We start from the raw sequence: 57,671 nt of genomic DNA on the forward strand, positions 1-57,671 counted from the left end.
CATATGAGGGTCATTAATTAGCCCTTTCCAACCAATAGTTGTACGCGGTTTTTCAAAATAAACCCGCATGACTATTTCCAAATCGTCTTTTAGTTCTTCACGCAACTTATTCAACCGTCCAGCATATTCCATTGCTGCTTTAGGATCGTGAATAGAACAGGGACCAATCACAACCAACAGGCGATCATCTTCACCAGTTAGAATCTGATGAATAGTTTTGCGAGCCTTACGTACTGTAAATGCAGCCTTTTCAGTTGCTGGAAATTTTTCAAGTAGTGCTACAGGAGGTAATAATTCTTTTATCTCTTTAATTCTTATATCGTCATTCTGATAATTCATAACCCTCTCTCATCCACATCTTTGTATATTTGTTTAAAACAATTTTGTGATTTTAATCTAACTGTTAGAAGACAAACTGTAAATATTCTTTGTAGATAATAAATAAATCAGTGTTTAACTAAAGACATAGAAAAATATAGTTAAACGTGATCTGAGCTGTTTTTTATAATTGAAATATCTTTAGAAATGAGAATTATCAGAGTAAATCCCTAAAAATATGCCAGAGATCGACAAATCAATTCTCTGGCATCATTAAAAAATTATTCGATGCGGGATAATGGCTGCGAATGATTTTTCTTAGCTACCTGAATCCACAAACGAGAACCATTAAGTGCAATGCCAAAGAGAATCACATACTGCAATGACATCGCCAAAACGCCTTGATGGAAATAGATAACAACGCTTATCACATTGATAACCATCCATACCAGCCAGTTTTCAACATATTTGCGAGTCATCAGAATCATTGCCACAATAGAAAGCACCGTCATTGTCGAATCCCAGAATGGGAATGCATCAGGTGCCAATACCAGCATTTGAACATTAAAATCAAACTGTTGCATAATCGTAACGGCAATCTGAGTCAAAGAGCCAAAGATCCAATCGATATTAAAAGTCATAATAACAATCAATAGCACAGAAATCAGGCTAATTATTAGCGCCTTATTCAAGCTTAACCAGCGTATTTTAAGTTCAATCTGCTGCTGATCATTAACCCTGCTCCAGGCATACCAGCCATAAATATTTGCAGCAAAAAAGAATAATTGCAGCAATAAACTAGCATAAAGTTGAATTTGGAAGAAAATCACAGCAAATAATGTGACATTAATCAGTCCAAACAAATAGTTAATTATTTTTTCCTGACTTGCAAACCAAATACATAGCAAACCAGCAATCGTACCTACTGCTTCAATCCACGATAAATCATAACCGCCTTTTCCCAGTGGGATATTTACTAATATATTGTTAATACTGAAAAAATCCATCTGTTATATCCTATTATTATCGACAACAAAGAATTATACCCATTATTTGTTTTCCCATTTTAACTGAGTTGCAAAATCAAGCATCCTGTTTAAAGGAATAAGCGCCTTTTCACGTAACTCTTCTTTAACCAATATTTCATGCTGAACCCCACCCCTCTCCAATCCGTGAACGATGGTTTGTAAGCCATTCATTGCCATCCACGGACAGTGGGCACAACTACGGCAACTCGCACCTTCTCCAGCCGTAGGCGCTTCAAATAACTGTTTCCCAGGGCAGGCTTGCTGCATTTTATAAAAGATGCCTTTATCTGTTGCCACAATCAGCTTCTGATGCGGCAAAGACTGCGCTGCTTTGATTAACTGACTGGTTGAACCAACCGTATCAGCCAGATCAATAACTGCTTGTGGTGATTCAGGATGAACCAATACCGCAGCATCGGGATGCAGGCCTTGCATTCTCATCAAAGCCTGAGTTTTAAATTCATCATGGACAATACAAGCACCTTGCCAACAAAGAATATCAGCTCCTGTCTGTTTACGAACATAATTTCCCAAATGGCGATCCGGCGCCCAAATTATCTTTTGCCTCTGGCTATCCAGATAATCGATCAGCTCAACAGCAATACTTGAAGTCACAACCCAATCAGCCCGTGCTTTAACCGCTGCTGATGTATTTGCATAAACCACTACGGTACGATCAGGATTGTCATCACAAAACTTGGTGAATTCTTTTTCAGGACAACCCAGATCCAGCGAACACTCAGCTTCCAACGTTGGCATTAAAACACGCTTTTCAGGGTTGAGAATTTTGGCGGTTTCTCCCATAAATCGCACACCGGCAACTAATAAAGTAGAGGCTGGATGATTATTGCCAAAACGTGCCATTTCTAATGAATCTGCAACACACCCTCCTGTCTCCTCAGCTAAAGCCTGGATCTCTGGATCGGTGTAATAATGTGCGACCATAACGGCATCCTGCTGTTTTAGAAGGCGTTTAATTTTTTCACGGTAATGATTTTTTTCATCCTTACCGAGAAGAGCAGGTTTGGATAGGAATGGATAAATGGTTGAATTAAAATCAATATACTGGTTCATTACGCTGACTCTCTGTTTAGTATATGGTTTTAAAAAGCGATAATTTTGGTTTTTAGTCCGAAAATTTGCTCATATTTGTTTAATATACTAAACAAAATAATCAATTTATAGCAATTTATCGTGAAATATTTTGTCTTTTATCGCTAACTTAAAGGTAAAACGAAAAAACCCAAGTATCAGTTTAATGACTAAAAACCGCTCAGGGTTACCCGTAAAACAGCACCCGTAAAGATAAAAACGCGGGTATGATTAATGTTTTTTAAACGTAAAATACGATATACTATGATGATTAAGCTTAATAAAACCCAGGAGCAAAAAGTAGTAAAAACAATGGCTAAAATACTGTATCGATTAAATCCAGGAGTTAAGACAATGATTTTTCATCATCATTTAAAACCTACCCACCATAAAGCCATCAGTGAAAAATAAGAAATAAAAAATGATTTCACTAATGCTTTTGTACCATGGAAAAAAGATAAATAAAGATATGAATAAGTTAATCAAAGAATTTATTTTCAAAAAGAACTGACTTTAATAACCTTTTCATAAAACACAGCATTCACAAAGTTAAAAACGGCATATAATGGCACAAATACAGCACATTCCCTTTTCTCTGTTTTCAGAAAAAAATAAAGCCGGACTAACCGGCTTTATTTTTACTTCAAGCTGTTCCGGCCATTAGAATTATGCCGCCCTTACAATGTAGTTAAATGCCACATTACGGGGTCTATTTTCGTTAGCGGTTGGGACTTGTCTTGATGCATCAATGTCAAAAAATGTAAGATCAGTACTATTGCCTCCATTTGCTGAACGTGTTTGTGGTGTAGCATATCGCGACGATGCAATGACGCCATTCAAAACAGGCGTCTGGGGGGCACCGCCCATCTGAGCATGTATAGCTTGAGTTGACCCTGTAATATTTCTGATTGCATCTCCCTGCCAAGATAAAATTCCACGACCACTATCAACACCTCGATTATCATCCCATCCCCGGATAAACTCGCCTCTTAAATCAGGTAATCTACCGCCAGGATAAGCTTCCGCCAACTTCGGATACTGTAATTTATTAAAAGGTGAACCATTACACATGAAATAACCGAAAGGTGGATGGGATAACGGCCAAGGAATAGGGGAACCAACAGGTATTTCACCGACTGTTTTAATCCGGTTATCTATCTCTTTGCGGGTGTAAGTATACTCACGTAATGAATTTATTTCTTCCTGAACAAGCTTTTGCGTCACTGCCAATGTATCACTATTGCCAATCACATTTGTCAGCTGAACAACACCTTTTTGTGTTAATGAGGCACTGGGAATATCTGTTGTAATTTTTTGTTCTAACGCTTTATTTAATTGAGTGGTGAGTTTGGCTATATTTCCATCATCAAGAACATCATTGCCAGATTGTGTCGCGATAAAATCAGCGACGACAGATGATATAGTTGATGACTGACGTAACACCTTATTTAATAAGTGTATGGGAACATTATCCGGAGGAAATCCTGTCTGCAAACCCTGATTTTCTTCATATTTTTCTTGACTAATTACATTTGCATTATTACTAATAGAAAAAGCCTTAAAATCATTCTTGTGACTCATATACTTTCCTTAAATTAAATAATGTTATTTTATAATCAACATCTTAAACTATTGTAAAAATAATCTCCTGTAATTCATGCTAATAAAAGTCTAGTTCAGGAAAAAATAATACCGTGTTCTTATTACTTATAAGTTTAACCGTTTTTGTATAATTGGCATAAATAAGCAGTTCAACATTTTGGAGTCAGCCACACTAATTTATATTTAATATCTGTAAATTATTTTTCTCTTATTTATTCTATCCCTTCCTGAAACTTATGCTGTTTTAAATTCCAAACTGAATCTTATGGCATTTGGACAAGATACACACCTCATCCCATATCTACTTTATAGCTTGCGATGTCAAAATTGACATATTTCACCCATAAAATAACCGCAATTAAGCGATATAATACTTGCTACAATCCTATAGCGGGATTAAGTTTTGTTTTATATACTAAACAAAATAACCACCAATTTATAACAATTTGTCGCAGAGTATTTTACCTGTTATAAGTTATTACATTACCTGCTAATTTATGAGATTAGGCTTATTCATCAATCATCACTAAAGTTAAATAGGAACTTCATATAATGGAAGACCCGGTAATCCTTCTGGAAAAAATCCTGACTTTTGCCCATAACGATCCCCGTATTGATACAGTTATCCAAACAGGTTCCCGAGCCAGAAACACACGTGTAGATAAATTCTCAGATCTGGATATAGAGCTGATTGGTTCGGGAACAGATGAATTAATAGGCAACGATTTATGGTTTAAGCAGTTAGATGACGTTATGGTTGCATTGCATCTGGCTAATGAAAAAGAGGGTGAACCAGATTGGCCAACTTGTCTGGTAGTTTTTAGCGGCGGTCGTAAGGTGGATTTCACACTGGCAAGTGTTGAACGCCTGAAAGATATGAAACAGAAAGGCTTGGATAAACTCTATCAACGCGGCTATAAGGTCCTCCTTGATAAGACGGGCCTTACACATGGGCTTCCTGAAATCACTCACCAATTGACTGAATCGCATATGCCATCATCAGCAGAATTTAATGAAAACCTGCGCGAGTTTTGGTTCGAGGCAACACAAGTGCCTGTTTATATCGCTCGGGGTGATTTATGGCCAGCAAAAATGAGGGATAATGAGATGAAAGAATTACTGCTGGCAATGATGGAATGGTACGCCTCGATAAAAAGTGATGGAAAAATGGATGTCTGGTACAACGGCCATCATTTACATGAATGGCTGCCTGAGAAGTTCAGCAAACGTATTCAAAGGATTTTTGGCAGTTATGGCAAAGAAGAAGCAATACGTGCATTGCTAGAAACCACAGAGCTTTATGCGGAAATTTCTGCTGAAGTCGCTGAAATGAAGAAATTTGAGTTCGATAGTGAGCTATCCAGTAAAGTCAGAAAACATATTATGCAAGTTTGTTATGGTTAAATAATCTCGAACACCACAAAAACCTGTGAGTGCCGCTGAAGAAAATAAGATGAAGAGAATACGGAACAAAGTGACCCCGTACCACCCGTCGAAATGTCAGTAAAGAAAACTAACCCATCCTTGGGTTAGTTTCTATACTCAAAGAAAGAAGCCATTAAGTTTTTTTAGAGAGATAATCATGTCGCCATACGAGTAATCAAAACTCACAGCAGAATCGTCTATCTGTATAACTCCATGAATAGAAACTAAGCCATGATTAAGAATAGCTGTCTTCATTCAATTATTTCCAGCATAACTAATATGGACTGAACTACTACTATTCTTTTCTTGGTTTTTTATGAAGTTAAACACTCTTTTCGGTATGGTATTTTCAGCTAATTTTACAGGTGATGTATCTTTTTGAGACGAGTAGAATATTAGAGAAACGCACCCTGGCCCGATGTTGAAGATTGTGTTTTCTTTGAGCTTCCCAAATAAATTTCTTATTCATGACATTGTATCTTTCTAAAAGTATTCTGAGATAATAACTAATTAGCTGTGACAACAGCTGGACACTATCACACTATTTCAACCCCACACGCCCTTAATTCTAACTTAATAAAATATTGGAAAATGTAGTTTTAATTATAGCAAAGTATAAATTCAGTTGAGCAAAAGAATATATAATTATTATTTTTTAATAAATTCATATAATTATCTTATATGAATTACTCTCATGATAAAACATTTTATTATCACTCGCTAATTTTATTTTTATTCCAATATTATAATGCCTATATTTAAGGAAAGTAAATCCACTGTAATGATTAATAAGATTAATTCAATATTTAACCTGCCAGATAAATATAAGATCACTAGCCAAACTGAATCAAACCAATAATAGCACCGGTCCCGTCACAAATTGATTAATAATGTAAAAATCTGCCCACAAAACTCAGAATAAAAATCACACCAATCGCTTGATAGCTATGCTTATGCTTTACCTCAGAATATCTGCAACCAACGTTGCCAAAACACTCTGTGTTGCACGTTCTCCCATAGAGTATTAAGCAAGGGTTTACTCTGCATAGAACCCGGATGCCAGCATTGAACCCATCTGACACCATTGATACAACGCTTACTATAAGATACTGATTAAAAGTCAACCGCTCTAACGACTGAGCTAACGACCCATCTGCGAGAATTGGTTTTTGAATGAAGTTTCAAGATGGTGGGTCGTGCAGGATTCGAACCTGCGACCAATTGATTAAAAGTCAACTGCTCTACCGACTGAGCTAACGACCCATCTGCGGGAATCGGTTTTCGAATGAAGCTTCAAGATGGTGGGTCGTGCAGGATTCGAACCTGCGACCAATTGATTAAAAGTCAACTGCTCTACCGACTGAGCTAACGACCCATCTGGTGACTTCTCTCGGCAACGGCGGCATATATTACTGATTTCTTCGCGCAGCGCAATGATTATTTTTTCAAATTACGTTTAAATGCTTATTAAACACTCAAATAACCCCGAAAACATATTAATCCTGCCTTCCGGGGCCAATAATTACAACGCAGAAAGCTTTTTCTCCGCCAGTTTAGCCGCATTCGAACCAGGATATTGTTTCATAACCTGCTGGTAAACAGACTTAGCTTTATCCTTCAGACCTTTGTCCTGCATGATCAAACCAACTTTATACAACGATTCACCACTCTTCTGAGACTTAGGATAATCTTTCACCACCGTAGCAAAGTAGTAAGCAGCTTCGTCTTTCTTACCCTTGTTGTAATGAAGTTGACCTAACCAGTAATTCGCATTAGGCATATAACTCGACTTTGGATAAGACTTCACAAAACTCTGAAAGGCAGTAATTGCTTTATCATATTCTTTGGTATTCACCGCCAAAGAAACGGCAGCATCATAATCACCCTTCTCGCTACCCGTACTTGTCGCTGAAGACGCCTGATTACCACGATTACTTGCTGCTGAAGATGCTGTATTTGCAGCAGATTTACTATCCACAGAACGGGTAGCACCTTCCAGTTGCTGATAAATATCCTTCTGCCGCTCTATAACCTGATTAAGCTGATATTGATTCTCTTGAATCTGTCCGCGGAGCATATCGATATCACGTTGAGAATCGGCGAGTTGTTGCTGGAGCTGAGTTAACAGCTGACTGTGAGCGTTGGAAATACGCTCTAATTGGGTAAGACGCTCGTCGGGAGAACCCGAGCCGACATTACTGATTGGCGCTTGGGCAATAGCGGCCCAAGGAGCCGCTACGCCAACCAATAACGACAGACCCAAAAAATGACGTCTGAAGTTACTGTTCATGAATTACTCTTAGTATGCCAATACTGCGCGACGGTTTTTAGCATATGCCGCTTCTTCGTGGCCCAGTACAGCGGGTTTTTCTTTACCGTAAGAGACGATAGAGATCTGCTCACCGGAAACACCTTTACCTTGCAGGTACATTTTCACTGCGTTAGCACGGCGTTCACCTAATGCGATGTTGTACTCAGGAGTACCACGTTCGTCAGCATGACCTTCTACAACAACTTTATAAGATGGGTTGCTACGCAGGAATGCTGCGTGAGCGTCTAACAGCTGAGAAAAATCTGAGCTGATATCGAATTTATCAAAACCAAAATATACGATGTTGTTGTTTTGCAGCTCTTGCATTTGCTGACGAGCTAATTCTTCCGCTGACAGACCCGCATTAGTTTCGTTAACAGTGCCTACACCAGACTGATCGTTATCAGCATTTTTATTAGAACTACACGCTGCTACAGCCATAACTGGTAAAGCTAACATCAGCCCTTTTAGCACTTTGTTCAGTTGCATCTCTTTGATCCTTTTAAAATTTGCCATACATATTATTATGCATCACAGGTACGGCGACCAGGCAGGGAATTTTACCTGTCCATCAGTCGCCGGAAGACGCGCTTTGAAACGCCCGTCAGTCGAAACTAGCTGCAATATAGTCCCCAACCCTTGAGTGGAGCTATAAATCACCATAGTGCCGTTAGGTGCGATACTTGGCGTTTCATCCAGGAACGTATCCGTCAAAGTTTGAACGGCTCCCGTTGCCAGATCTTGTTTAGCTATGTGCTGCTTACCACTCTCTGAGCTGACCATCACCACAAAATTACCATCTGCGCTAACATCAGCATCCTGGTTTTGTGTGCCTTCCCAAGTGAGGCGTTGCGGAGCACCGCCATTAATATTGATTTTGTATAACTGCGGACGACCACCCTGATCGGAGGTATAGACCAAAGTCTGGTTATCCGGCATCCAACTTGGCTCAGTATTGTTACTGCGGCCATCTGTAACTTGACGGATCTGAGCTGAACCCAAGTCCATCACATAAAGATTTAAACTACCCGATTTAGACAGGGCAAACGCCAGCTTACTGCCATCAGGGGAAAATGCAGGTGCTCCGTTATGACGCGGAAAAGAAGCAACCTGACGTACTTCACCGCTGGCCAAGGTCTGAATCACTAAGGCAGAACGGCCACTCTCAAAAGTCACATAAGCCAGTTTAGCGCCATCAGGAGACCACGCCGGTGACATCAATGGTTCTGGCGAACGGTGAACAGTGAACTGGTTGTAACCATCGTAATCGGATACACGCAGCTCATATGGATATTTGCCACCATTCGTTTTTACAACATAAGCCAGGCGAGTGCGGAATGCGCCTTTAATGCCAGTCAGCTTTTCAAACGCTTCATCACTGACGGTATGCGCCGCATAACGCAACCACTGCTTAGTCACTTTAAGCTGATTCTGGGCAAGAACGGTTCCCGGAGCGCCAGCGGTATCAACCAACTGATAAGAAATCAGGAAACCACCATCCGCACTGGGTTGAATCTGCCCGACAACAACGGCATCAATCCCCAGTGCCGACCACGCAGCAGGTGTCACCTCAGATGCAGTCGTTGGTTGCTGTGGCATACGGCTGGCATCAATAGGGTTAAATTTACCGCTGTTGCGAAGATCCGCGCCAACGATCGCACCTATCTCTTCAGACGCATTACCCGCCCCAGTCCATTTAAATGGCACAACACCAATAGGACGTGCAGAATCAACACCCTGAGTGATTTCAATACGAACTTCTGCGTGAGCAACAGCGGCCCACAACATCAAAATGCCTAGCACTACTTTAAAAGCCTGCTTCATCATTTCTCCCTTATCGCAGATGGAATGCCGCAATAATTCGCAGAATATTAACAAACGTCAACAAACAAAACCAGATAGCTTAATAACATTGAATGGTTTTGTTTGTTATTAATAATCTCTATAAATAACAATTTTATTGAGGTTTGAAATCAATCGGAGCATTCTTAAACACTTCGTAAACCTCTTTACTTGGTGGTTTAGGAATTTTCGCTTGTTTAGCTGCGGCTACCGCTGCCTGACACAGTGCCTGATCCCCCCCTTCCGGTTTTATATCTATTAGCAAACCATCAGGAGCAAGCTTAATCCGTAATGTGCACATACGCCCACGATACATACTTGGATCATAAAACTTATTCTGTATTGCTATCTGAATCTGTCCAAGATAGTTATTAATATCAGAATTTGAAGCACCGCTTTTCTTACCGCCACCTTTACCCGCAGCAGAAGCCCCCCCCTGCTTTGGTGCATTAGAAGTTAAACCACCGAGTAAATCATCAACTTCACTTGCCTGTTTGGCGGCTTGTGCCGCCGCTTTTTTCTTGGCGTCAGCGTCAGCTTTTGCCTTAACTTTTGCATCTGCCTCAGCTTTGGCTTTAGCATCCGCTTCAACCCTGGCTTTTGCTTTAGCCTCAGCTTCCGCTTTGGCTTTCGCTTCTTCCGCGGCTTTTTGTTTAGCAGCAGCGGCTTCAGCTTCTTTTTTAGCTTCGGCTTCTGCTTTTTCCTGTGCCTCAGCCTGATCTTTAATCAGTTTTTCTTTTTCAGCCTTAGCCTTTGCCGCAGCTTCTTCTGCCTGTTTTTGCTCTTCACGGGCTTTGGCAGCTGCTTCCACCGCTTGCTTTTTTTGTTCTTCCGCAACCTGTTGCGCTTTAATCCGTTCTTCTTCTACCGCTTTCAGGCGCTCCTGTTCCTCAGCCTGTTTTTCTCTCAATTCGGCTGCTTGCTGCTCCGCTTTCTTCTGACGTAGTTGTTCTGCACGTTTAGCGTCAGCTTGCTGCTGCTGGTGTTGATTGTACTGTTGTACTACCGCATTCGGATCGACCATAACAGCGTCAATAACAGAACCATCTTGTCCGCCACCACCCATTTCAGTTTTTTGCGTCAGGGAACCCCAAATAAGTAACCCTATCAAAATAATATGCAACACAACCGAAACGATAACGGCGCGATTTAGCTTATTGTTTTGCCCGTTTGTCTTTCCCACGCTCGATATCCAAAATCTTTAAATAACAGCAACTGCCGGCCAGACTCAGATAGGCTGAGTCATTAAACCAACGGATTTCACACCGGCCTGATGTAACATGTTCAGTGCTTTAATAATCTCATCATAAGGCACTTCTTTCGAACCACCGATCAAGAAAACGGTTTTCGGGTTCTCTTTTATTCGGGCCTGCGCCTCAGCAATAATCTGCGGCTCAGGTAATAATTCCAGTCGTTCATGGTTAACTACCATAGTGTATTGACCAACACCAGAAACTTCCACGATGACCGGCGGGTTATCGGAGCTGGAAACCGTTTTGGAATCTACTGCATCCGGCAAATCAACTTCTACGCTCTGAGTGATAATCGGTGCTGTCGCCATAAAAATAAGCAACAAAACCAGCAACACGTCCAGTAAGGGAACGATATTGATTTCGGATTTCAGCTCACGCTTGCGACTACGAGTGCGTGCCATAGCCTCTCCCCTTACTATTTGTTTTCAGCTTTATTTTCAGCAGCGAAAGCCTGACGGTGCAAAATAGCCAGAAACTCTTCCATAAAGTTATCGTAATTTTGCTCCAGCTTATTAACGCGCTGATTCAGACGGTTGTATGCCATAACAGCCGGAATAGCAGCAAACAGGCCAATCGCCGTTGCAATCAACGCTTCTGCAATACCTGGTGCTACCATCTGAAGAGTTGCCTGTTTTACCGCACCTAATGCGATAAATGCATGCATGATCCCCCAAACGGTACCAAACAAACCGATATACGGGCTAATTGAACCCACTGTACCCAAGAATGGAATATGGTTTTCCAGTGTTTCCAATTCACGGTTCATCGATATGCGCATTGCACGTGAAGCACCAGTTACCACTGCTTCCGGCGCATGGTTATTGGCATGGTGCAAACGAGCAAATTCTTTGAACCCGGAATAAAAGATTTGTTCCGTTCCACCCAGAGAATCCCGGCGAGACTGACTTTCCTTATACAAGCGTGATAATTCAATACCCGACCAAAATTTGTCTTCAAACGCTTCCGCTTCACGGGTCGCCGTATTGAGAATTTTGGTCCTTTGAATAATGATTGCCCATGAAGCAATGGAAAAGCAGATCAAAATAAGCATGATCAGCTGCACCAAAAGGCCTGCCTTCAGGAATAAATCAAGAATGTTCATGTCAGTCACTACTTAAACTCCGCGACAATAGACTTAGGAAGCGCAATCGGCTTCATTTGAGATGTATTCACGCAGGCAATTAAAACTTCTGCGCTGTTAAGAATTATTCCGTTAACATCAACAATGCGTTGAATAAATGTCAAAGATGCTCTACGAATATCCGTAATTTCGCTCTCCACCTCCAACATATCATCAAGCCGGGCTGGGGCTCGGTAATCAACCACTATACGCCGAACAACAAATCCAATTTGTTCATCAAGTAAACGCTGCTGATGAATGCCATGCTGACGCAACATCTCTGTGCGGGCCCTTTCATAAAAGGCGACATAACGGGCGTTATAAACTACCCCACCAGCATCTGTATCTTCGTAATAAACACGGACGGGCCAACGGAACAACGTATTACTCACTTTCAATCCTAAGTAAGGCGAATTAACGCTGCCACTATACTCAAGACCATGCAGCTTTGGAATAATGTGCAAATAAAAAATTTATTGGCTAAAAATCCCATAACATACAGAATTAACTAATAGAAGAAGTGGTACAAGCCCCAAATCAAAATTAAGAACGCAGGCAGAGGAAAGAAAAAGATACGCCAGACGATATTTCTTGGGTGAAAACCCATCCCGAAAGTTACACCTGTGCACACAGCCCATCTTTACCTCCAAAGGGTATTCCCGCCGACATCAGGCGGGAGGGGAATTTGGACGGGCTTGAAAAGCCCGTAGGATCATCAGCCACGCTGATGTTGAATGTATTGTTTCACCACTTCCAGCGGTGCTCCACCGCATGAACCCGCAAAGTAGGAGCGAGACCAGAGAACGGCCTTTCCGTATGCTTCGCGTAAGTCCAGAAACTCATTACGTAAGCGACGGGAGGTTACCGCTTTCAGCGAGTTAACCAATACCGATAGCTGAACGGTCGGGGGATACTCAATCAGCATATGAACATGATCTAAATCGCCGTGACTCCCTTTAAGTTCTGCGCCGAAGTCACGGCAGATTTCACCTGCATACTGATGAAAGGCTGAATAGTGTCGCTCGCCAAGAATCTTTCTACGGTATTTGGTCACAAACACAAGATGTACATGCAAAAGAAAGGCGGCATGTCGTGAACGATTAATTTTGTATTTTTGCATTGAAGTTAGCCGAAGGCACAGTAAAATAGAGAGTAAACCTACTACACACTGAATGATAATGCTAATACTGAAAGCCTACAAGTTCAGACTAGAGCCAACTGAAGAACAGTTGCCGCGTTTGCGGCAGTTATGCGGGTGTGCTCGTTTTGTCTGGAATCACGGACTTCAGGTAACAAAACACATTCTGGATTCCGGCGGAAAACTTCCCTCCGCGTTTGAACTCAACCGAATGCTCACGGGGTGGAAAAAAACACCGGAATACGCCTTCTTACAGGAAGCTTACACCGATAACCTTCAACAAAAACTTAAAGACTTACAGGGGGCATGGAGGCGTAGCTTCGATAAAACACTGGCAGCGAAAGCGCCTGTATGGAAACGAAAAAATGACGGCAGGGATTCAATCCGGTTCGTCAATTTTGAAAAATATTGTCTCCTTGAAAATCGCAGAGTCAGGCTGCCTTCTGGGCTCGGATGGATAAAGTTCCGGCAATCGCAGGAGGTGAACGGCAAAATCAAAAATGCCACGATCAGCCAGTCAGTGGGTAAATGGTATGTGTCGTTTCAAGTCGAGATAGAAGCCTCTGAGCCACACCACGAATCAACAACAATGGTGGGTCTGGATGCCGGGATATCGAAACTGGCGACGCTCTCAGACGGGACGATATACGAACCGGTCAACAGTTTTAAAACCCGCCAGCGCAAGCTGGCGAAGCGCCAGAGACAGTTAAGCCGCAAAGTTAAGTTCAGCGCCAACTGGCAGAAACAGAAGCGAAAAATTCAGCGTCTGCACTCGCATATTGCCAATATTCGCCGCGACTACCTTCATAAGACCACCACGAAAATAAGCAAAAACCACGCGATGATTGTGATTGAAGATTTGAAGGTCAGTAACATGTCGAAGTCAGCGAAAGGCACGGCAGAACAGCCCGGAAGGAGCGTTCGGGCTAAATCAGGCTTAAATCGCGCGATACTGGATCAGGGCTGGTATGAAATGCGCCGTCAGCTAGAATATAAGCAGCGCTGGCGCGGCGGTCAGGTACTGGCAGTCCCTCCGGCATACACCAGCCAGCGGTGCGCATGTTGCGGTCATACAGCGAAAGAAAACCGCATATCACAAAGTCAATTCGAGTGCCTTGAATGCGGATATACGGAAAATGCCGATATCAACGGAGCTCGTAACATTTTAGCGGCAGGACATGCCGTGCTTGCCTGTGGAGGGAGGGTGCAATCAGGCCGCCCGTCGAAGCAGGAACCAGACGCAGAGCGATCAGCCGTCGCCCACTAACGGGAATCCCCTCTTGAGTCACGAAGTGCGAAAGTGGGGGAGGATGTCAAATGAGTAAAACGCCTTGCCATAGGTGCAATGAACTGGTGTTGGCCGCAAAACGGGCCGGATCCCAGAAGACACAAGAAGCAAGCACCAACGCCATAATAAGGATAAGGCCCCTTACAGGACCTTTATCCATCAGCCGATAGCATTTATCTATCAACATTATTTCTCACTATTTTCAGCGGTTTTTTCCGCTTCATTATGCTCAAGTGCTAAGGCAGCGATTATAGCGAAACTACACGCCAAGAGCGTTCCGAGAATCCAAGCAAAATACCACATGCTCTGTGCTCCTTAGTACAGTGAATGTTTGTTATTTTCAATAAAGCTTTTGTCCAAACGCCCAAACATTTTGTAGTAACACCAAATGGTGTATCCCAGAATGATTGGGACAAAAATCAGTGCAACCACAAACATGACGCGCAGGGTCAACAAACTTGAAGTCGCATCCCACATTGTCAGGCTGACATTTGGATTAGTGATTGATGGCATAACAAATGGGAACATCGTCACACCACAGGTCAGAATGATGCAAGCAATGGTCAGTGAAGAGAACAGGAATGCCCATCCTGCCCGATTCATACCGGTCATCAATATCGTCAGCAAAGGAGAAACAACACCCAGTGCCGGTAACGCCCACAGCCACGGATAGTGATTAAAGTTAGTCATCCAGGCACCCACCTGATGAGCAACTTCTTTATGCAATGGGTTAGACTGAGCCATTGTATCCAAGCCGCCAGTCACAACATAACCATCAATACCATAAATCAGCCATACACCTGCCAGCAGGAAAGCAACCATTGTTACCAGCGCACAGATATAAGTGGCGGCACGGGAACGCAGACGCAGTTCACCGGTAGTACGCATTTGCAGATAAGTTGCCCCCTGAGTCACAATCATCATCAGGCTGATCACACCCGCCAACAAACCGTATGGATTTAGCAATCCGAAGAACGAACCGCTATAGAACAGGCGTAGTTGGGAATCAACGTTGAATGGCACCCCTTGTAACAGATTACCCAATGCCACACCGATAACTAATGGCGGAACGAAACTACCGACAAATATCCCCCAATCCCACATGTTGCGCCACTTACGGCTTTCCAGTTTGGAACGGTAGTCAAAACCAACCGGACGGAAAAACAGCGCGGATAACACCAAGATCATGGCGACATAGAAGCCAGAAAACGCGGCGGCATAAACCGTCGGCCATGCTGCGAACAATGCGCCACCGGCGGTGATCAGCCAAACCTGATTACCATCCCAATGGGGTGCTATTGAGTTAATCATGATGCGGCGTTCAGTATCGTTTTTACCGATGATACGTAACAGGACACCCACGCCCATGTCAAAACCATCCGTTACCGCGAAACCGATTAGCAACACACCAATCAGCAGCCACCATATAAACCGTAGTACTTCATAATCAAACATAAGTGGACTCCCGTTTATTACTGAGCATTGTGCGCCGAAGTTGTTTTCTGTTCAAAGTGGTAGCGGCCAGTATTCAGACTGCTTGGACCACGACGGGCGAATTTGAACATCAAAAACATCTCTGCGATCAGAAACAAGGTGTAAAGACCACAAATCAGCGCCATTGAGAACAGGATATCGCTGGCTGCCAAATTGGAACTCGCCACCGCTGTTGGCAAAACTTCACCAATCGCCCACGGCTGACGACCATATTCGGCCACAAACCAGCCTGATTCTATGGCAATCCACGGCAATGGGATGCTGTACAATGCTGCACGCAGTAACCATTTTTGTTCACCAATACGGCCACGGATAACGCTCCAAAACGCCAGACCAATCAACAGTAACATCAGGAAACCTGCTGCAACCATGATACGGAATGCAAAATAGAGCGGAGCAACGCGAGGAATGGAATCTTTCGCAGCGGCCTTGATTTGCTCTTCGCTGGCATCAGTCACTTTGCTGGTATAACGCTTCAACAACATGCCATAACCAAGATCCTGCTTACTTTCATTGAATGCGCTACGAACAGTTGGATCCGTGTTACCTGCCCGCAACTCTTCCAACAATTGATAAGCTTTCATACCATTACGGATCCGCAGCTCATGCTGGTCCATCAGATCACGCAGACCAATAACCGGGGTATCGACAGAACGGGTGGCAATCAGGCCCATGAGATAAGGGATCTGAATGGCATATTTGTTTTCCATTTTATCCTGATCCGGGATACTTATCAGTGTAAAGGCTGCCGGAGGTGGCTGAGTTTCCCATTCAGCTTCAATTGCGGCCAGTTTAGTCTTCTGTACATCACCCATTTCGTAACCGGATTCGTCACCCAGAACAATAACGGATAGCACGGCGGCGATACCAAAACTTGAAGCAATCGCAAATGAACGTTTAGCAAATGGAATATCACGGCCTTTAAGCAGATAGTAAGAGCTGATGCCAAGAACAAAAATCGCCCCTGTCACATAACCCGCCGCAACGGTATGAACAAATTTCACCTGCGCAACCGGGTTCAGTACCAATTCGGCAAAACTCACCATTTCCATACGCATGGTTTCAAAGTTGAAATCAGAAGCAATCGGGTTTTGCATCCAACCATTCGCAACCAGAATCCAAAGTGCAGAGAAGTTAGAACCTAACGCAACCAGCCAGGTTACCGCCAAGTGCTGTTTTTTACTGAGACGATCCCAACCGAAGAAGAACAAACCGACGAATGTGGACTCCAGGAAGAACGCCATCAGACCTTCGATCGCCAGAGGCGCGCCGAAAATGTCACCGACGTAATGAGAGAAATATGACCAGTTAGTCCCGAACTGAAACTCCATGGTCAACCCTGTTGCGACACCCAGAGCAAAGTTAATACCAAATAACTTGCCCCAGAATTTTGTCATATCTTTATAAATTTGTTTACCGGAGAGCACATATACCGTTTCCATAATCGCCAGCAAAAACGCCATACCAAGCGTTAGCGGAACGAACAGGAAATGATACATTGCAGTTAAGGCAAACTGTAATCGTGACAGTTCGACAATATCAAACATCTTGACTCCTTGCTCCTAGCAGGAAAGCACCGGCTTGCGGCAACCTGGCTTCGTACAAGAACCTATTCAGAGTTCTAAAACGGAAACCTTATAACTACCAGCAATAAATGCCTCTAAAATAACAACTCATTACCAAGTGAATTAAAAACCTAATTAGACTAATAGTATAGTACGCTTATATTCCCATACAATAAATACGTTTTACGTGATTCAGATTAGAATTCTGAATGTAGGTCAATAATTGCAGTTATTGTTTAATGGGAACTTATTGATCAGGATCAATTTAAGCAAACTAAAAAAATAATGCCACAATAATATCTTGATTTAAATGATTTTTTCTGGCCCGTGTTAATTATTTTATCTATTATTTCATTTTAGTTGGCATATTGTTAATTATTTGTTTATATAGATAATTATTGATTTCTATATTGCTGTGAAATGACTTTTAAAATTAACTTTTTATTTTCATTCTTAAGAAAATATTATTATTAACCTCGTCTTTATTTAATTTAAATTAAAGAGCAATAATGAAATTCAGTTTAAATTAATTGGAGAATACCAAACTGAAAATAAAGACTTAATCGCAGATGATACTGTCCATACAAATAGAAAGGCCACTTTTCAGTGGCCTTATATATAAAAATTTATTATCAAAAATCACTTGCCAGCAAGTAACTCTTTCACTGCATCACCGATGTCTGCCAGACTGCGAACGGTCTTCACACCAGCGGCTTCCAGAGCAGCAAATTTTTCGTCAGCGGTTCCCTTACCACCCGCGATAATAGCGCCAGCATGCCCCATTCGCTTACCTTTCGGCGCAGTAACACCTGCGATGTAACCAACAACAGGCTTAGTTACGTGCTGTTTAATATAAGCCGCCGCGTCTTCTTCCGCATTACCACCAATTTCACCAATCATTACGATGGCTTCTGTTTGCGGATCTTCCTGGAACAATTTCAGAATATCAATGAAGTTAGAACCTGGAATTGGGTCACCACCGATACCTACACAAGTAGATTGCCCTAAACCTGCATCAGTTGTCTGTTTTACCGCTTCATAAGTCAGTGTGCCTGAACGGGAAACGATACCGACTTTACCCGCCTGATGAATGTGGCCCGGCATAATGCCGATCTTACATTCACCCGGTGTAATAACGCCCGGGCAGTTAGGGCCGATCATACGAACACCGGCTTCATCCAGTTTCACTTTAACAGCCAGCATATCCAGAGTCGGGATACCTTCAGTAATCGTGATAATCAGTTTGATCCCAGCGTCGATAGCTTCCAGAATGGAATCTTTACAGAATGGAGCGGGAACATAGATAACGGAGGCCGTTGCCCCGGTTGCCTCCACCGCTTCACGAACAGTATTGAAAACAGGTAATCCCAAGTGCTCAGTACCGCCCTTACCCGGCGTGACACCACCCACCATTTGGGTGCCATAGGCAATCGCTTGTTCTGAATGGAAAGTCCCCTGACTGCCGGTAAAACCCTGACAGATAACTTTGGTGTTTTTATCGATTAAAATAGACATTATTTTGCCTCCACTGCGGCTACTGCTTGCTTAGCTGCGTCTGTCAGGCTGGTTGCAGCAATGATATTCAAACCACTGTCAGCCAGTTTTTTTGCTCCCAACTCAGCATTGTTCCCTTCCAAACGAACAACAACCGGTACGTGAACACCCACTTCTTCCACCGCACCAATAATACCGTCAGCAATCAGGTCACAACGGACAATACCACCAAAGATGTTAACCAATACGGCTTTCACATTTTCATCTGACAGGATGATTTTAAACGCTTCTGTAACACGTTCTTTGGTTGCACCACCACCCACATCAAGGAAGTTCGCGGGTGCGCCACCATGCAATTTAACGATATCCATCGTCCCCATTGCCAAACCTGCGCCATTTACCATGCAACCAATGTTGCCATCCAACGCGACATAGTTCAGTTCCCACTGTGCCGCCTGCGCTTCACGCGGATCTTCCTGAGATGGATCATGCATTTCACGCAGTTCAGCCTGACGGAACAGTGCGTTACCATCAGCGCCCAATTTACCATCCAGACAAATCAGATCACCCTGAGTCGTGATAACCAACGGATTAATTTCAACCAGAGCCAGATCGCGCTCCAGGAACAGATTTGCCAATCCTAAGAAAATTTTAGTGAACTGGCTGATTTGTTTACCGGTTAATCCCAGTTTAAATGCCAGTTCACGCCCCTGATAAGGCATAGGGCCAACCAGTGGGTCGATAACCGCTTTATGAATGAGTTCCGGAGTTTCTTCCGCAACTTTTTCAATTTCAACACCACCTTCAGTGGAGGCCATGAACACTACACGACGCGTACCACGATCAACCACCGCACCGAGATACAACTCCTTCGCAATATCAGTTGCCCCTTCGACCAAAATCTGGTGAACAGGCTGCCCTTGCGCATCTGTTTGGTAAGTGACCAGACGTTTACCCAGCCATTGTTCAGCGAAAGCGCGAATCTCTTCTTTACTGTTAACCAATTTCACGCCGCCCGCTTTACCGCGACCGCCAGCGTGAACCTGACACTTAACCACCCAAGGGCCAGCACCAATTTTAGATGCCGCTTCTTCTGCTTCACGCGGTGTAGTGCAGGCATAACCAGCCGGAGCGGGTAAACCATACCGTGCAAAAAGCTGTTTTGCCTGATACTCGTGTAAATTCATGATGTTCTATCCATAATCTAATCTGAGAAGAGCAATTGTCTTCTTATTTTTTTGTTACTTTGGATATAGCCAGTCCAAAGACTGGCTGTGCATGTACATTTGTTTACTTCAGACCGGGCAGATATTAGCGCGTATCTGCCCTTATTATGTTGCTATACGTCCAGCAGCAAACGTGCAGGATCTTCCAGCATCTCTTTGATGGTCACCAGGAAGCCTACAGACTCGCGTCCATCGATCAGACGGTGGTCATAAGACAGTGCCAGATACATCATCGGAAGGATCTCTACCTGACCATTTACCGCCATCGGACGATCTTTAATGGCATGCATGCCAAGAATCGCGCTCTGTGGCGGGTTAATGATCGGCGTAGACATTAAAGAGCCGAATACACCACCATTGGTAATCGTGAAATTACCGCCTGTCAGCTCTTCGACGGTCAATTTACCGTCACGGCCTTTGATAGCCAGCTCTTTAATACGTTTTTCGAGTTCAGCCATGCTCAGTGCATCCGCATCACGCAGTACCGGCGTTACCAAGCCACGCGGTGTAGATACCGCAATACTGATATCGAAATAGTTGTGGTAAACCACATCAGTGCCATCAATAGAAGCATTCACTTCCGGATAGCGTTTCAGTGCTTCGACCACCGCTTTCACATAGAAAGACATAAAGCCCAGACGCACACCGTGGCGTTTTTCAAACGCTTCGCCGTACAGCTTGCGCATTTCCTGAATCGGCTTCATGTTAACTTCGTTAAACGTCGTCAACATCGCAGTGTTGTTTTTCGCTTCCAGCAAACGTTCAGCCACACGCTTACGCAGGCGAGTCATTGGAACACGTTTTTCGCTGCGGTGTGGCAACAACGAATCCTGAGTAGAAAGAGAAAGTGGCATAGCTGATGATTGACTATCCACCTTTTTGTTATCAGCCATGTGTTTTTCCACGTCTTCGCGGACAATACGCCCACCAACACCGCTACCTTTAATCGCTTTGGCATCAAGATCATGCTCTGCAATCAAACGGCGAACCGCCGGGCTAAGTGCGTCGTTGCTCTCTTCTTCTAACCCCGCAGTCTGGCGTTTAGCCGAAGTTGCTTCCGTTTTTTCTTTTACTTCTGTCGGTTTACCCGTGCTATCGCCCAAACGGATACGACCAAGAAGTTGACTGGACAGAACAGTTGCATCTTTTACTTCCAAAATGGCTTCTAAAACACCGGCTTCACTGGCAGGCACTTCCAGTACCACTTTATCCGTCTCGATTTCAACCAGCACTTCATCACGTTCAACACGGTCACCCTCTTTTTTGTGCCAGACTGCAACAGTGGCATCAGCAACAGACTCGGGCAAAACAGGAACCAGAATATCTACGCTACTCATTTTCTATCCTTATTTATTCAACGTTCAGTGCGTCATTAACCAGCTCTTGCTGCTGCTGCTGGTGAACTGACGTATATCCAACTGCCGGGGAAGCAGACGCAGGACGACCTGCATAACGTAAAGAAGCCCCGAATGGGATCACTTCACGGAAGTTATGCTGACTGCAATACCAGGCCCCTTGGTTTAATGGCTCTTCCTGGCACCAGACAAAATCGTGTACATGGGCATACTGCTCCAACGCTGATTGAACATCCTGATGAGGGAACGGATACAGTTGTTCAACACGCACGATAGCGACATCAGTTTGTTCGTTCTTACGGCGTTGTTCCAACAGGTCGTAATAAACTTTACCTGAACAGAGCACAACCCGTTTAACACCTTTAGGATCCAGCGCATCAGCTTCACCGATAACTGTCTGGAATTTACCGTTAGCCAGTTCATCCAGGCTGGAAACCGCTAATGGATGACGCAACAATGACTTCGGCGACATAACAATCAACGGACGGCGCATACCACGCAGAGCCTGACGACGAAGCATGTGATAAACCTGAGCCGGCGTTGACGGTACGCAAACCTGCATATTCTGTTCTGCACACAGTTGCAGATAGCGTTCCAGGCGGGCTGAAGAGTGTTCAGGCCCCTGCCCTTCATAACCATGCGGCAACAACATAACCAGACCACACATACGGCCCCATTTCTGCTCGCCGGAGCTGATGAACTGGTCAATAACAACCTGTGCTCCGTTAGCGAAATCACCAAACTGCGCTTCCCAGATTGTTAAAGCGCGGGGTTCCGTTGTCGCATAGCCATACTCAAAGGCCAGAACAGCTTCTTCAGACAGAACAGAATCCCATACATTGAATACGCCCTGACCATTATGAACGTTCGCCAGAGGCACATAAACAGAACCATTAGCCTGATTATGAATCACAGCATGGCGATGGAAGAAAGTACCACGGCCCGCGTCCTCACCAGACAAACGCACCGGAACACCTTCATCAACTAAAGTTGCGTAGGCTAACGTTTCTGCCCCACCCCAATCGAACAATTTATCACCGTTCGCCATCTCTGCCCGGTCATTATAAATTTTCGCTACACGGGAGTGCATTTCCACTTCTTCCGGAACAGAGCTGATACGTCGGCCCAGATCCTGCAAACGCTTAATATCGACTTTATGTGGATATTCTTCATCCCAATCGTGATTAAGATAAGGCTCCCATGTAAATGAGTGCAGCCCCATTGAGCGCCATTCATCAACGACACAGTCACCACGGTCGAGGGCATCACGATACAGATTAACCATCTCAGTCACGTCATCGACGGATATCAGATGCTCAGCAACCAACTTGTCAGCGTAGATTTTACGTGGCGTTGGGTGCTTTTTAATTTTCTGATACATCATTGGCTGAGTCGCACTTGGCTCATCAGCTTCGTTATGACCATGACGGCGGTAACATACCAGATCAAGCATTACGTCACGTTTAAAGGCATTACGGAAATCCAGAGCCAGGCGGGTAACAAATGCCACCGCTTCCGGATCGTCTGCATTAACGTGGAAAATCGGTGCCTGTACCATTTTGATGATATCGGTACAGTATTGTGTTGAACGGGCATCTTTCGGGTTAGACGTTGTGAAACCAATCTGGTTGTTGATAACAATACGAATCGTACCACCCACTTCATAACCACGGGCCTGAGACATGTTCAGGGTTTCCTGCACAACGCCCTGACCGGTAACGGCGGCATCACCGTGGATGGTAATTGGCAACACCATATTGCTGCGACCTTCATCCAGACGATCACGGCGGGCGCGTACTGAACCAATAACCACAGGGCTGACAATCTCAAGGTGAGATGGGTTAAATGCCAACGCCAAATGAACCTTAGCGCCCTCGGTGGCAAAATCAGACGAGAAACCCTGATGGTATTTCACGTCGCCGGTACCAAGGTGCTCTTTATGTTTGCCGGCAAACTCATCGAACAGATCAGCCGGTTTCTTACCTAAGATATTAACCAGAACGTTGAGGCGACCACGATGAGCCATCCCCAGCACAACTTCCCGTGTATCGTGCTTACCCGCATGACGGATAAGCTCTTTCACCATGGGGATCAATGCATCGCCACCTTCAAGAGAGAAACGTTTCGCTCCTGGAAACTTCGCTCCCAGATAACGTTCCAAACCTTCCGCCGCCGTCAGTTCCGCCAGAAAACGCTGTTTTTCCTCTGCGCTGAACTGAGAGCTGACGGTAACAGACTCCAGACGCTGCTGGATCCAACGTTTTTCTTCCGTATTCGTGATGTGCATGTATTCAGCACCAATAGAACCGCAATAAGTGCGTTTCAGTGCTTCATACAAATCAGCCAACTTCATCGTTTCTTTGCCGATAGCAAAAGAACCGACATTAAATGTCTCTGCAAAATCAGCTTCCGTCAGATTATGGAAAGCAGGATCTAAATCAGGAACACTATCCTGCTTCCATAATCCCAACGGATCAAGATTCGCATTTTGATGGCCGCGGAAACGGAATGCGTTGATGAGCTGCAAAACCTTAACTTGTTTTGCATCCATTGCCGGATCGCTGACAGAGGAGTGATAACGCGTAGTATCTTTCGCAAGGCGGCGGAAGTAATCACGCGTCTGCGAGTGGAGTTGTTCACCGCTTAATCCCGCATCCGGCAATTGTTGGAAAATGTCTTTCCAACTTGCATCAACGGAGTTTGGATCGGTTATATAGTCTTCATAGACTTGCTCTATGTAAGACTGGTTTGAACCAGCCAGGAAGCTTGAATCCAGCCAGTCCTTCATTGCGCCGTTCTGCATTGTGATCCCTTAAGCTTTAAAAGCTTTAGTTTTCGCCGTGGTTAACTATCACCGCTTAAATGCGGTGTCGATAAAAGGTTCATTTGGACGTGCTTTATGCATGTTCTCTTTTGGGTTTTGGAACCCTTCAAGGAACCTTTAAAAACCGTTAAATGGTTTTTAAAGGTTCCTTGCCTCAAAGCTTTTGTCATCATTAGCAGTTGGCAATTCACAATTCTCAAATTCTTTGTGCCCTCCGCAGATAAAACTGCACGGAGGGCAGGCCGATTACGCGCTATGTTTTAACAACATAGATTTAATATGACCAATAGCTTTTGTTGGATTCAACCCCTTAGGGCACACACTGACACAATTCATGATGCTATGGCAGCGAAAAACACTGAAAGCATCATTTAGCTTATCTAACCGTGAATTGGTTTCAGTATCACGACTGTCGATCAGGAAACGATATGCTGCCAGCAACCCCGCAGGTCCGATAAATTTGTCTGGATTCCACCAGAATGACGGACAAGAAGTTGAACAACATGCACACAGAATACATTCGTACAGGCCATCCAGTTTTTCCCTTTGTGCAGGTGACTGTAAATGCTCACGCGCCGGCGGGTTTTTACCATCATTCAGCAAATATGGGCGAATCTTCTCATATTGCGCATAGAATTGCCCCATATCCACAACCAGGTCACGGATAACCGGCAAACCTGGCAGCGGACGGATCACAATCTTCTTGTTGCCACGCTGTAAAGCCGAAACCGGTGTAATACAAGCCAGACCATTTTTACCATTCATGTTGAGGCCATCAGAACCGCAAACCCCTTCACGGCAAGAACGACGGAAAGAGAGTGTCGAGTCTTGCTCTTTAAGCTGGATTAATGCATCCAGTAACATCATGTCACGCCCATCTTTTGCTTCCAGCGTGTAATCCTGCATATGAGGCGCGCTGTCAACATCCGGGTTGTAACGATAAATCGAAAATTCAAGTTTCATAATCTATTCCTTCGCAACTGGATCATCAGCAACTCATTAGTAAGTACGCGCTTTCGGCGGGAATGCTTCACGCAATTTTGGCTGCATGTTGACATCACGACGCGTCATGGTCTCAGTTTGCGGCAGATAGAGGGTATGGCATAACCAGTTCGCATCATCACGATCAGGATAGTCGAAACGGCTATGAGCACCACGGCTCTCAGTACGGAAGTTAGCGGAAACAGCCGTAGAAAACGCCGTTTCCATCAGGTTATCAAGTTCCAGACACTCAATTCTCTGGGTATTGAACTCTGAGGAAGTATCATCCAAACGCGCACTTTTCAGCCGTTCACGGATAACCTTCAGCTCTTCCAAACCCTTCGCCATTGCATCACCCTCACGGAATACCGAGAAGTTATTCTGCATACACGCCTGCAAATCTTTACGAATTCCCACCGGATCTTCGCCAGTACGGGTGCTGTTCCAACGGTTCAGACGTTGCAGTGATTGCTCAATATCAGATTCACTGGCTTCGCGGCTGGTGCCCTGCTCCATCAGTGACTCTTTCAGATGTAAACCGGCAGAGCGGCCAAACACCACCAAATCCAGCAGAGAATTCCCCCCCAGACGGTTTGCACCGTGAACCGATACGCAGGCAATTTCACCAACAGCGAACAGGCCCGGAATAACCACATCTTCGCCTTTCTCGTTAACAGCCAGTGCCTGACCGGTCACTTTCGTTGGGATACCGCCCATCATATAGTGGCAGGTTGGAATAACCGGAATCGGCTCTTTTACCGGATCAACGTGAGCAAAAGTACGGGACAGCTCAAGAATGCCCGGCAGACGAGATTCCAGCACCTCTTTGCCCAAATGATCCAATTTCAGTTTAGCATGAGGCCCCCAGGGACCATCACAACCACGGCCTTCGCGAATTTCGATCATGATGGAACGGGCCACCACATCACGACCAGCCAGATCTTTAGCATTTGGCGCGTAACGCTCCATAAAGCGCTCGCCATTTTTATTCAGCAAATAACCGCCTTCACCACGACAACCTTCGGTTACCAGAACCCCAGCTCCCGCGATACCGGTCGGATGGAATTGCCACATTTCCATATCCTGCACAGGTACACCAGCACGCAGTGCCATACCGACGCCATCACCGGTATTAATGTGGGCGTTGGTTGTCGATTGATAAATACGGCCTGCACCACCGGTTGCCAGAATTGTCGCCTTCGCTTTGAAATAAACAACTTCACCGCTTTCAATCGAGATAGCCGTACAACCCACAATGCTGCCATCCTGGTTTTTAACCAGATCCAACGAATACCATTCAGAAAAAATAGTGGTATGATTTTTTAAGTTCTGCTGATACAGGGTGTGTAACAATGCATGACCGGTACGGTCTGCTGCTGCGGCTGTACGTGCGGCCTGTTCACCACCAAAGTTTTTTGACTGACCACCGAATGGACGCTGATAAACACGGCCGTCATCCAAACGGGAGAATGGCAACCCCATGTGTTCTAGCTCCAGAATGGCTTCCGGACCAGTCTTACACATGTATTCAATCGCATCCTGGTCACCGATATAGTCGGAACCTTTTACCGTGTCATACATGTGCCACTCCCAGTTATCTTCATGGGAGTTGCCCAGCGCAACGGTGATGCCACCCTGCGCGGATACAGTATGAGAACGGGTTGGGAATACTTTGGAAATTAAAGCACAGGATAATCCCATTTGTGAAATTTGCAGCGCGGCACGCATACCTGCACCACCCGCGCCAATAACGACCGCGTCAAACTCTCTTACTGGCAGTTTCATCTATACACCCCACACCACAATTGTTCCGTAAATCAAGTAAGCCATCAGTGCAACAATAATCGCCAATTGCAACACCAAACGCAGTGCCAGTGGCTTTACATAGTCAGTCAATACTTGCCACATACCAATCCAGGCGTGAGCCAGAATGGAAAACAGCGCCAGCACAGTGAAGACTTTAGTGATGGATGAGGAGAAAAAACCGCGCCAGACTTCATAAGTGATATCCGACGTTGTCGCGACAAAGCCCAACATATAGAGAACATATAAAACAATAATAATTGCGGACGCGCGCAATAATAACCAATCATGGATACCCGTGCGACCTAATGCAGAAGCGTTACTTACCATACCAGTACTCCAGCCAGAATCGACAGAATCACAGCAATCCCGATTGCCACTTTGGCAGAGAGACTACCGACCACTAAGTTTTCTTCCAGGTAGCCGAAATCCATCAGCATATGACGGATACCACCACAGATATGATAAGCCAGTGCGGTCAAAATACCCCACACAATAAACTTAGCGAAAAATCCCGTCATAATATCGGCGGCTTGTTGAAACCCTTCTTGCGAGGAGAGAGACATCCCTAACAACCAGAGGAGAATTCCTACTGCTATGAAAGTAATGACGCCGGAGACACGGTGCAAGATTGAGGCTATTGCAGAGACTGGAAAGTGTATCGTCTGCAAATCAAGGTTGACAGGTCTTTGTTTTTTCACAATTTTGCCCACACAGCTCTTTTATTATTTTCCTTCCTCCGGACCTGGGCGGAAATCAGACAGCGATAAGGGGATACAAAGACACAACATTTAATCAAAATGAGAGATCCTTCATGTTAAAAAATGTCGTGATTTAATTACGCTGGGTGCTCCTACAGCAGGGTAATCCGGAGACCTGGCGGCAGTATATGTGCTTCACATTATTATTACAATTCCAACACAATATGATTAGCTACATTTCCACTGAACAGTGATTAAGATCACGATTCAAACATATTGCACAAAATTAATTATCTTGTTTGACAAACTTTAAACATTTATCTTACATATATGGTTGAAAATACTTTTGAGATTGATTTCCGATAAGAGGAAAGACTTCACTAAAAGCTAAAGTTATGTAACTGTGTAGTCCACACAAATCATAATCTTTTTTGTAGTCATGCATAAAACATAACACTCAAAAACTCGCTAACAATCTGAAAACCATTGTCGCCCGGGGTGAGATTTCAGCCTTAAAATGTGATATTAGCCTGATTTCAAATTTTCTCCGGTAGCACAGTGCCAGGGAGCACAGTATAAGAACCTATTCCACTGGGCATTATTGGTGTAGGCCATTCTTGTCAATAAATTGAGGGCACAGATCGCGCGCAGAAACCGGAATATGCACGCAGTCTGTAGAAAGCGATTCACTCACTGGCACAGGCCATACCAAAGTGCATTCAAAAGTGATCGCTTTTATCAGAGCACTCTCCAGGCCCGTTTGACCAGCAAGAATGGTCAATAAAATAGCCTTATGCCTGATGAGATAGACTCTATACTGTATCTTTCCGCCGTGGTTGTTAAGAGTTATAAAAACGAAAGCGCTAAGGAGACTGTAATGGCAGATAACAAAGCAACTTTAACCCCAAATGGTACGGTTGCTATTGAATTGGACGTGCTAACACCGACCCTTGGGTCTCAAGTCATCGATGTTCGTACTCTCGGCTCCAAAGGTTTTTATACCTACGACCCTGGTTTTACTTCCACAGCATCTTGCGAATCCAAGATCACCTACATTGATGGTAATGAAGGCGTATTGCTTCACCGTGGTTTCCCTATCGACCAGCTGGCGACAAAATCCACTTATCTGGAAGTTTGCTACATCCTGCTGTATGGCGAAACACCAACACAAGAACAGTTTGAGAAATTCAAAAAAACCGTTACCCGCCATACCATGATCCATGAACAAATCCATCGCCTGTTCAACGGCTTCCGCCGTGATTCTCATCCAATGGCAGTACTGTGTGGCGTCACGGGTGCTCTGGCGGCTTTCTATCACGATGCCCTTGATGTGAACAACCCGCGTCATCGTGACATTACCGCGTACCGCTTGCTGTCCAAAATGCCAACAGTGGCTGCAATGTGCTACAAATATTCTATTGGTCAACCGTTCGTTTATCCACGCAATGATCTCTCCTATGCCGGTAACTTCCTGCATATGATGTTCTCCACACCATGCGAAGAATATAAAGTGAACCCAGTGCTGGAACGCGCCATGGATCGCATTCTGATCCTGCATGCCGACCACGAACAGAATGCCTCTACCTCAACAGTACGTACTGCGGGTTCGTCCGGCGCTAACCCATTTGCCTGTATCGCCGCAGGTATCGCTTCCCTTTGGGGGCCTGCGCATGGCGGTGCAAACGAAGCTTGTCTGCGTATGCTGGAAGAAATTCAGTCGGTTGAACATATTCCTGAATTTATTGAACGCGCCAAAGACAAGAACGACGCTTTCCGTCTGATGGGATTTGGTCATCGTGTTTACAAAAACTATGATCCCCGCGCAACAGTCATGCGTGAAACCTGCCATGAAGTGCTGGATGAACTTGGCCTGAATGACAGCTTGCTGGAAGTTGCGATGGAGCTTGAACGTATTGCTCTGCACGACCCATATTTTATTGAGAAGAAACTGTATCCGAACGTGGATTTCTACTCAGGTATTATCTTGAAAGCCATGGGTATTCCATCCACCATGTTCACTGTTATTTTTGCCATTGCCCGTACCATCGGCTGGATAGCTCACTGGAACGAAATGCATGATGACGGTGTGAAAATCGCCCGTCCTCGTCAACTCTACACTGGCTACACTCAACGTGATTTCCAGAGCCAGTTGAAAAAATAATAACAAAATCCGATTACGATTAAGGGCAAAGCTCTAACTTGATAGTTAGAGCTTTGAACTAGACACTAACTAAGTACCGATGAGATCCAGATCGTAACCTGCTGAAATCCGCATTATCCGTAGTATCTTTATATTGCTTTGATATTTACCTGCGCCAGTTTTCAAACGTGATTTGATTGTTTAGTGGTGTGTTTAAATAGAAGATTTTTATTTAATCCCACTCACCTATATCTATTTAAATGATGTTTAGATAAATCGGTAAATTCATTTAATAGCACCTTATTACATCAATAATGGTTAAATAACGCTTCATAATTCCGCAACGCACACCCATCTTCAACCCATTGTTATATATGGAATTATGAGTGGTATAAGATGTAGCACTATTTTAGAATTTTATTTAAAATCTTACAAATTAATCAGAAAAAAGGGGCATGATGATTATAATGGATATTTAAGCGTTAACAGACCGCGAAAATAGCTTGGAAAAATAACGATATAAATTTATTTTAGCGTTAAATAACATTAAAGGTATAAAAAGAGGCATGATTTAAATAAAACCGTAAAAAAAACAATGCTATTTGACGGGTTAAATGTGACATAGCCACCCGCCAGCAAATTGGTCGTTTGGCGGCGTGTCAATCCCATATCCAGCGTCAGCTTCTGTGCACCATCACGGTATAACGCCCGGTTTATTGCCAACCGGTGAGTTTGGCTGTCGCCTTCGTAACGATAAGCTTGTAAATCGACCGAGATGTTTTGAAAAGAGTCGTTCCACGCATATTGATAACTGAACAACCAATAACCATAAGGCACCGTCACATTGGCAGAAAGATTGCGGTTTTGGTGGCTATTGCGAAAATCACTGATTGGTAAACGAATCGAAGTTCGTTTTAAGGTAACCGCAGATGCTTTCCTGGATGAATATCAATGGTTACCTGTTGAGAGGGTAGGCGGTTTAGGCGCTCCATGCCTGATCATGCCCGGAAAGGCCATTTTGAGTGAGAGGGGTGTTTCATCATCAAGGCTGATTGATTCAATTTTGCCTTCATTCACGGTAATCACCGTAAAAATTGATCTCGCCATCTTCCTTGTGTATTCTCGTCTTTCAAGAGCAGATACACGCTATCCCGCTCTCTAAATTATCAAACGTAGCCACCGCTTGCGTGTGTAGCCGGATCATTAGGATCAAAATTCACAATTCTATAAAGCGGATAGAACAACGTTAATTATGAAAATATGAAAAGTTTGTCAAAAGCTTTGAAGCCCACTCTGGTGGGCTTCGTTTATTTCCGTGTCAGAAAAATTTGCTTAAGCCGGATTGGGAATATCAATAAAAGTCACATCCAGCCCATAATTATTAGCCAACCACTCCCCCAGTGCCTTAACGCCATAACGCTCAGTGGCATGATGGCCTGCCGCATAAAAATGCAGCCCCATTTCGCGGGCGATATGCACAGTCTGCTCTGAAACTTCACCGGTAATAAAAGCATCAACACCAAATTCAGCCGCCGGTTGAATAAAGCTCTGCCCACCGCCGGTACACCAGGCAAGAGTGCGAATTTCTGCGGGTGCATTATCACCCACATGCAATGCCTTACGGCCCAGCGCCTGTTCAATGCGTGAAGCTAACTCAACCGGCGTTATTGGTTGATCAAACTCCCCATACGGCACGAATGGTTCAATCAGACCGACAACTTTCGCCCCCATCTTCTGGGCCAGTTGCGCGTTATTTCCCAACGATGGATGAGCATCCAGCGGTAAATGGTAGCCATATAAATTAATGTCATTGCAGAGCAACGTTTTCAGACGACGATGTTTCATGCCACGAATCACCGCGGGTTCATTTTTCCAAAAATAGCCATGATGAACGATAATCGCATCAGCCTGATGGCGAACCGCTTCATCCAATAACGCCTGACAAGCTGTAACACCGGTAACGATCCGCTGAATATGAGCACGCCCTTCAACTTGTAAACCGTTGGGCGCATAATCCTGAAACTCACCAACATTCAGCTCTTGGTTAATCACATTTTCCAGCTCAATATTATGCATCATATTCGTCCTGTATTTGGTTGTGTGGAAGTACCATACCCATCTGCACCAGCCATAGCAATTGAGCTTTGTGATTTTTCCGATTCCGGTATAAAGCAAAACGCCTTGCCAGAATAAACAGGCAAGGCGTTTAACTATTTAACTCTCTATCAACAGCGGAAAACCAGATTTTCCGCCAAACATCAGTTAGTTCTGACTTGAGCAACCAGCTCGGATTGCTCTAACCATACAGGCTTATCGCTGGTTTTTACCCATACACGGTACAAATAACTGTAAAAACGGGCACGATCACAACGAAACAACATAACTGGTAGCGCCAACACACCTACAGTTACAGCACCAATACGACGTAAAAGAATCTGGTGCCGAGGATATTTACGATATGCAGACATATTAGACCCTCCTAAAAAAGATCCTGCCGGACAGCAGAATCCCCAAAATAATCCATCTGTAAATTGTTTAAAATTTTACCGCACAAAATGAAAATTTACTACTTATCCGACCACTTTTAAGCAGTTATCATCACTCTATTTTCCATATCATGTAATTTTATTACATTAAATATGATAAAAATGTAACATTACAAGCAAATAATAAACATCTAATTAACAACCATTAAAAAAATGCCTGCGGATAACGATACAGGCATTTAAAATACCCGTTTTACGCACTCCAACACCCTCGGTACTTGTCAATCAGGAATCATTCCCCTTCTTTGAACATTGCAACGCTGGAGACCAGAAACGTGTATCATGCGAAAAACTTAAGTGTGCACGAGCCACAATTTGATAAACTTCAGTGGATTTTCCCTGGGCTCTCGCGATCTGTATTAACGTGGCACTGACGTTGGCATCATTATGCACTTGCAAATAGGCATTTCCCCAATTCTGATAATTCACTAAGTCTTGCGAATTATGGGTGCGGTTATAATCAAGTAACAATTTGGTATGGCGATCATAATCCAGCCGTGTTTCCTGTGTCAGCATCAGAATGCCCGGCAGGTGCGCCAAGGTAGCCTCAGCTACCGGGTCAATCAGACCTCGGCGCTCCAGACGGGTCAAAACATCCTGTGTCACCAAACCACCACCCAGTATCCCCAACATCAGTACACCAGCGAGCATTATTACTGGCATGCTGAGCGCTAAGAACCCGCCACTCCCTTGCTGAAAACCCAGTTGCCTGGCTATCAATTGATTCTCCGGCCAAGCTAGCCTCCAGAGAATCAGGAGCACCATTAAATGTGGTGCAGATTGGTAGAGCGGATACTCGGTCATCAAGTGCAAGGCGATAGGCAAAGGCAACCAATTCCGCAACAGCAAGGGATATAGGGACAATTCAGATAAACTGCCAGCACGATATAGCCGGGGCCATAACCACACTATTACGACAATGACCAATCCCAGTACGGCAGTCACGCCACCTTCACACCAGACATAGAAAACCTCATTATGCGGATGGGTAAAAGTAAGCCAGGCCGTGTTATGCAGCCCCGATACTGCCAGCGCCTGCGGCCAAGTGTTCTCGAAGCTCCCCAGGCCATGCCCTAACCAAGGGTGCTCTGCAATTAATTGCAATGTTCCAACAAGCAGATGCAACCGCTCCTGATTGGAAGAAGCGTGCCAAAAATCCAGCTCACCGACTGCTGTCGGCCACCAAAGAGTATGTGGCAAAATCAACCCCAAAGTGATACCAAGCAGCGATAGCGACAGCAACCACAGACAACGTATACGCACTCCCCAGCGCCAACCCAACCATAGCGTGATAACTTCCATCACCACCGCCCCAATCAGTCCAATCCGGCTCTGAGACCAAAGCAACACTGCCCATAACGGCACAAGTGCTAATGCGGGGAACATAAATGTTACCGAGAGTACACGATGGCGTTGAATCTTCTGAGGAGAAAATCCCTCTGTTACGGACTTAATCGACACATCATCAGCGCTTAACATTAAGTAACCCGCTATCCCAATACCGGTGGCGATAAAACTACCCAGTAGATTAGGTTGTTGGAAAATACCATAAGGCCGAAAACCGGTACGCGACGGAACATACTCTATCCACTGAAATGCCCACACCGGTGCAAACAACTGGAGAACACCAATCAGTGCTTGCAGCACCATACATAACAATAGCCAGTTCAACCAGCATTGAGTCTGGTTTGCTGTCAAACGCCCCTGTAATAGAGCCAGCAATACCAGTCCACTACCCCATAACCCAGCTAACCGAGGTAAAGCCGAAGACTGCCATAGCGTATTACGGGTCCACAGCCAAGGTAGACTGAGCAATACTAAAGCGCAAAGTACCCAACTCACACGAAGTGACACCCGAAGGGTGCCTCTACGCCAAACCTGCAACGCCCCCCATAACACAACCAACGTCATTATGCCCCAAGTCAACAGATTGACAGGTAGTCTTAGTCCCCCACCTCCCATATTAGGCAAGTAGATTAAGGTTACGCCACAGAGTAAAACCGGCATCCACAACGGCAACACGGATGGAAAAAGAGCCGATTTTGGACAAAAGGCACCCGTTGGCACCCTTCCAGATGTTTGTATTCTATTAGATCTCATAGCCTTCTCTTGCGGAGACAACACGACTCTGCTGCAATGACCATTACCGGGAAAGTGAATTTAATGGTGAGCCATAATGGTTTATTTTTACTGGGGTTTAATCCCCTTCAAGTGATAGACTAAGACAGTAAACGGGGCTACCCCTTTCGGCATCGGCAAGTTGCCATATACGGCCTTAGCTAAAGCATAGGCATCAACTTCTGCCCCTTCACCCAACAATGGAAGCGCTTCACGCACTACGGCTGGCATGTCATCGTCAGCGGTCAGTGTCAGTGTCGGAATAGCGCTTAAAGTGGCACCATCAACAATCTGCTCAGACAAAGCTAGCGAAACCGGTGCATCCTGATCCTTAATCGGGTGACCTTTCTTTACCACAAAGTACACCAATCCATTGACTTTCTTTGCTGGCTTGCGTCCGGCAGTTTTCTTCGCAATCAGGGCTTCGCCCACCTTAACCTTGACATTTACCTGTTTTTGTAATTGCTCCGCAAAGGTCAGGTAATACTTATCCATGTCACTGCGTTTAAGCTGCATGTGATTGCGTAATCCATCAGTTAATCCGGCAATCACTCGAGCAGGATCCAAAGACAATCCGCTTTCTGCATAACTGGCCAGCGTCTTTTTTAGCCCTGAAGCCATCGCTTGACCCACTACATAGTCACGCTTACGGTTATCGCTATCGAGCGGTACACTCACGGACTTATTGGCTTTTACCGCTCGATCATTAGCCTGCACTAGTTGATAACGAGTAGAAACCAACGCCGTCTCTAACTGCACTCGAATAATGTCAGCTTCTCTGAACTGGTTACGCACTGCTTCTAACTGCGTTTGTGCTTCTTTGAACTGACGTTGCGTCGCCGTCAGCAGAGTCTGATTGTCACTTAACTGTTTTTGTAATGTATCCTTCTGCCTCTGCACTTCTACCCTGACTAATTGGTGATCAGATAGCTGCTTACGGCTCTTCTCCAGTTCAGTCTGGGAAGACTTCAACTCTGCGATACTATCGGTAAGTTGTCTTTTAAGTGAGGTAACCTGTTGAGTTTGACGCAAAGCATCCTCAGTCGCACGGTTAGCCTCAGTCTGAGATTGAGCGGCTAACTTTGCTGTCAACATCGTAAGCTTAAGGTTCAGCTTTTCCATCTGAACCTTAAGTTTACGGTTCTCCGCACGCAATGCTTTACGGGCTGCTACTTCGCTATCACCGGACGAGGCCCCCATACCAACAAGAATTGATGTTCCAACTGCATGCTTTGATGCACTTCTGTCTGAAGATGCCTCACCAGATTTGGACTGTTGCGCTATTAGCGTACTCAGACCATAATCAGAATCACTGGCGCTTTCCATCAAGCTATCCACTGAGAACGCGCCGCCAGGAGGGGTATAGTTTCCATTTTCTGCCGCACTCACAATATCAACTGTTCCCAAAAGACCAATTAGCAACCAAGCACAGCGATGAAGATGCATTCGTACACAACTCATTGTGCATCTACCTGATTAATTAATGCCAATGATAAGTCGTTCTTTATACGATAACACAAACTGGTAAGGGCATATTGATACTTAGGACGGACCAAGTCATTGATATCCTCACTGATCCCGTTAGCCACCGCCAAATATTGACTACCAGTACGGGCAATGCGATCAAATTCGGTCTTGTAGCGTGTGTATTTAGCGCCATTGAACTGTTTCAATGCCTCCAACTCGCGAGTACATTGTGCCAATTTACCGGAATTGCTGTCAGCAGAGGGCGGCACATTTCTGGCAAAACGACAATCACCGCCTCCAGATACAGGGGATAATGAAGAATGATCCAATGTCTTAGATGTTGGCGATACTTTTATTTTACTTGATGTCGGAACTCTCTTCGGTGTGAGCTCTTGAGCACATCCTGTTAAAAGAAATACGGCTGCTAGTAGTAGGTAGAAATAACAACCATAAGATACAATACAGTACCCTATCATTTTCCGAACCTGCAACATCACACATATACGTTTAAGAACAAACACGTTATTCACCTTATATTCTCCCGTACCATTAGCATCAAAACTAATTAAAACCTATAATCACAATAACATCTCCCGAATAAGCACCTGCATCAACTTTACCCAATGATTGAAGTGTGGATGAAAAAGAAAATAAATAGGGATTATTTCCACTTACCGTTATCGGAACACCATTCCAAGCATTTGAGCCATTGATATCCACATCGGAGTAAAGCGTTTTTTCAGGATCTAAATAAATAAACTTTTCACCAGTCGAGGATTTCGCATACAAAGTCAGGTCAGCAGATAACGTGCACTGCACATTTCCTGTTATTGTTTTCTTATTCCCGTTGAGATTTTCTTGCCCCAAATCACCATGATCAATAACAGATGGCAAATAAAGACTGCAAGATTGCTTGACTGACGGCACCTTGCCACAAACACTACCAGGCCACTGAATCGCATCTGAATCACTTGGATTGGGTCGGTGTTGAATATAAAACAATCCTATACAATCTGCCTCAGAGGATCGCAAAAGGAACTTTGCTCGATATGGCAACGGAAATGCTTTTTTGTACTCCTTAGCTACCTCCTTCCTAGTCTTAATTTTAGAGATTTCAAGACAATGCCTACTCAGTATACAGCTACCATACATCCCCGGGTATACAGGAGCATCGCGATATTTCACATCTGGACCAACAAAACAAGGCACAGACTCGTAACATGGGTTTCGGTCTGTATCATTTTCCGTCCAGTCAACTATTTGTAGAATTACATGCGTGTCTCGACCAGTTTGGTTCATGTCAATAGGTGTAACAAAGGCTCCTGCATTTACCTCTATAAATGGAACACAAGCCAATGTCATGAAAAAAACAAGATAGAAAAAGCCCCTCATATTCCCTCCATTTCACTCATATTCCAACATAAACGTCGAAATAGCCGAGAACTTACCAAATACTATTGAGTAATTTCTGATAGCAGAAGGTTCCCCTTGCACATAGGCTTTAAAATCCAGCGTGACATTGCCATTATTTAAACTATATTTTTTAATAGTCTTGTTTATCGAAATAGGTTCTCCAGCCAGAGACTCTATTCCAACCGCTGCCCCTGATGCTTGACTTCCCGGTTGAAAAGCCAAAAGCCCAGGAAGCTCATTATTTTCCTTACCTAGAAATTTTATATTCACCTCCTGAGCCTTTGTCACATCACAGTTTATGAGGTGAATTGAAAACGCTTTACTATGACTACGTTGATTTTGATAAAGGTGCTTTCCGAATACCGTACCGAAGTCCACGGTGATTGCATCATCTCCAGGCTGGATATCACAAGCTTCTCTAAGCACATTAACTTTTATACGAACAATGGATTCAAATTTATCCTTCGCATCACACTCTGAGCTTATCGAAAGCAAGAACAACAACGCTCTAAGAACATGTAATCGGTTACGCCGACACAAGGACGGTATCAGTCCATCTCGATCTGGCTTTAGGATGGTGTTCATACATGCCTCCTTTACTGAGTTATCCCAATTTCAGCAAACATCTCAACCGGCTTTACTACTTTTCACGGTACAAGTGCCACCACTACAACCAAACACTAATTTTGGCCGACCACCGAAATCATTGATGAAAATCAGTACAGGACTGTTACCCATTGCTGACGCACTGCCACCCAACACAGCACTGCCTTTTGGTGGGATCATCATCGGATTAAAACCGGATACCGCTGCCCCGTTTAGGCTGGATGACGCTGATGCAATAGTCACGTAGTACGGTGTCGGATTGTTGACCACATAGTGATCCCCTTGTCGAATCATCGTCAACTTCGCCTGATAGGGATTTTCGTGGTCTGTTCGACCAACAGCAATAGCCTTTGGCCGATAAAACAGTTTGATACGTGTTTGCAACGCAATCTGCAATGTATTGGGTTTGTTGGCCTTCGGCGGAATTTCCCGGAGATTGAAATAGAACAGCGTCTCTTTATCCTGAGACAACATGTTGATACCCTGAGTAGCCTGCAACTTCACTTGACTCTTGGTTCCCGGCTCTACTCTCTGAAGTGGCGGTAGCGCAGTCAGCGGACTGTTAATCTTGTTGCCATGCTCGTCCTCAATCCAAGCCTGCGCAAGGTAGGGCAACTCTTTATTCTGGTTACTGATACTAAGACTTATTGATCTATCTTCCCCATTAAACACCGCGCGGGTGCGATCGAGGGCAATAGCTGCATTAGCCTGCTGAACAGCCAGAATACCTGCCAACATGACAGCAGAAGCGGCCGCGTTTTTTTTCATTACCATACTCATGCGGTTGTACTTATCTTTAGGCAACATTTCCATTAATCCCCTACCTTTTATTAATCTTCTGGAAAGCGCCACCATCCCTGGAGTTTAGTGCGAATGGCTCTTTAATTACGCTAACACCATTCCCTTTAACACGTCGACAAGGTAACAACAGGTTATTCATCAAGTTGTCCAGAAGCGATTTCGGCAATGTAATGAGACACTGTATGCGACCATTCCAATGCACACTCATGTTCTCACCTGGATTAATACCGGTTAACCACACACTTCCTTCATCATTCACGATGCCCGTTTGCGCTTCACGTTCGTTCGTCACGATAGCGCCGAATGGCGGAACCGTACCGTCTGTCAACTTAATAATGGCCATTGCTTTTTCGCCGGCGATCACCCCAAACTTGCGATAACCAATAGCGCCTTCCGTTAACGTGCCTTGTACCACCGAGCGAGTTGCATCCACGTTATCCGCCAGTTGGTTCACATCCACATTAACGCTGCTGCGGTAGTAACTGTTGATATCACTCACCACAGCTTTACCAAAGACGTTGGTATGGGTCACACTGCCATAACCGCGTATTGGTACACCACTAATCCCATCAGCATCGAGCATCATGCGCGTTCCGCCTATCGTGTTGATACGGTGTAGCGCTGCCCCATTCACCGTCGCCGTCATCCCCCCCTGAAGTGACAACCCCACAGCGCTATATTCACTTCCACGGAAACTGGCATTCGCTGTCAACTTAGTCATATCTCCCTCATGGGTGAAGTAACCACTGCCGATACCACGCCCTCCCTGACCGTTCCCTACATTAATCCGATATGCGTTGTTGTCATCGATACGGTCATAGTAACCCACAGTATTACTGCTATTGCGGCTAAACTGACCGTCATAGGTTATTGTGCCGTTTTCACCCCACGGTACAGTCATACTCAGGTACAAACCATCATCATTAGTGTCGTCGTATTGAGTCCGATATGCCGTTAAGCTCAGACTGACGTTTTTAAAGCGTCCGATGTCGAAATAACGCGACAGTGACAGGTTATAAGTATCGCTGTTCGGACGGTCCCAGTAGGTCTGGTGGCCGTAGTTCAGATAAACACTAAGCCCTATTTTCTTAAACTGCTTGTTAAACGTGATGGTATAAAATTCTTTACCTTTTCCATTATTGACACCGTAATAACGCGCCTCCAAATACTGCGACATGCTCATGAAGTTACGTTCTGAGAAACGATAACCCGCAAATGTTATCTGGCTATCGTATTCATCAAAGCGTTTAGAATAGCTAACGCGATACGAACCTCCGTGTTTGGTGTCATCATGCAGAAACTGAGCTCGAGACTGCGTCACATCAAATGACAACGCACCAAATGCCAGCAAGTCACGACCAATACCGATAGCCAGAGCGTTATAGCCCTTAGCCAGCAAAGCTCCTCCGTACAGCGACCAACCGTTGTTCACCCCCCAAGAGAATTCTCCAGTGGCAAAAACCGGCCCCTTACTACGATGCTTAAAATCTGATGGCTTACCGGTGGTAATCTTGTAACGAACCATACCTGGACGTGTCAGATACGGCACATTAGCGGTATTCACCTGGAAGGTCTGTACGCTGCCATCCTGCTCCTGTACCTTTACATCCAGCTTGCCATTCACTGCAGTATTCAGATCCTGAATACTGAAAGGACCTGCTGCCACCTGAGTTTCATAAATCACACGCCCCTGCTGACTGATGGTCACCTTGGCATTAGTCTTCGCCACCCCAGTCACTTCCGGAGCATAACCACGCAGGTTTGGCGGCAGCATGTTGTCGTCCGATATCAGACTGGCCCCGATGTAACGGAAACTGTCAAACATCCCGGAGTTGAGGTAGTCTTCCCCCAACGTCAGCTTGGCACGCAAAGCGGCTATCACACGGTAGACGTAATAGCGGCCCCACTCCCAGCTTTGCTGGGCACTCCCTAACTGCCCCGTAGTATGGCTGTACTGCGCCTGCCAATTGGCCCGCAGACGCCAAGGTCCCAAGTTGGCCCCAACCGTTCCGTTACCACTCAAAGATTGCACTTGGCTGCCTGCACCTGACTGATTCGTCACCTGTGCATTGACGCTGTAGTCAAACAACATACCGGAGATCCCATTATCCCAACGTGACGGCGGATCCCAGTTCTCCACGGTATATTCTAAATAAGCCTGTGGCATGCTGATGTATAGTGCCCCTGCTCCCAAGTCACCTCGAACTTCCATGCCTTTCAGAGAAGCTATTTCCAGGCATTGGCCGTTATGCCACCAAGTAAGTTGACGGATTGCATCCGCTTTAAGCCCCAGTTGATCAACTATTCTTAGTGTCAGACACGCCTCACTGCCTTTCGAATCATGATCAGGAGCAATAAACTGCACTGTTTGCTCGGGCAATTCGTTTTTATTCAAGCGTAATACCATCTGGTAGCTACCTTGCATAATGTAGCCAGTCTGGGAAAACTGACTTAAATCAATACGCGCTCGATCCTTGACATCAAGAACATCCGTGTTGAATTCCACCCTATCAGCAGCCTTTACCACCTGCACGCCACAAAGAGCCAACAAGATACACAGCGCCACCAAGCGATCCCCTGCTCCACAAAGTAACAATGGTATGACGGGACCTTTCATCAGAAATAATCCAGTTTGAAACGTATCATGGTACGGAAAACCCTGGCGCGTAACACTTGGTGATCGACTACCAGACGTAAAGTATAATCCAGCCGCATTGGTCCTATTTGCAGATCCTCTACAGGCATTGGTTTGCCCGGCACGACTAACGCTCCTGTACTGTCCGATATTTGTAATCCCATACCACTCGCCACACCATTCACGCTAAACAAGCCGTCACGAGCAGCCGCACCATCAAAAGTCACTCGAAAGTGTGACCTGCTCAGGCGATTCAGTAATACGGGAGTCAACAGACAATTAATCAACTGTATACTTAAAAGCCGTACCGGCCCATGACCACTGCGGATAATTTGTCCGACCAAGATAGATGATATGTCGATGGTCTGATCTTGATTGCCCAAAGCAATTGTACACGGCGTATCAATGATGGAGCCTTGCATGTTGACGCGGCCATGCTCTTGGTTGATAGCCATTGCCATAAATGACAATGTCAAACCAGTTAGCACCGACAACGTCAGCAGGGAAGGCAACATCTTAGAACCAATTGGATGGCTAAGAAGAGTCATCTCTCTCTCCAGAATTCAGTTTACCAGCAAATTCATCTCCCTAATCTGTAGGGACCCCCTCTTTCCCGCTGTTTCCTCTATTAGCCAGAAGGCCAGGCAACAGAGGGAAAGAGAAACAGATAGACCTTCCAACGTACAGAAAGGCTTCCTTCACCCCCCCTTATTGATAAGCCAGAGTGAAGTTAGCCACAGCGGAGAAATTACCAGGAACGATAGTCGCAGAAGCTCCGTCACCCTGTAGGAAAGCAGCGAAGTGCATGGTAGAGTCGGAACCATCGGTGATGATCGTGGGTGAACTCTGTTCCCCTAGTTTGATAAGTTTAGCGTTATCGTTGGTGATACCAATAGCCGCACCAGAGGCCGAACCAACAATTGCCAGCAGGTCCTTATTCACAGAAGATGGTGTCCCAGAGAAAGTGGCTGTTACAGTCTTCTTTTCCAAACCGTTAGCATCACAGTCCAGTAAACGGATATTAAAAGGAACTGGGGTGGACTTACCACCTCCTGCCAACACTTTGTTGGAAACCTGCCCCAGCTTTACAGTCTGATGGTCATCATCTGGGTGGATGGAACAAGGCGCGTCGATAATAGAACCTTCGAATTTCACTGTGCCCTTCCCCTGATTATTGGCAGCATTCGCCGCCCCCGCCGTCAGAACCATCCCCGCACTTAGTACTAGTACAAGTTTTTTCATGTTCATAGCAATTTCCTACTTTCTTTAACGATTAACCATAACGAGATGTGCATACATACACATTGATCGCTATTTCAAATGAGTGAACTCCGGCTCTAGACAACAAAAGACTCCACTGAAATCTCTCTAAAAAATACCGAACACTTCACCTTGAACACAGCGAATTAGCTTTAATGCAAAAAACATCACCTAAAAACCAAACAAAATGCATCAAAGTGTTCATCATTCTATTCATTGCTCACATTTAGTCAAGTTGATTTAATATCACTCCGTAAGATTATAATAATGCTATTATTTTATTTGAGTGATAATTACTTCATGACGTATTTTGGGTGATTTGTCCCTCAGTGTTCGCATCTCGCTTTAAAATATCAATAACCTCATAAGTATTGTCTTTTAGAATTAAAATTATTTTTTTAGATGATATGTGAAATAAAAAAACAAAATAATTAATTTTTTAGTTATTAATTCTGATGTGAACACTTTGATGCATTTTGTTTGATTTTAGGGAAAAATTGGGTAAAAAAATCTCATAAAAACAAAAAGAACTAAAAAAACAATCATCATCTTTTCTCCACTAAAACACCTCTTTTAAGTTAACCCCACAGAACCAGTCAGTTCTGCTTTTACCTCTGCAAACAACCCGGTAAACACCCGATGGTGGGGAATATGCAGAGCTTCCCTTTAATCTATCCAAATTCTCAAGAGAGATAAGCAGTGAGCACATTTCTGATTTCCAGTGCGTTATTAGTCGCCCTGTTACTGGTTTATCTAAATTACCAATATAAAAATTTTCATTGACAATGATTATATGGGTACGGAAAAATGATGTAAGCTGTTGTACCAAGTTATTTTTCCAGAATGTCTATGGATTGACTATAACAGGAGGAGAGATGAGAATATTAACGCTCATATTATTAATGCTAGTAATAAACGTTTCAGGTTGTGCCCCCAAGAAACATTCTTTTTCTATTGACTATAAAACCAATAGCGAAACTTTTCATTTGACTCCATCATGTATAGAAGAAATTACCCCGAAAAAAGGGAGTGACTATTATTCCATATTCATTAAAGTAAGAAATGGCAATCATTGCAGCAAACCCTTTAATCTTTTTATTAAGAAAAACGTAGGGGAAAAAATATCTGTTTTCTTTAATAATAAACCAATATTGAAAAACACCAATATAATTACGCCAATACATGTCGAAAATGGCTTCTATCAGGCAATAGACTCAAATATAACATTTGAAGAAATAGTTAACTCTTTAAATTGATGAAAATCTATATCTTTATTATAAAAAACCATATCGATAAAAAATATCAACAGTTATCAAAAATGAGGTTTTTATGTCAAATAACATCTTACAAGCACTCACTTTACTGAAATCGAAAAAATGGGTCGATTTAACGCATAGCTTCGATAAAGATTCTCCCCATTTTTTTATGTTTGAACCAGCCGAATTTAAGCCACTGTTTGACTATAAGGATGGTTTTTTTGTTCAACAATTTTCTTTTCCCGGCCAATATGGGACTCACATTGATGCTCCCTGCCATTTTGTTCCTAATGCCCGTTGTCTTGATGAGCTGGAATTAAAAGAATTGGTTTTGCCTTTAATCGTACTTAATCAGTCAGAAAGAGCAAAACAGGATCCTAATTTTTCACTTTCTAAAGAAGACATTCTTAAATTTGAAGAAGAATATGGCATTATTGAGGCAGGTACTTTCGTTGCACTCAGAACTGATTGGAGTAAACGCTGGGCATCTCAGGAAGCCATGGATAATAAAGATGATCGTGGTAATAACCAAATACCTGGGTGGGGAATGGATGCCCTCAAATTCTTATTTGAAGAGCGTCACGTTAAAGCCATTGGGCATGAAACATTTGATACCGACGCCGCCAAAGATTTTAGAAAGAATAATGCATTGTTGGGCGAAGATTATGTATTAAAGCAAGATACTTATCAGATAGAACTTTTGGCTAATTTGGACCAAGTACCTGTACGGGGTGCAGTTATTTTCAACATTGTAGCCAAACCTAAAAAAGCCTCTGGTTTTCCCGTTCGTTCGTTTGCCATACTTCCTTGACTGTTCCCCGGCGCCGTATCTCCTGAAAAAGGGAAATACGGTAGTCATTTTTACACTTTTTTTACACATCCATTCACTCTTTTATCAGCTTCTTTGCATTGCCTTCCCTAACCTTTATCTATCCAAATTCTCAGGAGAGATAAGCAGTGAGCATATTTCTGATTTCCGGCGCGTTATTAGTCGCCCTGTTACTGGTCTATCTGATTTACGCGTTACTCCATGCGGAGGATTTTTAAATGGCATCATCCGCTTTTTTACTGATCGCAAGTTTCTTACTGATTTTGCTGCTGCTGGCAAAACCGCTTGGAAATATGATCGCCAATATGATCAACGGTGATATTCCGCTCTGGCTGACTAAAACAGAATCTGGCCTTTGGCGTTGCTGTGGTTTACACAAGCCTGGCGGCACAGTGAAAGAAATGAGCTGGCAACAATACGCATTAGCGATCATTATTTTTAATCTGACTGGATTATTACTGTTATTTACCCTGCTGGTCGCTCAACGAGTCCTTCCGCTAAATCCTGAACATTTTCCCGGGCTAAAATGGGACCTGGCGCTGAATACAGCGGTCAGCTTTATCACCAATACTGACTGGCAAGCCTACAGCGGGGAAAACACGTTAAGCTATTTTAGTCAGATGACGGGTTTAACCGTGCAAAACTTTCTTTCCGCCGCGACCGGTATCGCTGTAGCATTTGCGCTGATACGCGCATTTTCCCGTCATAGTGTAAAAACCGTGGGGAACGCCTGGGTTGATATCACCCGTATTACACTTTATCTGCTGCTACCGCTGTCTATAATTATCGCGCTGGTTTTTGTCAGTCAGGGAGTAATACAAAATTTCGAACCCTATCAATTAGCTCATACCATTGAAGACCAACAGCATGTGATCCCGATGGGGCCTGTCGCCTCACAGGAAGCCATTAAATTATTGGGAACCAATGGCGGTGGATTCTTTGGCGCCAGTTCAGCTCATCCGTTTGAAAACCCAACCGCTATCAGCAATTTTATTCAAATATTATCTATCCTGCTGATCCCCTGTGCGCTCTGTTTTGCCTTTGGTCAGGTCATTGGCGATAACCGTCAGGGACACGCTTTATTATGGGCGATGTGTATCATCTTTGTCGCTGCCACCGTGGGAGTAATGTATGCCGAACTCAAAGGCAATCCCCATTTCAGTCTGCTAGGTGCTGCCAGTAATATCAATCTGGAAGGCAAAGAGAATCGTTTCGGTATCCTTGCAACCTCAATTTATGCGGTAGTGACAACCGCGGCCTCCTGCGGGGCGGTCAATGCCATGCATGATTCCTTCACCGCACTTGGCGGCATGATCCCAATGTGGTTGATACAAATTGGCGAAGTCGTATTCGGCGGCGTGGGTTCCGGCTTATACGGTATGTTGCTGTTCGTTCTGCTGACAGTGTTTATTGGTGGTTTAATGATAGGCCGGGCACCTGAATATCTCGGCAAAAAAATCGAAGTATTCGAGATGAAAATGGTCGCACTGGCGATTCTGGTCACCCCGACACTGGTACTTTTAGGTACGGCACTTGTCATATCCACAACCCGTGGGCGTGCCGGTATTCTGAACCCCGGTGCTCATGGTTTCAGTGAAGTGCTCTATGCCCTCTCCTCTGCCGCCAACAATAATGGCAGTGCTTTCGCCGGCCTCAACACAAACAACGTGTTCTACAACTTACTGCTGACAGTCACCCTATTTTTGGGCCGTTTTGGCGTGATCCTGCCGGTACTTGCCATTGCCGGCTCTCTGGTAGTGAAAAAACGCCAGCCTGTCAGCAACGGCACACTCCCCACCAATGGCCCGCTGTTTATCGGCTTATTAATCCTGACCATTATGTTAATTGGTGCATTGACGTTTATTCCGGCACTGATCCTTGGCCCGGTAATTGAACATTTACAAATCTGGCTGATGTCCCGGTAAGTGCCAACATGAGGAATAGAGAGAGGAACACCATGACAAACAAACAACAGACATTATTCGAACCCTCTTTGATTCGTAATGCTCTTATTGATTCAGTAAAAAAATGCCATCCGGCCGCACAATGGCGTAATCCGGTGATGTTTGTGGTCTATCTGGGCAGTGGGTTAACCACAATTCTATGGATTACCATGTTGACCGGTCAGTTTAAGGGAAACACACTGTTTACCGGCAACATCGCCTTATGGCTATGGTTTACCCTGCTGTTCGCTAACTTTGCCGAAGCACTGGCAGAAGGCAGAAGCAAAGCGCAAGCCGCCAGCCTTAAAGGAGTAAGAAAAACCAGTTGGGCAACCAAACTTGCCTCAGCCAGCCATGACGCAACGCGGGAAAAGGTCCCGTCTGATAGCCTGCGCAAAGGCGATATCGTCATTATCGAAGCAAATGAAACCATTCCTTGTGATGGTGAAGTTATCGAAGGCGGCGCTTCCGTTGATGAAAGTGCCATCACCGGAGAATCTGCCCCAGTTATCCGCGAATCCGGCGGTGATTTTTCCTCTGTTACCGGCGGTACACGCGTGCTGTCTGATTGGCTGATAGTCGAATGTTCGGTTAATCCCGGTGAAACGTTTCTCGATCGCATGATTTCAATGGTAGAAAGCGCTAAACGGCGCAAAACCCCAAACGAGGTCGCTCTGACAATTCTGCTGACAGCTCTGACGATTATCTTCCTCCTGGTGTGTGTCACCCTATTGCCATTCTCAATATTCAGTGTGGAAACCAACCAATCTGGTCAACCCATCACCATCACGATATTGATAGCCTTGTTGGTTTGTCTTATTCCAACCACCATTGGCGGTTTACTTTCTGCGATCGGTGTCGCAGGCATGAGCCGAATGCTGGCTGCGAATGTTATTGCCACCAGCGGCCGGGCCGTTGAAGCGGCAGGGGATGTGGATGTGCTGCTGCTGGATAAAACCGGCACTATCACTCTGGGAAATCGCCAGGCATCTCAGTTCCTGCCGGTTCCCGGCGTGACAGAACAACAGCTGGCAGATGCCGCCCAGCTCTCTTCTCTGGCCGATGAAACACCGGAAGGCCGCAGCATTGTCATTCTGGCAAAACAGCGCTTCAACCTGCGCGAACGTGATCTGCGCTCACTGAATGCCAGTTTTGTGCCTTTCTCTGCCATGACCAGAATGAGCGGCGTGAATGTGGAAAATCGTATGATCCGTAAAGGTGCCGTAGATGCCATCCGTCGTCATATTGAAGTTAATCACGGCAAGTTCCCTGAAACAGTCGAGATCCTGGTACAGACCGTCGCACGTAAAGGGGGAACACCGCTGGTTGTCGCAGAAAATCAGCGGGTACTGGGTGTTGTCGCGCTGAAAGATATCGTAAAAGGCGGCATCAAAGAGCGATTCAATGAAATGCGCCGAATGGGCATCAAAACCGTGATGATTACCGGCGATAACCGCCTGACTGCCGCTGCGATCGCGGCTGAAGCCGGCGTCGATGATTTTCTGGCGGAAGCCACACCCGAAGCCAAACTGGCGCTTATCCGCCAGTATCAATCCGAAGGCCGTCTGGTTGCCATGACCGGCGACGGTACTAATGATGCGCCCGCGCTTGCTCAGGCTGATGTTGCCGTTGCCATGAATTCAGGCACTCAGGCCGCCAAGGAAGCCGGCAATATGGTGGATCTGGACTCCAACCCAACCAAACTGATTGAAGTCGTTCGTATTGGTAAACAGATGTTGATGACACGAGGTTCTCTGACCACGTTCAGTATCGCCAATGATATCGCAAAATATTTCGCCATTATCCCGGCGGCATTTGCTGTCACCTATCCACAGTTAAATGTCTTGAATATCATGCATCTGCATTCGCCAACTTCGGCGGTTTTATCGACAGTTATCTTCAATGCACTGATTATTGTCTTCCTGATCCCATTAGCTCTAAAAGGCGTGAGCTACCGACCCATGAACGCATTGTCACTTTTGCGCCGCAATCTGTGGATTTATGGTCTGGGTGGTCTGATAGCGCCTTTCATCGGCATCAAACTGATAGATATGTTGCTGACTCTGCTGATCTTTAAATAAAGGTGACGAAAATGATTTGGTTACGTTCTTCTGTTGTATTGTTGCTATTCCTGACTCTGATTACTGGTGTGGCTTACCCGTTGCTGGCAACCGGTTTGTCAGAACTGATGTTTCCTTACCAGTCCCAAGGTTCTATGGTGGAACAAGACGGTCAGATAGTGGGTTCTGAACTGATTGGTCAACCCTTCACTAAGGATATTTATTTTCAGGGGCGCCCTTCCGCGACAATGGACTACCCTTATAACACGATGTTATCCGGTGGCAGTGATTTGGCGGTTTCTAACCCGGTATTGGATGATGAAATCAAGCACAGAGTTGAACAGCTGCGCCAATTTAACCGCCAGCCAAACACGCCTGTGCCGGTTGATCTGGTCACCGCATCCGCTAGCGGCCTCGATCCTCACATTTCACCCGCAGCGGCTGACTTTCAGGCACAGAGAGTGGCTGACGCACGCCGTTTACCCGTTAAAGCGGTAAAACAATTAATCTGGAATAATACTGAAACCCCGCCATCGGAATTTCTCGGTGAACCGGTGATTAATGTGTTAAAACTCAATCTTGCCCTTGATAATTTGCAAAAGAAAAAACAGTAAGGCTGGAAGATGGATCAACACGAACCCCAACGTCCTGACCCTGATGAATTACTGACACTGGTTAATGAGAAACAGCGCGGTAAATTAAAAATATTTTTCGGTGCCTGTGCCGGCGTGGGAAAAACCTATGCCATGTTGCAGGAAGCACAAAGATTGCGTGCTCAAGGGCTGGATGTGATTATCGGTGTGGTAGAAACCCATGAGCGGCAGGGAACGGCCGCTTTAGTTGATGGTCTGCCACAACTGCCACTTAAACCGATCCACTACCGCAAGCGCAGAATCACCGTTTTTGATCTTGATGCCGCCATTGCCCGCCACCCGGCGATGATTCTGATGGATGAACTGGCATTCAGTAATCCTCACGGCAGCCGTCATCCCAAGCGCTGGCAGGATGTTGAAGAATTACTGCAAGCGGGAATCGATGTGCTGACGACCATTAACGTTCAGCATCTGGAAAGCCTTAATGATGTGGTGGGTGACATTACCGGCATCCAGGTCAGGGAGACCATTCCTGACCATATCTTTGATCAGGCAACTGAAATTGTCCTGGTTGATCTGCCACCTGATGATCTGCGCCAACGGCTCAATGAAGGTAAAGTCTATATTCCCAGCCAGGCAGAACGTGCTATTGAACATTTTTTCCGCAAAGGCAATCTGATTGCTCTGCGGGAACTGGCTTTGCGCCGTACCGCTGATCGCGTTGATGATCAAATGCGTGCTTTCCGCGACGCACAAGGGCATGAACCGGTCTGGCACACCCGTGATAATCTTCTGCTGTGCATCGGCAACAGCTCAGGCAATGAAAAACTGGTCCGTACCGCCGCCCGGCTGGCTGCCCGGTTAGGCTGTATCTGGCATGCAATCTATGTTGAAACCCCAAAACTGCACCAATTGCCGGAAGGTAAACGGCGCACAATTTTAACCGCACTCAGATTAGCCCATGAATTGGGGGCGGAAACCGCAACCCTCGCCGATCCAAACAAAGAAAAAGCGGTATTACGTTATGCCAGAGAGCATAACCTCGGCAAAATTTTGATAGGCCGCCGCTGTGAATCCAAACATAAGCTGCTTAACTGGAAATGCCGTTCTGGTTTTGCGGATCGGTTAGGAAAACTGGGGCCGGATTTGGATTTAGTGATTGTCGCGCTGGAAGACCGCAGCCAATGGGATAAAGAACAGGACAGCCGTTCTGTCAGTGAAAAATGGCGGATACAGATTCAGGGTTGCCTGATAGCGATCGCCCTCTGCACACTGATTACCCTGTTCTCCCGGACATTCTTGCTGACTCTCGATAAAGCCAACCTTGTTACGCTTTATCTGCTCGGCGTCGTCATCATTGCACTGTTTTATGGACGCCGACCATCAATATTCGCCGCTTTTATTAACGTCATCAGTTTCGATATCTTCTTTGTACAGCCTCACTGGTCGCTTGCCGTCACGGATATGCAGTACCTGCTGACTTTCACGGTCATGCTGATCGTGGGGGTCGTGGTCGGAAATCTGACAGCCGGCATGAGATATCAAGCACGAATTGCCCGTTACCGCGAACAGCGCACCCGCCATCTCTATGAAATGACCCGTGAACTCAGCCGGGCACTGAATGAAGAAGATATTGCCCGTACCAGCTACCATTTCCTTGCCAATGGTTTTCAGGCTAAAACTGGCCTGTTTTTACCGAACAATAATGGCGATTTACATCAACTCACCACCAACAATGGCGGTCATATGCTGATTGACGATGCCATTGCCAAATGGAGTTTTGATAAAAATCTGCCGGCGGGCGCAGGAACCGATACCCTACCGAGCGTACCTTACCAGTTACTGCCTATCGCAACACCGTCACAAACGTTCGCGGTGCTGGCGATTGAACCATCCTATTTGCGTCAACTGCTCATCCCGGAGCAACAGCGATTATTGCAAACATTTACCGGCCTGATTGCCAATGCGTTGGAAAGATTGCACCTCTCCCGCCGGGCAGAATCGGCGAAACTGGATGCAGAGCGGGAACAGTTACGTAACTCACTTCTGGCGGCACTCTCTCACGATTTACGCACCCCTCTGACAGTCCTTTTCGGGCAAGCAGAAATCCTGATGCTGGATTTATCTGCCGAAGGTTCCCCACATACCAAGCAGGTGAATCAAATCCGCCAGCAAATTCTCAGCACTTCCCGTCTGGTCAATAACTTGCTGGATATGGCGCGTATTCAATCGGGGGGCATTCAACTCAATCTGGAATGGCAATCATTGGAAGAGATCGTCGGCAGTACCTTGCGTTCACTGGAATATGCGCTTAATCGCCATCCGGTCACCGTTGCCCTGCCATCTGATTTACTCTTGCATTGTGATGCCAGCCTGCTGGAACGGGTATTTATCAATTTATTGGAAAACGCGATCAAATACACCGATGAACAAACCCCACTGGGCATTAAGGCGACAACAGAAAAAAATCAGGTTCATATTGAAGTCTGGGATACAGGTAAAGGTATTCCACCGGAGCAGGAACAGTTAATTTTCGATAAATTTTCCCGCGCCCGCAAAGAATCTGCCATTCCCGGAGTAGGCCTTGGGCTGGCAATCTGTCGCGCAATTATTGAAATTCACAATGGAAAGATTTGGGCTGCCAATAACGAAAAAGGTGGAGCGAGTTTTCACTTTGTTCTACCGTTAGAGAAACCGCCTGAAATTAAAGAAATGACTGAGGAGATGTCACCATTACCAACAATAACACCATCTTAATCATCGAAGATGAAAAAGAGATCCGTCGCTTTGTCCGGCTGGCGCTGGAAGGGGAAGGCTGTCGCGTATTTGAAAGTGAGACGCTGAAACGAGGCTTGATTGAAGCAGGAACCCGTAAACCTGACTTGATTATTCTTGATTTGGGGCTGCCCGATGGTGACGGCATTAATTTGATCCGTGATCTGCGCCAATGGAGCACCATTCCCGTTATTGTTCTCTCTGCCCGTGATGCAGAAGCTGATAAAGTTGCCGCACTGGATGCCGGCGCTGATGATTATCTGAGTAAACCATTTGGCATCAGTGAATTGTTAGCAAGAGTACGGGTTGCCTTGCGCCACTTTGCCAGAACCCATCAGGAAGAATCTATCGTCTATTTTTCTGATGTGGTTGTCGATCTGGTTAACCGCCGGATAACCAAAAGTAATGAAGAGTTGCATCTGACGCCGATTGAGTTTCGTTTGCTGGGTGAATTATTGGCAAATAGCGGTAAAGTGCTGACACAACGCCAGTTACTCAATCAGGTCTGGGGGCCTAATTATGTTGAACATAACCATTACTTACGGATTTATATGGGGCATCTGCGACAAAAATTGGAAACTGACCCTACCAGACCAAAACATTTACTCACTGAAACCGGCATTGGTTATCGGTTTATGCTTTAATACCTGAAACACGAATCGAATCGCTTCATGTCTCAGGCAATTAACTGCTCTTGGCAAAGTTTAGGACAGATTATTCACCTGATAGACATGTTCAGATAAATAATGAGCGACAGACTCTTCACAACAAGAACCAATAACATCCGCATGAGGCAGCGCTTGTTTAACCCTATCCTGTGCCGTTCCCATGATGACCCCTTTAGCGGCGGTTGAAAGCATTTCCACATCATTCATACCATCGCCAAATGCAATAGTTTGATTGATTGGAACCCCAAGAAACCCAGCTAACTGAATTAACGCCTGTCCCTTAGAAACCCCACAGTCCATCACTTCCAGACACCAAGGAAACGAGAAAGCGACACTGACACTATCAGAAAACAGCTCAATTAAATGGCGTTCCAATTTAACCAACACGTCGTGATCTCTGCGCTTATGAATGAAAAAGACTTTTTCAACAGCATCACAAGGCATTTCATCAGCCGGTCTGATCGTTGGATTAAAATTATCATTCTGATTAAAATCACTGAAACTATGGTGTAATTCACTGGTTAACCATTGGGAACCACAATACATATTAATCACTAAATCGTGATCTGCCTGCGTTTCCTCAATTAATCTTTTTACTACATCACCCGGCAGATATTGTCTGATATCCAACTTTTTACAGGCACTTGTCAATCTGGCACCATTAGACGTAATCAGATGTACAGGTATATCAAAATCACCAATAATGGCGTTAACATCAGCATGATGTCTACCAGTGGCAAATACGATCTGTTTTCCCGTATTTGACAAATCAGTCAACACTTGGCGGGTAAATTTACCTACCGTATCCCCTTGAAGTAACAGAGTTCCATCAAGATCTGTAGCAATAAGATTATACATGAACTTCCCCGGTACATTAAAAGCAATTATTATCTACGCTTTATTCAGCAATTCAAGCGATGCTTTCTTGGTAAATGTCATCCTTTCTGCCAGATTATAATTATCTTTCTCATAATAAATACTGGCCTCTGAATCCATTTGCGGTCTTGGCGTTATTTTTTCCACCATTGGCATGGTATCAAGGAATAATTGTCTGGCATAGCTAACAGCCCGGGTATAAGTATCAATAACTTCTTCAAATTCTGGATAAATAGAAAATGAAACCTGATTCACAATTGGACCCGCATCAATACCTTCATTAATTTCATGGATCGTCACACCATGAGATGACTCACCATTTTTCAAAGCCCAATTTACTGGCCTGACGCCGCGATATTTAGGCAAATGGGACAAATGGATATTCAATATTCTTTTACAAGAATTAATGAATTTTAACGGCAATATCCGCTTATGAAATACGACAAAGCACAAATCGCAATTGAAATTACCACTTTCATAACCGGGTAAATTCTCAACTTTATTATCTTCAATAATAGAAATATTGTTTTCATGACAAAAATCTATTAATGTCTGCTCAGTACTGACAGGTTCGAATTTATCTGCCACAACATGCAATATTTGATAATCTTTATGATTCAAGAAATACTGACAAATGAAAATTGCCAATTCTCCTTTACCACAAATCACGACTGTTTTTGGATGACTCATTCGCAGACCTCGTTAACTTCCTTAATCGAATTAATATCACTAATATTAATTAGCCCCTGCATAACCATGCGCAACGAACGTATTAAAATTTCATTATCACTTTGTGTTCGGCAGGATATCCGGCAATATAAATCAGAATCGGCATTTCCTTTCCCAGAACACTCTTTTATATACACACCATGAATATCTAAAAGTAACTGTGATACCGTTTTTGCATCGGAAACATGGAATTTACAGTAAACAAAATTAGAATCCGTTTCATAGGCAGTAATATCTTCAATTGAATTCAATTCTTGCTGTAATTTTAACGTATCAATAATCACCTGTTCACAGCTTAATTTATAACTCTCTCTATATTGCGGCAACCGCAATAAAAATTCTTCAGCAAAACCATTAATATTCCAAATAGGCAATACTGACCTCACTTTACCGAGTAATGCTTGATTCGCGGTTGCAATATACCCTATCCGAATACCACCAATCCCAAAGGTTTTACTCATGCTGCGAATAACAGATAAATTTTTATAGTTATCTAAATGAATTAACATTGTATCATCACGCATTTTAGAGAAATCTAAGAAAGATTCATCAACAATCAGGTCTATATTTAATGTCAATAACTCGCCAGCCAAATATAACAAACTATTAATTGGCGTCAGTTTACCTGTCGGGTTATTTGGTGACTCAATCACCACCACACTTGGTTTTTCTTCTTTCGCCAACGTTAATAATTCATCAACATCTATCTCAAAATCTCTGTTCTCTTTGCTATAGCTGAATATTGTTCTGTTTTTGCCAAAGCAATTAGCATACTCATTAAATGATGGCACGGTGACTAATACTTTACTTTTATAAATTTCAGGCAACCGTTTTATTATTTCAGCAGCACCATTTGAAATGCATAATTTCGTTTTTTCTATGCCAAAAAATTCAGATAAAGCGTATTCGACTAAACGATTCCCACCGGGGTAATTGAGTAATATCTCATCAAAATTATTCTTCATTTCATCTTTCAATTTTTTAGGTGGAAAGTTGAAATTATAAATTAATGCAAAATCAATAATAGGATAACGCCAATATCCACCATGCCTATTCTGCACAAGATCCAGCTTATTATTACTTGAAATGAAATCACAAATAGCAAGATCATAAGTATTATCGACTTCATACCATTGAGAATGATCAACAATACTTGCTTTAAATTCAGCTATATTATCCAATAAAGATTTTTTAAATATATCTTCATAATATAGCCCGGTTAACCCATTATTAACGTAATTTTCTAACTCTTTATTCACATATTCCGCAAAATTAGCGCTGCAAATATGATAAATATTTACTGTCTTATATTGCCCATCTTCAACCTGATAATCACTATCCTTGGTGGAATTTAATGCAATAATATTATCTTTATCTATTTTTGCATAAGTCCCTTCCATATTCCCACTAAGAGGAGAAACCAGGACATTGAGATCGCCTGCTTTTAACATCACCGTTTCCAGACATTTCTTGGTGAAGAATATATCACCTTCAAGGATCAGCGTATCTTGCTTAATCCAATTTCTGGCAAGATATAAAGAATAGAGATTGTTGGTCGATTCCCATTTTTCACTATTAACAAATTCAATATCCAGGTTATATGTCTTTTGTTTAATATGAGACATTAAAACATCACTTTTATAACCCACCACAATAATCACTTTCCTAATACCGACAGATTCGATATTTTTCAGTGCATTATCGATAAATGATGTTTGATTGGTTTCTACCAAAGGTTTTGGTTTATTTGATGTTCTGGTAGATAAACGGCTGCCTCTTCCTGCACAAAGCAGTATTACTGTTTTTTCATTCATAGTTTTGATAATTTATTTTAAATAGATGTTAGAAAGCTATCGGAATTCTTAAATAAGAATTAACCTAAAATACAGCTCGTTAATAATGTAAAATTGATATTGAGCTATCTATCAATTAAATACAGCGTCATATATCACATGCTGATATACCCAAACCCCGTCAATTCGTCCGTGGAAACTTGCCTCGCCACCAATTTCACCACCGGTTTTTACACCAGATCCCAGACCAAATGTATGAAAATTATTGAGCGTTTCACCCGACATTGATATAGGATTTAATTTTGCATTAGTCAGCAAACCATATTTATCACTTTTAAATTTAATATGAATATGATTTTTATCAACGATTTCAACAAGTTTAGAGTGATACCCAGTACAATGAATTAATAAATCGTCACAATTAATACGTTGAATAACCTCATCACTCGATATTTCTGAGATATTTAAAATAGAAATATTTTTATGTTTTCTTACTTTAAGCTCTTGTGCAAATACAAAAGAATCATATCTCAGACCTGAATATCGATTAACCCGACCACTTAAAGGACAGACATCTTCCTGGGTAAAATCATAACCGTAAGATTCTGCACTTGCAGGTGAATCAAAAAACAGCTTGAAATCTTTATTAACCAGAACATTTATCTTGCCGGTAAATTTTAATTGTTCTATTAGCCGAATCAAACAGGACACAGAGCTGTGTGACGAACCTAATATTGATATACTTTTTATATCACCTTTATTGATGACCTCATCATAAGTACCTTTAATGAAATCACCTGAAGTCATATTATGACTATTATGTAATAATCTGGATTCGTTCGGGTTTCCACCTATATTAAACAGGACTTTTCGCGTTGATACAATATAGTCTTCATTATCTTTATGATAAGTTATATCATAGTCGCCATTTTCATTCTGCTTAATCTTTTTTACTTCCGCACCGGTCAATATTCCAAACCGATCACCATATTTATTTTTCTGAATAAAACATGCAATCCTCTCTAAATATTGGCCGACAAACCTCAATTCAACTGGTTTATCTTTATTGGCACTAAAATATTCCCACTCTGAGGTTGATCTTATATATTGACTCAATTCATCATCACAACCGTCAAATTTCTCTAAAAATACACTACCTAAAGAGTTCGCAGTAATTTTATATTTCTTTAATGCACCAGAACCGACCATCTCCGTTTTTTCTAAAATCAGACAACTTTTTATGGCTTCATCTTTTAATAAATCTGGAATTAAAGAGATATTTGCAGGACCTGCACCACACATT

Annotated in this window: 53 protein-coding genes, 2 tRNA genes and 1 pseudogene (2 of these 56 running past the window's edge); 12 read left to right on the forward strand and 44 right to left on the reverse strand. The window is 44.1% G+C overall.

The genetic code is table 11. The annotated features are described in order from the left end of the window. The 4 genes from aroG to C5470_RS02605 all read right to left on the reverse strand — a co-directional run. Nucleotides 1–339, reverse strand: the start of a protein-coding gene (aroG, locus tag C5470_RS02590; protein ID WP_166285700.1) for a 3-deoxy-7-phosphoheptulonate synthase AroG. It extends 714 nt beyond the left edge of the window; 339 of the gene's 1,053 nt are visible here — the first part of the coding sequence; its start codon is at nucleotides 337–339; its stop codon lies beyond the left edge, outside the window. Between the two features lie 260 nt (nucleotides 340–599). After that, nucleotides 600–1,325: a nicotinamide riboside transporter PnuC gene (pnuC, locus tag C5470_RS02595; protein WP_166285702.1), complete on the reverse strand. Its 726-nt coding sequence runs from the start codon at nucleotides 1,323–1,325 to the stop codon at nucleotides 600–602. 42 nt (nucleotides 1,326–1,367) lie between these two features. Next, complete coding sequence (nadA, locus tag C5470_RS02600; protein WP_166285704.1) at nucleotides 1,368–2,420, reverse strand: quinolinate synthase NadA; 1,053 nt, start codon at nucleotides 2,418–2,420, stop codon at nucleotides 1,368–1,370. A gap of 684 nt (nucleotides 2,421–3,104) precedes the next feature. Next, the gene (locus tag C5470_RS02605; protein WP_166285706.1) at nucleotides 3,105–4,019 is read right to left on the reverse strand and encodes a tail fiber protein; all 915 of its coding nucleotides are present in this window, start codon (nucleotides 4,017–4,019) and stop codon (nucleotides 3,105–3,107) included. Nucleotides 4,020–4,592: 573 nt separating this feature from the next. Here C5470_RS02605 and C5470_RS02610 point away from each other — a divergent pair. Further along, complete coding sequence (locus tag C5470_RS02610) at nucleotides 4,593–5,444, forward strand: aminoglycoside 6-adenylyltransferase (RefSeq protein ID WP_166285708.1); 852 nt, start codon at nucleotides 4,593–4,595, stop codon at nucleotides 5,442–5,444. A 1,208-nt stretch (nucleotides 5,445–6,652) separates the two neighbouring features. On the opposite strand, the gene C5470_RS02615 is transcribed toward C5470_RS02610, so the two are convergent. From C5470_RS02615 to tnpA, 11 genes are all read right to left on the reverse strand, one after another. After that, a tRNA-Lys gene (locus C5470_RS02615) sits at nucleotides 6,653–6,728 on the reverse strand. A gap of 36 nt (nucleotides 6,729–6,764) precedes the next feature. Beyond that, nucleotides 6,765–6,840: transfer RNA gene (locus C5470_RS02620), tRNA-Lys, on the reverse strand. Between the two features lie 147 nt (nucleotides 6,841–6,987). Then, nucleotides 6,988–7,755 (reverse strand): cell division protein CpoB, encoded by a 768-nt coding sequence (gene cpoB, locus C5470_RS02625; protein ID WP_166285710.1) that lies wholly within the window; start codon nucleotides 7,753–7,755, stop codon nucleotides 6,988–6,990. 9 nt (nucleotides 7,756–7,764) lie between these two features. After that, nucleotides 7,765–8,265, reverse strand: a complete 501-nt coding sequence (pal, locus tag C5470_RS02630; RefSeq protein ID WP_021325044.1) for a peptidoglycan-associated lipoprotein Pal — start codon at nucleotides 8,263–8,265, stop codon at nucleotides 7,765–7,767. Nucleotides 8,266–8,307: 42 nt separating this feature from the next. Beyond that, a complete protein-coding gene (gene tolB / locus C5470_RS02635; RefSeq protein ID WP_166285852.1) occupies nucleotides 8,308–9,600 on the reverse strand; it encodes a Tol-Pal system beta propeller repeat protein TolB in 1,293 nt (430 codons plus the stop codon). Between the two features lie 133 nt (nucleotides 9,601–9,733). Next, nucleotides 9,734–10,801, reverse strand: coding sequence for a cell envelope integrity protein TolA (gene tolA / locus C5470_RS02640; RefSeq protein ID WP_166285712.1), 1,068 nt, complete (start codon nucleotides 10,799–10,801; stop codon nucleotides 9,734–9,736). A gap of 45 nt (nucleotides 10,802–10,846) precedes the next feature. Continuing rightward, nucleotides 10,847–11,272, reverse strand: coding sequence for a colicin uptake protein TolR (gene tolR, locus C5470_RS02645; RefSeq protein ID WP_036850664.1), 426 nt, complete (start codon nucleotides 11,270–11,272; stop codon nucleotides 10,847–10,849). A gap of 14 nt (nucleotides 11,273–11,286) precedes the next feature. Beyond that, on the reverse strand, nucleotides 11,287–11,982 hold the full coding sequence (gene tolQ, locus C5470_RS02650) for a Tol-Pal system protein TolQ (protein ID WP_166285714.1): 696 nt from the start codon (nucleotides 11,980–11,982) through the stop codon (nucleotides 11,287–11,289). Continuing rightward, a complete protein-coding gene (gene ybgC, locus C5470_RS02655; RefSeq protein WP_036850658.1) occupies nucleotides 11,982–12,383 on the reverse strand; it encodes a tol-pal system-associated acyl-CoA thioesterase in 402 nt (133 codons plus the stop codon). The genes tolQ and ybgC overlap by 1 nt, the downstream gene beginning before the upstream one ends. Before the next feature lie 116 nt (nucleotides 12,384–12,499). After that, complete coding sequence (locus tag C5470_RS02660; RefSeq protein WP_083335169.1) at nucleotides 12,500–12,622, reverse strand: cyd operon YbgE family protein; 123 nt, start codon at nucleotides 12,620–12,622, stop codon at nucleotides 12,500–12,502. 84 nt (nucleotides 12,623–12,706) lie between these two features. Further along, a complete protein-coding gene (gene tnpA, locus C5470_RS02665) occupies nucleotides 12,707–13,111 on the reverse strand; it encodes an IS200/IS605 family transposase (protein WP_023045406.1) in 405 nt (134 codons plus the stop codon). 58 nt (nucleotides 13,112–13,169) lie between these two features. Between tnpA and C5470_RS02670 the strand changes: the two genes are divergently transcribed. Next, nucleotides 13,170–14,396, forward strand: coding sequence for an RNA-guided endonuclease InsQ/TnpB family protein (locus C5470_RS02670; protein ID WP_036851020.1), 1,227 nt, complete (start codon nucleotides 13,170–13,172; stop codon nucleotides 14,394–14,396). Between the two features lie 49 nt (nucleotides 14,397–14,445). On the opposite strand, the pseudogene C5470_RS02675 reads toward C5470_RS02670, so the two are convergent. The 13 genes and pseudogenes from C5470_RS02675 to C5470_RS02735 form a co-directional block, all read right to left on the reverse strand. After that, nucleotides 14,446–14,604: pseudogene (locus tag C5470_RS02675) on the reverse strand (cyd operon YbgE family protein); the annotation flags it as partial. Then, on the reverse strand, nucleotides 14,604–14,720 hold the full coding sequence (gene cydX, locus C5470_RS02680; protein ID WP_021325053.1) for a cytochrome bd-I oxidase subunit CydX: 117 nt from the start codon (nucleotides 14,718–14,720) through the stop codon (nucleotides 14,604–14,606). The pseudogene C5470_RS02675 and the gene cydX, both read right to left, overlap by 1 nt. A 12-nt stretch (nucleotides 14,721–14,732) precedes the next feature. Next, entirely contained in the window at nucleotides 14,733–15,872 is a 1,140-nt protein-coding gene (cydB, locus tag C5470_RS02685; RefSeq protein WP_166285716.1) for a cytochrome d ubiquinol oxidase subunit II, read from the reverse strand. Between the two features lie 17 nt (nucleotides 15,873–15,889). Further along, nucleotides 15,890–17,458, reverse strand: coding sequence for a cytochrome ubiquinol oxidase subunit I (cydA, locus tag C5470_RS02690; protein ID WP_166285718.1), 1,569 nt, complete (start codon nucleotides 17,456–17,458; stop codon nucleotides 15,890–15,892). Between the two features lie 657 nt (nucleotides 17,459–18,115). Then, complete coding sequence (gene sucD / locus C5470_RS02695; protein ID WP_166285720.1) at nucleotides 18,116–18,991, reverse strand: succinate--CoA ligase subunit alpha; 876 nt, start codon at nucleotides 18,989–18,991, stop codon at nucleotides 18,116–18,118. Beyond that, nucleotides 18,991–20,157, reverse strand: coding sequence for an ADP-forming succinate--CoA ligase subunit beta (sucC, locus tag C5470_RS02700; protein WP_036850648.1), 1,167 nt, complete (start codon nucleotides 20,155–20,157; stop codon nucleotides 18,991–18,993). The genes sucD and sucC overlap by 1 nt, the downstream gene beginning before the upstream one ends. A gap of 152 nt (nucleotides 20,158–20,309) precedes the next feature. Next, on the reverse strand, nucleotides 20,310–21,533 hold the full coding sequence (gene odhB, locus C5470_RS02705) for a 2-oxoglutarate dehydrogenase complex dihydrolipoyllysine-residue succinyltransferase (protein ID WP_166285722.1): 1,224 nt from the start codon (nucleotides 21,531–21,533) through the stop codon (nucleotides 20,310–20,312). Nucleotides 21,534–21,546: 13 nt separating this feature from the next. Beyond that, complete coding sequence (gene sucA, locus C5470_RS02710) at nucleotides 21,547–24,354, reverse strand: 2-oxoglutarate dehydrogenase E1 component (RefSeq protein ID WP_166285724.1); 2,808 nt, start codon at nucleotides 24,352–24,354, stop codon at nucleotides 21,547–21,549. A 267-nt stretch (nucleotides 24,355–24,621) separates the two neighbouring features. Beyond that, nucleotides 24,622–25,338: a succinate dehydrogenase iron-sulfur subunit gene (locus C5470_RS02715; protein WP_166285726.1), complete on the reverse strand. Its 717-nt coding sequence runs from the start codon at nucleotides 25,336–25,338 to the stop codon at nucleotides 24,622–24,624. A 36-nt stretch (nucleotides 25,339–25,374) separates the two neighbouring features. Then, the gene (gene sdhA / locus C5470_RS02720) at nucleotides 25,375–27,141 is read right to left on the reverse strand and encodes a succinate dehydrogenase flavoprotein subunit (protein ID WP_166285728.1); all 1,767 of its coding nucleotides are present in this window, start codon (nucleotides 27,139–27,141) and stop codon (nucleotides 25,375–25,377) included. Next, nucleotides 27,142–27,489 carry a succinate dehydrogenase membrane anchor subunit gene (sdhD, locus tag C5470_RS02725; protein WP_166285730.1) on the reverse strand — a complete coding sequence of 116 codons (348 nt, stop codon included), beginning with the start codon at nucleotides 27,487–27,489 and terminating at the stop codon, nucleotides 27,142–27,144. Beyond that, nucleotides 27,483–27,872 carry a succinate dehydrogenase cytochrome b556 subunit gene (gene sdhC, locus C5470_RS02730; protein WP_021325060.1) on the reverse strand — a complete coding sequence of 130 codons (390 nt, stop codon included), beginning with the start codon at nucleotides 27,870–27,872 and terminating at the stop codon, nucleotides 27,483–27,485. The genes sdhD and sdhC overlap by 7 nt, the downstream gene beginning before the upstream one ends. A 586-nt stretch (nucleotides 27,873–28,458) precedes the next feature. Continuing rightward, complete coding sequence (locus C5470_RS02735) at nucleotides 28,459–28,641, reverse strand: hypothetical protein (protein ID WP_166285732.1); 183 nt, start codon at nucleotides 28,639–28,641, stop codon at nucleotides 28,459–28,461. Between the two features lie 96 nt (nucleotides 28,642–28,737). Between C5470_RS02735 and C5470_RS02740 the strand changes: the two genes are divergently transcribed. Further along, nucleotides 28,738–30,021, forward strand: coding sequence for a citrate synthase (locus C5470_RS02740; protein WP_166285734.1), 1,284 nt, complete (start codon nucleotides 28,738–28,740; stop codon nucleotides 30,019–30,021). A gap of 525 nt (nucleotides 30,022–30,546) precedes the next feature. Here the strand turns inward: C5470_RS02740 and C5470_RS23535 are convergent. Next, nucleotides 30,547–30,837 carry a ShlB/FhaC/HecB family hemolysin secretion/activation protein gene (locus C5470_RS23535; protein ID WP_422631041.1) on the reverse strand — a complete coding sequence of 97 codons (291 nt, stop codon included), beginning with the start codon at nucleotides 30,835–30,837 and terminating at the stop codon, nucleotides 30,547–30,549. 7 nt (nucleotides 30,838–30,844) lie between these two features. Between C5470_RS23535 and C5470_RS23540 the strand changes: the two genes are divergently transcribed. Further along, nucleotides 30,845–31,162 (forward strand): hypothetical protein, encoded by a 318-nt coding sequence (locus C5470_RS23540; RefSeq protein ID WP_422631042.1) that lies wholly within the window; start codon nucleotides 30,845–30,847, stop codon nucleotides 31,160–31,162. A gap of 170 nt (nucleotides 31,163–31,332) precedes the next feature. On the opposite strand, the gene C5470_RS02750 is transcribed toward C5470_RS23540, so the two are convergent. From C5470_RS02750 to C5470_RS02800, 11 genes are all read right to left on the reverse strand, one after another. Further along, entirely contained in the window at nucleotides 31,333–32,076 is a 744-nt protein-coding gene (locus tag C5470_RS02750) for a type 2 GTP cyclohydrolase I (protein WP_036850633.1), read from the reverse strand. A gap of 182 nt (nucleotides 32,077–32,258) precedes the next feature. Next, nucleotides 32,259–32,468, reverse strand: coding sequence for a YbfA family protein (locus C5470_RS02755; RefSeq protein ID WP_036850631.1), 210 nt, complete (start codon nucleotides 32,466–32,468; stop codon nucleotides 32,259–32,261). A 303-nt stretch (nucleotides 32,469–32,771) separates the two neighbouring features. Then, the gene (locus C5470_RS02760) at nucleotides 32,772–34,646 is read right to left on the reverse strand and encodes an O-antigen ligase family protein (protein WP_166285736.1); all 1,875 of its coding nucleotides are present in this window, start codon (nucleotides 34,644–34,646) and stop codon (nucleotides 32,772–32,774) included. An 87-nt stretch (nucleotides 34,647–34,733) separates the two neighbouring features. Next, a complete protein-coding gene (locus tag C5470_RS02765) occupies nucleotides 34,734–36,125 on the reverse strand; it encodes an FKBP-type peptidyl-prolyl cis-trans isomerase N-terminal domain-containing protein (RefSeq protein WP_166285738.1) in 1,392 nt (463 codons plus the stop codon). Beyond that, nucleotides 36,122–36,661, reverse strand: a complete 540-nt coding sequence (locus C5470_RS02770; RefSeq protein ID WP_166285740.1) for a hypothetical protein — start codon at nucleotides 36,659–36,661, stop codon at nucleotides 36,122–36,124. The genes C5470_RS02765 and C5470_RS02770 overlap by 4 nt, the downstream gene beginning before the upstream one ends. 31 nt (nucleotides 36,662–36,692) lie before the next feature. Continuing rightward, a complete protein-coding gene (locus C5470_RS02775; protein WP_166285742.1) occupies nucleotides 36,693–37,523 on the reverse strand; it encodes an MrpH family fimbial adhesin in 831 nt (276 codons plus the stop codon). A gap of 12 nt (nucleotides 37,524–37,535) precedes the next feature. Continuing rightward, the gene (locus C5470_RS02780) at nucleotides 37,536–38,129 is read right to left on the reverse strand and encodes a fimbrial protein (protein ID WP_166285744.1); all 594 of its coding nucleotides are present in this window, start codon (nucleotides 38,127–38,129) and stop codon (nucleotides 37,536–37,538) included. A gap of 42 nt (nucleotides 38,130–38,171) precedes the next feature. Then, nucleotides 38,172–38,918 (reverse strand): fimbria/pilus periplasmic chaperone, encoded by a 747-nt coding sequence (locus C5470_RS02785; protein WP_422631043.1) that lies wholly within the window; start codon nucleotides 38,916–38,918, stop codon nucleotides 38,172–38,174. Between the two features lie 52 nt (nucleotides 38,919–38,970). Next, on the reverse strand, nucleotides 38,971–41,568 hold the full coding sequence (locus tag C5470_RS02790; RefSeq protein ID WP_242687792.1) for an outer membrane usher protein: 2,598 nt from the start codon (nucleotides 41,566–41,568) through the stop codon (nucleotides 38,971–38,973). Then, on the reverse strand, nucleotides 41,568–42,134 hold the full coding sequence (locus C5470_RS02795; protein ID WP_166285746.1) for a fimbrial protein: 567 nt from the start codon (nucleotides 42,132–42,134) through the stop codon (nucleotides 41,568–41,570). The genes C5470_RS02790 and C5470_RS02795 overlap by 1 nt, the downstream gene beginning before the upstream one ends. A gap of 160 nt (nucleotides 42,135–42,294) precedes the next feature. Beyond that, nucleotides 42,295–42,834 carry a fimbrial protein gene (locus C5470_RS02800; protein ID WP_242687793.1) on the reverse strand — a complete coding sequence of 180 codons (540 nt, stop codon included), beginning with the start codon at nucleotides 42,832–42,834 and terminating at the stop codon, nucleotides 42,295–42,297. Between the two features lie 887 nt (nucleotides 42,835–43,721). Here C5470_RS02800 and C5470_RS02805 point away from each other — a divergent pair. From C5470_RS02805 to kdpE, 8 genes are all read left to right on the forward strand, one after another. Beyond that, entirely contained in the window at nucleotides 43,722–44,102 is a 381-nt protein-coding gene (locus tag C5470_RS02805; RefSeq protein WP_166285748.1) for a hypothetical protein, read from the forward strand. 73 nt (nucleotides 44,103–44,175) lie between these two features. Next, a complete protein-coding gene (locus C5470_RS02810) occupies nucleotides 44,176–44,913 on the forward strand; it encodes a cyclase family protein (protein ID WP_166285750.1) in 738 nt (245 codons plus the stop codon). A gap of 146 nt (nucleotides 44,914–45,059) precedes the next feature. Continuing rightward, the gene (kdpF, locus tag C5470_RS23225) at nucleotides 45,060–45,149 is read left to right on the forward strand and encodes a K(+)-transporting ATPase subunit F (protein WP_036850612.1); all 90 of its coding nucleotides are present in this window, start codon (nucleotides 45,060–45,062) and stop codon (nucleotides 45,147–45,149) included. Further along, nucleotides 45,150–46,856 carry a potassium-transporting ATPase subunit KdpA gene (gene kdpA / locus C5470_RS02820; protein WP_166285752.1) on the forward strand — a complete coding sequence of 569 codons (1,707 nt, stop codon included), beginning with the start codon at nucleotides 45,150–45,152 and terminating at the stop codon, nucleotides 46,854–46,856. Between the two features lie 32 nt (nucleotides 46,857–46,888). Further along, nucleotides 46,889–48,955 (forward strand): potassium-transporting ATPase subunit KdpB, encoded by a 2,067-nt coding sequence (kdpB, locus tag C5470_RS02825; protein WP_166285754.1) that lies wholly within the window; start codon nucleotides 46,889–46,891, stop codon nucleotides 48,953–48,955. A gap of 11 nt (nucleotides 48,956–48,966) precedes the next feature. Further along, nucleotides 48,967–49,548, forward strand: coding sequence for a potassium-transporting ATPase subunit KdpC (kdpC, locus tag C5470_RS02830; RefSeq protein WP_166285756.1), 582 nt, complete (start codon nucleotides 48,967–48,969; stop codon nucleotides 49,546–49,548). A gap of 9 nt (nucleotides 49,549–49,557) precedes the next feature. Continuing rightward, nucleotides 49,558–52,284 carry a two-component system sensor histidine kinase KdpD gene (kdpD, locus tag C5470_RS02835; RefSeq protein ID WP_166285758.1) on the forward strand — a complete coding sequence of 909 codons (2,727 nt, stop codon included), beginning with the start codon at nucleotides 49,558–49,560 and terminating at the stop codon, nucleotides 52,282–52,284. Further along, nucleotides 52,260–52,946, forward strand: a complete 687-nt coding sequence (gene kdpE / locus C5470_RS02840) for a two-component system response regulator KdpE (protein ID WP_036850598.1) — start codon at nucleotides 52,260–52,262, stop codon at nucleotides 52,944–52,946. The genes kdpD and kdpE overlap by 25 nt, the downstream gene beginning before the upstream one ends. A gap of 60 nt (nucleotides 52,947–53,006) precedes the next feature. Here the strand turns inward: kdpE and C5470_RS02845 are convergent, their stop codons facing one another. The 4 genes from C5470_RS02845 to C5470_RS02860 form a co-directional block, all read right to left on the reverse strand. After that, nucleotides 53,007–53,828 (reverse strand): Cof-type HAD-IIB family hydrolase, encoded by an 822-nt coding sequence (locus C5470_RS02845; protein WP_166285760.1) that lies wholly within the window; start codon nucleotides 53,826–53,828, stop codon nucleotides 53,007–53,009. A 33-nt stretch (nucleotides 53,829–53,861) separates the two neighbouring features. Then, nucleotides 53,862–54,536: a formyl transferase gene (locus C5470_RS02850; RefSeq protein ID WP_166285762.1), complete on the reverse strand. Its 675-nt coding sequence runs from the start codon at nucleotides 54,534–54,536 to the stop codon at nucleotides 53,862–53,864. Next, nucleotides 54,533–56,389: an aminotransferase class I/II-fold pyridoxal phosphate-dependent enzyme gene (locus C5470_RS02855; protein WP_166285764.1), complete on the reverse strand. Its 1,857-nt coding sequence runs from the start codon at nucleotides 56,387–56,389 to the stop codon at nucleotides 54,533–54,535. The genes C5470_RS02850 and C5470_RS02855 overlap by 4 nt, the downstream gene beginning before the upstream one ends. A 111-nt stretch (nucleotides 56,390–56,500) precedes the next feature. Then, nucleotides 56,501–57,671 carry the 3' portion of a hypothetical protein gene (locus C5470_RS02860; RefSeq protein ID WP_166285766.1) on the reverse strand. It continues 26 nt past the right edge of the window, so 1,171 of the gene's 1,197 nt are visible here — the last part of the coding sequence; its start codon lies beyond the right edge, outside the window — the gene reads right to left on this strand; the stop codon is at nucleotides 56,501–56,503.

The organism is Photorhabdus stackebrandtii (assembly GCF_011189495.1).
Taxonomy (GTDB): Bacteria; Pseudomonadota; Gammaproteobacteria; order Enterobacterales; family Enterobacteriaceae; genus Photorhabdus; species Photorhabdus khanii.

What these genes read in the sequence shown, in the direction of transcription:
- pal (WP_021325044.1), bottom strand. Translation starts at nt 8,265, where the DNA reads ATGCAACTGAACAAAGTGCTAAAAGGGCTGATGTTAGCTTTACCAGTT.
- cpoB (WP_166285710.1), bottom strand. Translation starts at nt 7,755, where the DNA reads ATGAACAGTAACTTCAGACGTCATTTTTTGGGTCTGTCGTTATTGGTT.
- C5470_RS02775 (WP_166285742.1), bottom strand. Translation starts at nt 37,523, where the DNA reads ATGAGGGGCTTTTTCTATCTTGTTTTTTTCATGACATTGGCTTGTGTT.
- C5470_RS02780 (WP_166285744.1), bottom strand. Translation starts at nt 38,129, where the DNA reads ATGAACACCATCCTAAAGCCAGATCGAGATGGACTGATACCGTCCTTG.
- C5470_RS02855 (WP_166285764.1), bottom strand. Translation starts at nt 56,389, where the DNA reads ATGAATGAAAAAACAGTAATACTGCTTTGTGCAGGAAGAGGCAGCCGT.
- sdhA (WP_166285728.1), bottom strand. Translation starts at nt 27,141, where the DNA reads ATGAAACTGCCAGTAAGAGAGTTTGACGCGGTCGTTATTGGCGCGGGT.
- C5470_RS02800 (WP_242687793.1), bottom strand. Translation starts at nt 42,834, where the DNA reads ATGAACATGAAAAAACTTGTACTAGTACTAAGTGCGGGGATGGTTCTG.
- C5470_RS02790 (WP_242687792.1), bottom strand. Translation starts at nt 41,568, where the DNA reads ATGAAAGGTCCCGTCATACCATTGTTACTTTGTGGAGCAGGGGATCGC.
- C5470_RS02610 (WP_166285708.1), top strand. Translation starts at nt 4,593, where the DNA reads ATGGAAGACCCGGTAATCCTTCTGGAAAAAATCCTGACTTTTGCCCAT.
- C5470_RS02795 (WP_166285746.1), bottom strand. Translation starts at nt 42,134, where the DNA reads ATGACTCTTCTTAGCCATCCAATTGGTTCTAAGATGTTGCCTTCCCTG.
- C5470_RS02845 (WP_166285760.1), bottom strand. Translation starts at nt 53,828, where the DNA reads ATGTATAATCTTATTGCTACAGATCTTGATGGAACTCTGTTACTTCAA.
- C5470_RS02755 (WP_036850631.1), bottom strand. Translation starts at nt 32,468, where the DNA reads ATGTCTGCATATCGTAAATATCCTCGGCACCAGATTCTTTTACGTCGT.
- pnuC (WP_166285702.1), bottom strand. Translation starts at nt 1,325, where the DNA reads ATGGATTTTTTCAGTATTAACAATATATTAGTAAATATCCCACTGGGA.
- sucA (WP_166285724.1), bottom strand. Translation starts at nt 24,354, where the DNA reads ATGCAGAACGGCGCAATGAAGGACTGGCTGGATTCAAGCTTCCTGGCT.
- sdhD (WP_166285730.1), bottom strand. Translation starts at nt 27,489, where the DNA reads ATGGTAAGTAACGCTTCTGCATTAGGTCGCACGGGTATCCATGATTGG.
- C5470_RS02605 (WP_166285706.1), bottom strand. Translation starts at nt 4,019, where the DNA reads ATGAGTCACAAGAATGATTTTAAGGCTTTTTCTATTAGTAATAATGCA.
- C5470_RS02750 (WP_036850633.1), bottom strand. Translation starts at nt 32,076, where the DNA reads ATGCATAATATTGAGCTGGAAAATGTGATTAACCAAGAGCTGAATGTT.
- C5470_RS02850 (WP_166285762.1), bottom strand. Translation starts at nt 54,536, where the DNA reads ATGAGTCATCCAAAAACAGTCGTGATTTGTGGTAAAGGAGAATTGGCA.
- C5470_RS02805 (WP_166285748.1), top strand. Translation starts at nt 43,722, where the DNA reads ATGAGAATATTAACGCTCATATTATTAATGCTAGTAATAAACGTTTCA.
- sucC (WP_036850648.1), bottom strand. Translation starts at nt 20,157, where the DNA reads ATGAATTTACACGAGTATCAGGCAAAACAGCTTTTTGCACGGTATGGT.
- C5470_RS02765 (WP_166285738.1), bottom strand. Translation starts at nt 36,125, where the DNA reads ATGAGTTGTGTACGAATGCATCTTCATCGCTGTGCTTGGTTGCTAATT.
- C5470_RS02785 (WP_422631043.1), bottom strand. Translation starts at nt 38,918, where the DNA reads ATGAAAAAAAACGCGGCCGCTTCTGCTGTCATGTTGGCAGGTATTCTG.
- tnpA (WP_023045406.1), bottom strand. Translation starts at nt 13,111, where the DNA reads ATGCAAAAATACAAAATTAATCGTTCACGACATGCCGCCTTTCTTTTG.
- tolR (WP_036850664.1), bottom strand. Translation starts at nt 11,272, where the DNA reads ATGGCACGCACTCGTAGTCGCAAGCGTGAGCTGAAATCCGAAATCAAT.
- kdpA (WP_166285752.1), top strand. Translation starts at nt 45,150, where the DNA reads ATGGCATCATCCGCTTTTTTACTGATCGCAAGTTTCTTACTGATTTTG.
- C5470_RS02810 (WP_166285750.1), top strand. Translation starts at nt 44,176, where the DNA reads ATGTCAAATAACATCTTACAAGCACTCACTTTACTGAAATCGAAAAAA.
- tolB (WP_166285852.1), bottom strand. Translation starts at nt 9,600, where the DNA reads ATGAAGCAGGCTTTTAAAGTAGTGCTAGGCATTTTGATGTTGTGGGCC.
- C5470_RS02760 (WP_166285736.1), bottom strand. Translation starts at nt 34,646, where the DNA reads ATGAGATCTAATAGAATACAAACATCTGGAAGGGTGCCAACGGGTGCC.
- kdpD (WP_166285758.1), top strand. Translation starts at nt 49,558, where the DNA reads ATGGATCAACACGAACCCCAACGTCCTGACCCTGATGAATTACTGACA.
- C5470_RS02740 (WP_166285734.1), top strand. Translation starts at nt 28,738, where the DNA reads ATGGCAGATAACAAAGCAACTTTAACCCCAAATGGTACGGTTGCTATT.
- sucD (WP_166285720.1), bottom strand. Translation starts at nt 18,991, where the DNA reads ATGTCTATTTTAATCGATAAAAACACCAAAGTTATCTGTCAGGGTTTT.
- C5470_RS02670 (WP_036851020.1), top strand. Translation starts at nt 13,170, where the DNA reads ATGCTAATACTGAAAGCCTACAAGTTCAGACTAGAGCCAACTGAAGAA.
- cydX (WP_021325053.1), bottom strand. Translation starts at nt 14,720, where the DNA reads ATGTGGTATTTTGCTTGGATTCTCGGAACGCTCTTGGCGTGTAGTTTC.
- C5470_RS02715 (WP_166285726.1), bottom strand. Translation starts at nt 25,338, where the DNA reads ATGAAACTTGAATTTTCGATTTATCGTTACAACCCGGATGTTGACAGC.
- cydA (WP_166285718.1), bottom strand. Translation starts at nt 17,458, where the DNA reads ATGTTTGATATTGTCGAACTGTCACGATTACAGTTTGCCTTAACTGCA.
- kdpB (WP_166285754.1), top strand. Translation starts at nt 46,889, where the DNA reads ATGACAAACAAACAACAGACATTATTCGAACCCTCTTTGATTCGTAAT.
- kdpC (WP_166285756.1), top strand. Translation starts at nt 48,967, where the DNA reads ATGATTTGGTTACGTTCTTCTGTTGTATTGTTGCTATTCCTGACTCTG.
- odhB (WP_166285722.1), bottom strand. Translation starts at nt 21,533, where the DNA reads ATGAGTAGCGTAGATATTCTGGTTCCTGTTTTGCCCGAGTCTGTTGCT.
- nadA (WP_166285704.1), bottom strand. Translation starts at nt 2,420, where the DNA reads ATGAACCAGTATATTGATTTTAATTCAACCATTTATCCATTCCTATCC.
- cydB (WP_166285716.1), bottom strand. Translation starts at nt 15,872, where the DNA reads ATGTTTGATTATGAAGTACTACGGTTTATATGGTGGCTGCTGATTGGT.